This is a genomic window from Enterococcus sp. AZ015 (genome assembly GCF_050499225.1).
Taxonomy (GTDB): domain Bacteria; phylum Bacillota; class Bacilli; order Lactobacillales; family Enterococcaceae; genus Enterococcus_D; species Enterococcus_D entomosocium.
Map to the genome: position 1 here is coordinate 402959 of NZ_JBMHEX010000001.1, position 57671 is coordinate 460629.

55 protein-coding genes and 1 other annotated feature (2 of these 56 running past the window's edge) are annotated in these 57671 nt (G+C 44.3%); of the genes, 44 read left to right on the forward strand and 11 right to left on the reverse strand.

What is annotated here, in order from left to right; genetic code table 11:
- The 15 genes from argB to IGK85_RS01985 all read left to right on the forward strand — a co-directional run.
- Positions 1-49 carry the 3' end of an acetylglutamate kinase gene (gene argB, locus IGK85_RS01915; protein ID WP_429972130.1) on the forward strand. 713 nt of this gene lie to the left of the window's left edge, so 49 of the gene's 762 nt are visible here — the last part of the coding sequence; its start codon lies beyond the left edge, outside the window; the stop codon is at positions 47-49.
- A 175-nt stretch (positions 50-224) separates the two neighbouring features.
- The gene (locus tag IGK85_RS01920; RefSeq protein WP_008376185.1) at positions 225-1046 is read left to right on the forward strand and encodes a VOC family protein; all 822 of its coding nucleotides are present in this window, start codon (positions 225-227) and stop codon (positions 1044-1046) included.
- 410 nt (positions 1047-1456) lie between these two features.
- Positions 1457-2371: an ABC transporter permease gene (locus IGK85_RS01925; protein ID WP_008376182.1), complete on the forward strand. Its 915-nt coding sequence runs from the start codon at positions 1457-1459 to the stop codon at positions 2369-2371.
- A gap of 22 nt (positions 2372-2393) precedes the next feature.
- Positions 2394-3287 (forward strand): carbohydrate ABC transporter permease, encoded by an 894-nt coding sequence (locus IGK85_RS01930; protein WP_005232275.1) that lies wholly within the window; start codon positions 2394-2396, stop codon positions 3285-3287.
- A gap of 65 nt (positions 3288-3352) precedes the next feature.
- Complete coding sequence (locus IGK85_RS01935; RefSeq protein WP_016609584.1) at positions 3353-4984, forward strand: extracellular solute-binding protein; 1632 nt, start codon at positions 3353-3355, stop codon at positions 4982-4984.
- Between the two features lie 37 nt (positions 4985-5021).
- On the forward strand, positions 5022-5723 hold the full coding sequence (locus IGK85_RS01940) for a DUF624 domain-containing protein (protein WP_008376178.1): 702 nt from the start codon (positions 5022-5024) through the stop codon (positions 5721-5723).
- A gap of 119 nt (positions 5724-5842) precedes the next feature.
- Positions 5843-6859 carry a serine hydrolase domain-containing protein gene (locus IGK85_RS01945; protein WP_081487894.1) on the forward strand — a complete coding sequence of 339 codons (1017 nt, stop codon included), beginning with the start codon at positions 5843-5845 and terminating at the stop codon, positions 6857-6859.
- 45 nt (positions 6860-6904) lie between these two features.
- Entirely contained in the window at positions 6905-7858 is a 954-nt protein-coding gene (gene manA, locus IGK85_RS01950; RefSeq protein ID WP_176257035.1) for a mannose-6-phosphate isomerase, class I, read from the forward strand.
- Between the two features lie 199 nt (positions 7859-8057).
- Positions 8058-9197 (forward strand): cysteine desulfurase family protein, encoded by a 1140-nt coding sequence (locus IGK85_RS01955; RefSeq protein WP_008376171.1) that lies wholly within the window; start codon positions 8058-8060, stop codon positions 9195-9197.
- Positions 9198-9265: 68 nt separating this feature from the next.
- Positions 9266-9607, forward strand: coding sequence for a DUF1831 domain-containing protein (locus IGK85_RS01960; protein WP_005232263.1), 342 nt, complete (start codon positions 9266-9268; stop codon positions 9605-9607).
- Positions 9608-9784: 177 nt separating this feature from the next.
- Positions 9785-10630: an aldo/keto reductase gene (locus tag IGK85_RS01965; protein ID WP_008376169.1), complete on the forward strand. Its 846-nt coding sequence runs from the start codon at positions 9785-9787 to the stop codon at positions 10628-10630.
- 42 nt (positions 10631-10672) lie between these two features.
- Complete coding sequence (locus IGK85_RS01970) at positions 10673-11278, forward strand: metallophosphoesterase (protein ID WP_005232261.1); 606 nt, start codon at positions 10673-10675, stop codon at positions 11276-11278.
- A 205-nt stretch (positions 11279-11483) separates the two neighbouring features.
- Positions 11484-12047, forward strand: coding sequence for an alkaline shock response membrane anchor protein AmaP (amaP, locus tag IGK85_RS01975; RefSeq protein ID WP_005232260.1), 564 nt, complete (start codon positions 11484-11486; stop codon positions 12045-12047).
- Positions 12048-12058: 11 nt separating this feature from the next.
- Complete coding sequence (locus IGK85_RS01980) at positions 12059-12253, forward strand: DUF2273 domain-containing protein (protein WP_005232259.1); 195 nt, start codon at positions 12059-12061, stop codon at positions 12251-12253.
- A 56-nt stretch (positions 12254-12309) separates the two neighbouring features.
- Positions 12310-12828, forward strand: coding sequence for an Asp23/Gls24 family envelope stress response protein (locus IGK85_RS01985; protein ID WP_005232258.1), 519 nt, complete (start codon positions 12310-12312; stop codon positions 12826-12828).
- Positions 12829-12914: 86 nt separating this feature from the next.
- Here IGK85_RS01985 and IGK85_RS01990 read toward each other — a convergent pair whose 3' ends face one another.
- Positions 12915-13628, reverse strand: coding sequence for a C39 family peptidase (locus IGK85_RS01990; RefSeq protein WP_008376163.1), 714 nt, complete (start codon positions 13626-13628; stop codon positions 12915-12917).
- 368 nt (positions 13629-13996) lie between these two features.
- Between IGK85_RS01990 and mnmA the strand changes: the two genes are divergently transcribed.
- Positions 13997-15115 (forward strand): tRNA 2-thiouridine(34) synthase MnmA, encoded by a 1119-nt coding sequence (mnmA, locus tag IGK85_RS01995; protein ID WP_026008140.1) that lies wholly within the window; start codon positions 13997-13999, stop codon positions 15113-15115.
- Between the two features lie 124 nt (positions 15116-15239).
- Here the strand turns inward: mnmA and IGK85_RS02000 are convergent, their stop codons facing one another.
- Together IGK85_RS02000 and IGK85_RS02005 are read right to left on the reverse strand one after the other, a co-directional pair.
- Entirely contained in the window at positions 15240-16196 is a 957-nt protein-coding gene (locus IGK85_RS02000; protein ID WP_008376159.1) for a 1-phosphofructokinase family hexose kinase, read from the reverse strand.
- Positions 16193-16954: a DeoR/GlpR family DNA-binding transcription regulator gene (locus tag IGK85_RS02005; protein ID WP_008376158.1), complete on the reverse strand. Its 762-nt coding sequence runs from the start codon at positions 16952-16954 to the stop codon at positions 16193-16195. Before IGK85_RS02005 ends, IGK85_RS02000 begins: the two co-directional genes overlap by 4 nt.
- Positions 16955-17235: 281 nt before the next feature.
- On the opposite strand from IGK85_RS02005, the gene IGK85_RS02010 reads away from it, so the two are divergent.
- The 6 genes from IGK85_RS02010 (at position 17236) to IGK85_RS02035 (ending at position 20871) form a co-directional block, all read left to right on the forward strand.
- A complete protein-coding gene (locus IGK85_RS02010) occupies positions 17236-17697 on the forward strand; it encodes a PTS sugar transporter subunit IIA (protein ID WP_008376156.1) in 462 nt (153 codons plus the stop codon).
- Positions 17698-17717: 20 nt separating this feature from the next.
- Positions 17718-18017: a PTS sugar transporter subunit IIB gene (locus IGK85_RS02015; RefSeq protein ID WP_005227245.1), complete on the forward strand. Its 300-nt coding sequence runs from the start codon at positions 17718-17720 to the stop codon at positions 18015-18017.
- A gap of 36 nt (positions 18018-18053) precedes the next feature.
- Positions 18054-19445 (forward strand): PTS galactitol transporter subunit IIC, encoded by a 1392-nt coding sequence (locus IGK85_RS02020; protein ID WP_008376155.1) that lies wholly within the window; start codon positions 18054-18056, stop codon positions 19443-19445.
- Positions 19446-19473: 28 nt separating this feature from the next.
- Complete coding sequence (locus tag IGK85_RS02025; protein ID WP_008376154.1) at positions 19474-19725, forward strand: hypothetical protein; 252 nt, start codon at positions 19474-19476, stop codon at positions 19723-19725.
- A 17-nt stretch (positions 19726-19742) separates the two neighbouring features.
- Positions 19743-20495: a class II aldolase/adducin family protein gene (locus tag IGK85_RS02030; protein ID WP_008376153.1), complete on the forward strand. Its 753-nt coding sequence runs from the start codon at positions 19743-19745 to the stop codon at positions 20493-20495.
- 214 nt (positions 20496-20709) lie between these two features.
- Positions 20710-20871 carry a hypothetical protein gene (locus IGK85_RS02035; RefSeq protein ID WP_008376152.1) on the forward strand — a complete coding sequence of 54 codons (162 nt, stop codon included), beginning with the start codon at positions 20710-20712 and terminating at the stop codon, positions 20869-20871.
- Positions 20872-20992: 121 nt separating this feature from the next.
- Here the strand turns inward: IGK85_RS02035 and IGK85_RS02040 are convergent, their stop codons facing one another.
- Positions 20993-21853, reverse strand: a complete 861-nt coding sequence (locus tag IGK85_RS02040; protein WP_008376151.1) for an AAA family ATPase — start codon at positions 21851-21853, stop codon at positions 20993-20995.
- A 311-nt stretch (positions 21854-22164) separates the two neighbouring features.
- Between IGK85_RS02040 and IGK85_RS02045 the strand changes: the two genes are divergently transcribed.
- On the forward strand, positions 22165-22542 hold the full coding sequence (locus IGK85_RS02045) for a DUF1033 family protein (RefSeq protein WP_005227251.1): 378 nt from the start codon (positions 22165-22167) through the stop codon (positions 22540-22542).
- The gene (locus IGK85_RS02050; RefSeq protein ID WP_008376150.1) at positions 22475-24547 is read left to right on the forward strand and encodes a DNA topoisomerase III; all 2073 of its coding nucleotides are present in this window, start codon (positions 22475-22477) and stop codon (positions 24545-24547) included. Before IGK85_RS02045 ends, IGK85_RS02050 begins: the two co-directional genes overlap by 68 nt.
- Before the next feature lie 77 nt (positions 24548-24624).
- Here IGK85_RS02050 and IGK85_RS02055 read toward each other — a convergent pair whose 3' ends face one another.
- The 3 genes from IGK85_RS02055 to IGK85_RS02065 are packed head-to-tail and all read right to left on the reverse strand — an operon-like array spanning position 24625 to position 28619.
- Positions 24625-26178, reverse strand: a complete 1554-nt coding sequence (locus IGK85_RS02055; RefSeq protein WP_008376149.1) for a response regulator — start codon at positions 26176-26178, stop codon at positions 24625-24627.
- Entirely contained in the window at positions 26156-27604 is a 1449-nt protein-coding gene (locus IGK85_RS02060) for a sensor histidine kinase (RefSeq protein WP_008376148.1), read from the reverse strand. Before IGK85_RS02060 ends, IGK85_RS02055 begins: the two co-directional genes overlap by 23 nt.
- A gap of 10 nt (positions 27605-27614) precedes the next feature.
- On the reverse strand, positions 27615-28619 hold the full coding sequence (locus IGK85_RS02065; protein WP_008376147.1) for an ABC transporter substrate-binding protein: 1005 nt from the start codon (positions 28617-28619) through the stop codon (positions 27615-27617).
- A gap of 232 nt (positions 28620-28851) precedes the next feature.
- On the opposite strand from IGK85_RS02065, the gene chvE reads away from it, so the two are divergent.
- The 5 genes from chvE to IGK85_RS02090 all read left to right on the forward strand — a co-directional run bounded on the left by chvE (position 28852) and on the right by IGK85_RS02090 (position 34916).
- Entirely contained in the window at positions 28852-29952 is a 1101-nt protein-coding gene (chvE, locus tag IGK85_RS02070) for a multiple monosaccharide ABC transporter substrate-binding protein (protein ID WP_005231478.1), read from the forward strand.
- 147 nt (positions 29953-30099) lie between these two features.
- Positions 30100-31629 (forward strand): multiple monosaccharide ABC transporter ATP-binding protein, encoded by a 1530-nt coding sequence (gene mmsA, locus IGK85_RS02075; protein ID WP_429968626.1) that lies wholly within the window; start codon positions 30100-30102, stop codon positions 31627-31629.
- A gap of 1 nt (position 31630) precedes the next feature.
- Positions 31631-32827 carry a multiple monosaccharide ABC transporter permease gene (gene mmsB / locus IGK85_RS02080; RefSeq protein WP_008376145.1) on the forward strand — a complete coding sequence of 399 codons (1197 nt, stop codon included), beginning with the start codon at positions 31631-31633 and terminating at the stop codon, positions 32825-32827.
- Between the two features lie 12 nt (positions 32828-32839).
- The gene (locus tag IGK85_RS02085; protein WP_008376144.1) at positions 32840-33175 is read left to right on the forward strand and encodes a PTS sugar transporter subunit IIB; all 336 of its coding nucleotides are present in this window, start codon (positions 32840-32842) and stop codon (positions 33173-33175) included.
- Positions 33176-33395: 220 nt separating this feature from the next.
- On the forward strand, positions 33396-34916 hold the full coding sequence (locus tag IGK85_RS02090) for an alpha-L-fucosidase (RefSeq protein WP_008376143.1): 1521 nt from the start codon (positions 33396-33398) through the stop codon (positions 34914-34916).
- A gap of 129 nt (positions 34917-35045) precedes the next feature.
- Here IGK85_RS02090 and IGK85_RS02095 read toward each other — a convergent pair whose 3' ends face one another.
- The 3 genes from IGK85_RS02095 to IGK85_RS02105 all read right to left on the reverse strand — a co-directional run bounded on the left by IGK85_RS02095 (position 35046) and on the right by IGK85_RS02105 (position 38118).
- Positions 35046-36155 carry an ABC transporter ATP-binding protein gene (locus IGK85_RS02095; protein WP_008376142.1) on the reverse strand — a complete coding sequence of 370 codons (1110 nt, stop codon included), beginning with the start codon at positions 36153-36155 and terminating at the stop codon, positions 35046-35048.
- Positions 36156-36262: 107 nt separating this feature from the next.
- On the reverse strand, positions 36263-36967 hold the full coding sequence (locus tag IGK85_RS02100; RefSeq protein WP_008376141.1) for a helix-turn-helix domain-containing protein: 705 nt from the start codon (positions 36965-36967) through the stop codon (positions 36263-36265).
- A gap of 329 nt (positions 36968-37296) precedes the next feature.
- Positions 37297-38118 carry an SHOCT domain-containing protein gene (locus IGK85_RS02105; RefSeq protein WP_008376140.1) on the reverse strand — a complete coding sequence of 274 codons (822 nt, stop codon included), beginning with the start codon at positions 38116-38118 and terminating at the stop codon, positions 37297-37299.
- A 182-nt stretch (positions 38119-38300) separates the two neighbouring features.
- Between IGK85_RS02105 and IGK85_RS02110 the strand changes: the two genes are divergently transcribed.
- From IGK85_RS02110 to IGK85_RS02130, 5 genes are all read left to right on the forward strand, one after another.
- Positions 38301-39407: a GntR family transcriptional regulator gene (locus IGK85_RS02110; RefSeq protein ID WP_081487886.1), complete on the forward strand. Its 1107-nt coding sequence runs from the start codon at positions 38301-38303 to the stop codon at positions 39405-39407.
- 4 nt (positions 39408-39411) lie between these two features.
- Positions 39412-41007 carry a xylulokinase gene (locus IGK85_RS02115; RefSeq protein WP_008376135.1) on the forward strand — a complete coding sequence of 532 codons (1596 nt, stop codon included), beginning with the start codon at positions 39412-39414 and terminating at the stop codon, positions 41005-41007.
- A 19-nt stretch (positions 41008-41026) separates the two neighbouring features.
- The gene (locus IGK85_RS02120) at positions 41027-41722 is read left to right on the forward strand and encodes an L-ribulose-5-phosphate 4-epimerase (protein ID WP_008376133.1); all 696 of its coding nucleotides are present in this window, start codon (positions 41027-41029) and stop codon (positions 41720-41722) included.
- A gap of 19 nt (positions 41723-41741) precedes the next feature.
- On the forward strand, positions 41742-43166 hold the full coding sequence (araA, locus tag IGK85_RS02125; RefSeq protein WP_008376130.1) for an L-arabinose isomerase: 1425 nt from the start codon (positions 41742-41744) through the stop codon (positions 43164-43166).
- Between the two features lie 196 nt (positions 43167-43362).
- Positions 43363-45729: a phosphoketolase family protein gene (locus IGK85_RS02130; protein ID WP_008376128.1), complete on the forward strand. Its 2367-nt coding sequence runs from the start codon at positions 43363-43365 to the stop codon at positions 45727-45729.
- Between the two features lie 119 nt (positions 45730-45848).
- Here IGK85_RS02130 and IGK85_RS02135 read toward each other — a convergent pair whose 3' ends face one another.
- A complete protein-coding gene (locus IGK85_RS02135) occupies positions 45849-46769 on the reverse strand; it encodes a LysR family transcriptional regulator (RefSeq protein WP_005227268.1) in 921 nt (306 codons plus the stop codon).
- A gap of 126 nt (positions 46770-46895) precedes the next feature.
- Here IGK85_RS02135 and IGK85_RS02140 point away from each other — a divergent pair, with 126 nt between their 5' ends.
- From IGK85_RS02140 to IGK85_RS02185, 10 genes are all read left to right on the forward strand, one after another.
- Complete coding sequence (locus tag IGK85_RS02140; protein ID WP_192810770.1) at positions 46896-48050, forward strand: cobalamin-independent methionine synthase II family protein; 1155 nt, start codon at positions 46896-46898, stop codon at positions 48048-48050.
- 126 nt (positions 48051-48176) lie between these two features.
- Positions 48177-48411: a binding site (T-box leader), on the forward strand.
- A gap of 308 nt (positions 48412-48719) precedes the next feature.
- A complete protein-coding gene (locus IGK85_RS02145) occupies positions 48720-49364 on the forward strand; it encodes an amino acid ABC transporter permease (protein WP_005232226.1) in 645 nt (214 codons plus the stop codon).
- A 12-nt stretch (positions 49365-49376) separates the two neighbouring features.
- Complete coding sequence (locus IGK85_RS02150; protein ID WP_005227272.1) at positions 49377-50009, forward strand: amino acid ABC transporter ATP-binding protein; 633 nt, start codon at positions 49377-49379, stop codon at positions 50007-50009.
- Between the two features lie 13 nt (positions 50010-50022).
- A complete protein-coding gene (locus IGK85_RS02155; RefSeq protein ID WP_008376122.1) occupies positions 50023-50826 on the forward strand; it encodes an amino acid ABC transporter substrate-binding protein in 804 nt (267 codons plus the stop codon).
- A gap of 164 nt (positions 50827-50990) precedes the next feature.
- A complete protein-coding gene (locus IGK85_RS02160) occupies positions 50991-53429 on the forward strand; it encodes an FtsK/SpoIIIE family DNA translocase (RefSeq protein WP_008376120.1) in 2439 nt (812 codons plus the stop codon).
- Between the two features lie 43 nt (positions 53430-53472).
- Positions 53473-54174, forward strand: a complete 702-nt coding sequence (locus IGK85_RS02165) for a GntR family transcriptional regulator (protein WP_005232219.1) — start codon at positions 53473-53475, stop codon at positions 54172-54174.
- A gap of 61 nt (positions 54175-54235) precedes the next feature.
- On the forward strand, positions 54236-55036 hold the full coding sequence (gene proC, locus IGK85_RS02170) for a pyrroline-5-carboxylate reductase (RefSeq protein ID WP_008376116.1): 801 nt from the start codon (positions 54236-54238) through the stop codon (positions 55034-55036).
- Positions 55037-55082: 46 nt separating this feature from the next.
- Positions 55083-55757 carry an HAD family hydrolase gene (locus tag IGK85_RS02175; protein ID WP_005232216.1) on the forward strand — a complete coding sequence of 225 codons (675 nt, stop codon included), beginning with the start codon at positions 55083-55085 and terminating at the stop codon, positions 55755-55757.
- Positions 55758-55804: 47 nt separating this feature from the next.
- On the forward strand, positions 55805-56029 hold the full coding sequence (locus IGK85_RS02180; protein ID WP_223347157.1) for a hypothetical protein: 225 nt from the start codon (positions 55805-55807) through the stop codon (positions 56027-56029).
- 15 nt (positions 56030-56044) lie between these two features.
- Positions 56045-57671 carry the 5' portion of a YhgE/Pip domain-containing protein gene (locus tag IGK85_RS02185; protein WP_008376114.1) on the forward strand. Its footprint extends 1085 nt past the window's final position, so only the first 1627 of its 2712 coding nucleotides appear in the window; the start codon lies at positions 56045-56047; its stop codon lies beyond the right edge, outside the window.

Sequence of the window (57671 nt, forward strand, 5' to 3'; positions counted from 1 at the left end):
AGGAACCCAGATCCTCGCGGCAAGTCCAGCAGCAGCTGTCTATAGTTGAAGCCATTAGCGACACCTAAACGCCACCTCTCTACTTATAAAAATGCAAAATTCTGACTTTTCTGTGCTTTTCTTCTTATTTTCTCTAAAAAAAGAATAAAATAGGTAGGGATTTCATTTGCTAGAATTTCGTTTTATCAGTACAATGAGTACATATGTAAGTAGGGGGAGAAACAATGACAGATTTCTTATTGGGGAGCAGTACGAAGTTGCTGACTGTTGCAATTCGGGTAAAAGACCGCGATCAAGCGATTGCCTTTTATCGCGATGTACTTGGCTTTGAGCTGAAAAGAGAAGAAAATGAGTTGGCCATCTTTGGTCTAAAAGGATTAGATAGAGAAGTTTTATGGTTGGAAGAAAGCCCGCGTGCCAACGACCATTTCGGTGAGATCAAAAAGATGCAGCGCATCGTTTTAGCCGTATCCTCGCTAGAAGAAGCGGCAACTATCGCGAGCAATGCCCAACAAAAAGCGATTGCTTTCGAAGAAGCTCGTTATGAAGCGAATCAATTAGGCTTCCTGATAGCTGATCCAGAAGGAAACAAAATCGAAGTCTTATTTACAGCACCCGCAGGAACTGTGGTACCAAAAGACGAAGCAGAATTGATCAAAGCGGCACCTGCAAAAGCGGCTGGCTTATCAAAAGAGGCTCATTTTGGCAAGCTGTATTTAAACGTCAGTGATTTAGCCAAAGAGCAGCTTTTCTTAGAAGAAAGCTTAGGATTGAAAACAAAAGAAGCCGAAACAAAGGAATTTATCCTCAATGATGGTGACTTCCAAGTTGGCTTGACTGAAGCACAAGGTGGTACGATCGACTTACCGAGCCACGAGGTGCTTGGCTTAGACTTCTTGAAAATCTCCATCAGTCAAGAAGATATCGATACATTGGAAAAACACTTGTCTGAGAAGAACCAAGAGTTTTTCATCGACAAAAAACGGCAATTGTTGACGACCTACGATGCGATCGGTATCGAATGGTGGTTTATCGTTAAAAAATAAAGTGTTTTGAAAGAAAAAGCAGAGAGGACTATTCTCTGCTTTTTCTTTTTTTTGTCAAAAAAAGAAACTTTTGTTTTTATTTCGCACGAAAGAGTGTAAAAAACTGTTACATCGATTCGAAGACCAATCATTGAAAAAACGGTAGTTTATCTGCATTAGTAGAACAGGTCCAATCTATTTTGAATTTCTTATTTAGTTATTTAATATTTGAAACGCCTGTCTTAAAACTTAATATAATAGCCATTATGATTCAAAAATCTCAAACATTATATTGAATTGTGGTTATTCTTAATTTATAATAAAAAAGAATCGAGATTCGATGGCTCTGGACGCAGAGGTTATTTGTTGTTATTAATGTATGCGGTTTCTTTTGGTGGTGAGCAGTAACGGGAAGACAAGGAGTAGATGTGATGGAAAAAAAGTGGATACACCGATATTTTGCTCAGTGGGATCTGCAGATGATTGTACTGCCGGCGATTTTACTGGTAGGCATTTTTAGCTATATCCCAATGTACGGGATTTTGATGGCGTTTCAACAGTACAATATTTTTGAAGGTATGACAGGCAGTCCATGGATCGGCTTTGATAATTTTCGGCGCTTTTTTAGTGAACCACGTTTTTGGGAAATTTTACGGAATACCATTATGATCAGTGTGCTAAAGATTGCTATTTGTTTTCCAGCACCGATTTTGCTGGCGTTGATGCTTAACGAGGTCAAGAACGTTGCATTCAAACGTGTGGTGCAGACGATTACTTATCTCCCGCACTTTTTATCATGGGTGATCGTGGCGGGGTTTACGATGTCGATTTTATCGATGGATAACGGTAGCTTAAATATTGCTTTGGAAAGTTTAAACCTGATCGATGAACCAATCAACTTTTTATCGATCCCTCGCTATTTCTGGACGATCATCGTTACGACAAATCTTTGGAAATCGATTGGCTTTGGCTCGATCGTCTATATGGCAGCCATTGCTGGGATCGATCCGCAGTTGTATGAAGCAGCATCCTTAGATGGTGCGACGAAATTTCAGCAAGTTTTTTTGATCACGTTGCCTTCGATCGTTCCAATCATTACGATCTTCTTGATCTTAGAAATTGGCAACTTGTTGAATGCGGGCTTTGAAGATTTGCTTTTACTGGGGAGCAATCCAGCTCTTAGAAATGTGGCGGATGTCATTGATACCTATGTGTATCGGGTAGGGATCAGCAACTCTCAATATTCATACGCAACAGCTGTTGGTTTGTTCAAAGCAGTCATTAGTGTCACTCTTTTGAGCGGAGCAAACTTTTTCGCACGCAAAGTGGGTCACAGCTTATGGTAATCAGCAGAGGAGGAAATGAACAATGAAGAAAAATTGGGGCGACCAAGCGATGATGATTTTTATCTACCTTTTCTTGATAACGCTTGCATTCTTGACATTTTATCCCTTCTGGAATTCACTGGTGATTTCCTTTAATTCTGGACGTGACACGGTGACCGGTGGGATCACGTTTTGGCCAAGAGAATTTACGTTGGAAAACTATCAGATCGTCTTTCAAGATCAGCGCTTGATGAATGCCTTTTTCATCAGTGTCTTACGGACAGTGATCGGGACGTTTTCATCGATCATGCTGACAGCGATGGCAGCATATGGAATGTCAAAAAGAGAACTGATAGGGCGAAAATTTATTACGATTTTTTTCATCCTCACGATGTTCTTCAGCGGCGGCTTGATTCCAACTTTTTTAGTGGTACGTTCACTTGGACTGATGGATTCTTTTTGGGTAATGATCATTCCTGGTCTGATCAGTGTTTGGAATATGATCATCTTCCGTACGTTCTTTCAGCAACTGCCGAAAGGATTGGAAGATTCAGCGAAAATTGATGGTTGTGGTTATTGGGGCACGTTTTTCCGAATCATTTTGCCGTTATCAGGTCCAGTCATTGCCACTTTGTCGCTATTTACCGCCGTTGGGCATTGGAATGATTGGTTTATGCCAAGCATCTACATTACTTCAGATCATCTGATTCCCTTGCAGACCTTTTTGCAACGAGTCTTGAATTCGAACACGGTGAGTTCGCAAATGAGTCAAATCGATTCTGGCTCAGCAGCACGTTTGGCGGAAATGACTGGTGTCACAGGAAAATCCTTGTCGATGGCGATCATGATGGTGGCGACTTTGCCGATCGTAATGGTTTATCCGTTTGTCCAAAAGTATTTTGTAAAAGGTGTATTGATTGGTTCGTTGAAAGATTAGCAGAGCAGGAGGAACTCTCTTGATTAGAGGAGAGAAGGAACGAAACGTTGAAAGGGGATAAAAGAATGAAAGCAAAGGTATTAAAAGGCGTGCTGTCAGTGACTGCGATGAGTCTCTTACTGGCTGCTTGCGGCAGTGAGTCAGGGACAAAAGAAAGTGATGGGGCGGCAGCGAATGACCGTGACAGTTCGGAGGTCTTTGAATTAGGTAGTGAACCGTTGGAGATCACGATGTTTGGTAATTATGATTGGTACACGATGGATCGTTGGGGAGATGATCCAGCAACTGCTGCTATCAAAGAACTGACCAAGGTAGATATTCGCGCAATCGATGGTGGCGGGAATGCAGCACAGCGGCTAAGCACAATGATCGCTGGCGATGATCTACCTGATTTTATTTGGCTTGATCGAGGGTCGGATGTGGAACGGCTGCGAGAAGCGGGTGCCTTAGTGCCATTTGATGATTACTTGGATAAGTATCCAAACTTGAAAGAATGGGCGGGAGAAGACATCCTGAACATGCTTCGTTCAGAAGACGGCAAACTTTATCAGTTTCCCAACTGGTATAGCTCGGAGCCTTTCGGGAATGCCGGTTATGTCGTCAATAAAGAGATCCATGATGCTTTAGGTGCGCCAGAATTGAAAACAACAGAGGATCTTTATGAGTATTTGAAAGAAGTTCAAACAGAGTTTCCTGATGTCATTCCATTTGAAACAGATGTCAGCGGACAAGGGATCAATGTCTTGTACTCAGCATTTGCAGAAGGGCGTTCACCAGCAGATATCCGCATTCGCGCTGTTCCTGAAGGCGACGTATTGACCTCGATCTTTGCCAATGAAAACTACGTAGAATCGATTGAATATGCGTCAAGACTGTACCGTGAGCGCTTGATGACCCAAGATACCTTGACCCAAGATGCAGATATGGTGGCAGAAAAAGTAACCAGTGGTCGTGTAGCTGTCTATGCGGCTGCCAGCCCGTCCAACCATGCTCGCGATGCCCATTACATCTTGCAAGAGCAAAACCCAGATGCGGGGTATTTCTATATCGAACCAATTGCTAAACCAGGACTAGATCCTGACAATATTTTCCCAGGTTCCTATGAAATGCTAGGGTGGAATGTCAGTGTCATTACTAGAAATGCAGAAGACCCAGAAAAAGTCTTTGCCTTCTTAGATTGGTTGACAGGACCGTTGGGCCAATCGATCTTGATGTTTGGTCCAGAAGGCCAGTATTGGGATGGCTTTGACGAAGAAGGCTATACGCAATTTACGGATGCCTATGCAGAAGACAGTGCAGGCGTTTCGGAGATTGAGCAAGCAACTTCAAGTTTCCAATGGAACGGCAACTCCGCCTTTTTAGACAATACCAAAACAAAATTTGAACTGAATCTTCCAGAAGATCAAATGAACTGGGCAACGAAATGGCAGCATGCTATTACTTGGGACACGCAAAAAGACGACACGGAATTTGCGGCGATCAACCCGATGCCAGACTCACCAGAAGGAATCATTCAGCAACGGATCAACGATATTTTTGAAGAAGCCAATGCTTCAGCGATCTTTGCTGACAGCGATGAAGAAGTGCGTGCCATCTTTGCTGAGGCGGAAGCCCAAGCACAAGCAGCGGGCTATCAAGAGTTGCTGGATTATCAAACAGAGAAATGGCAGCAAAATCTACAAAACTTAGCCCGCTAGAGGGTAAATCAGCTGATTAGAGAAAGGAGGCGGACTGATGGGAAATGAACGATGGTATCGTTGGTATGGTGCCAGTCAAGCGATAGCTAGTATGTTGCTTTTGAATGGCTACTGGTTACTGTTCAATCTGCCTGTTCTATTGCTAGCTTTGGGGCTGATTTTCCCCAGCTCTCCTCGTCAGTTTCTTTTCTCTTTGGTTGGTTTGATCATTAGTTTTCCTAGCATTCTTTTGCCAGCGACCTTTGCTTTATTTGGGGTCATGCGGCGCTGGTTGTACTATCAAGAACCACGACAGGCCATCGGAGGGACCTTTTGGCGGCTCTATCGGGAAAATTATCGGCGCAGTGTTGCCGCAGGCCTCTTTTTCGGTAGTCTCGCTTTGCTGCTGTTAGGCTCTTATCGCCAAATCGATTCCTTTCAGTTGCCCTTATTGGCTGTCGGCTATTTGTTTTTAAGTAGCATTTTACTCGTGTGGTTGCTGTATTTTATCTGCGACAGTGTGCATTTGGCGGCACCCATGCGGCTCGCCTTGATCAAAAGCTTTTTCATCATCTTTTGGGCACCGTTGCAGACACTAATGTTGCTAGGGCTGTTGAGTGGCCTCGCTTTACTGCTTGTCTTGATTCATCCCTTACTCGCTGGACTGATCTTAGGTGTACTAGGCAGTCAATGTGCGTGTTACAGTTATTTGAGAATCGTCCAAAAGGCGCAAGCAAAAGCTGCACCAGCCGATGAGTAATCTATGTAATACTGATTAGAAAAAAATCTGAAAACTATCCTTAATGGGTAGTTTTTTTCATTGGCGAAAAGTGCTAAAGTTAGAAGCAAGACAAGCCTGAAAGGAGCGAGTATGGAATGATGACAATGTACCCAGAAACAGTACAGCTCATTCAAGAAAAAATGCCGACCGTTTTCCCAGGAGCGGTGCTGCGTTTTATCGCCGGTGAAACCCAAGAGACCCAGGTATTCGGACAGGCAGCGCTTCTTCCGAAAACCGAACCCATGACGAAAGATCATTTGTTTGATTTAGCCTCATTGACGAAAGTCATTTGTACAACCACCGTCCTGTTAAAATTGTGGAATCAAGGGAAAATCGAGATGGAGGCACCGCTTACTCGTTGGTTGCCAGCGTTTAAAGACGATCGGGTAACGATCAAGCACTTGCTGACGCATACGGCAGCCATCAACACGTGGATTCCTCATCGAGACCAGTTGGGTGCTGCTGCTTTGCGCAAGGCGTATTTGCAGCTTGAAAGCAGTGATACGATCGGTCAAACGGTCAACTATACGGATACTGGTACGATTTTGCTGGGCTTTTTATTGGAGGAGCTGTATCAAAAATCAGTGACCGAGATTTTTCAAGAAGAAGTCTTGACGCCTTTAGGCATGAAGAACAGCGGCTTTCCGCCTTTTCCTCCTTCACAGCTGCCATTGATCGTGCCTACCCAGCAGCAGCCAGACGGCAGTATCCTTAGAGGAATCACCCATGACCCAAAAGCACGAGTGCTGGGAAACCATGCCGGCAATGCCGGGTTGTTTTCTACCGTGGATGATTTGACGCTGTTCGTTCAACTGTTACTGGCAAACGGTCAGCAGCAAGGGGCGCCGTTTTTCTCAGAAAAAGTGATGCAGGCGCTGGCTCAGAGGCAGACGCCTGAAAGCACAAAGCCCCGCACCTATGGCTGGGACTTATTGGGTGCACCATACCAATTATTTCATACAGGCTATACAGGCACGTTTCTCGCAGTAGATATCCCTAACCAAAAAGCGTTTATTTTCTTATCGAATCGGGTCCATCCAGTGGATCATCGAGAAAGCTACTTGGGTCATCGTGACGAAATCCTGCAATGTTACTTAAAAGAATCTGCCGAATAAGTGGATTCATGCTATAATATGCACGAACAACTAGAGAGGGGAACAATTATGGAACCATTGTTTATGAAACCTGTTTTTCAAGAAAAAATTTGGGGAGGCAGTCGCCTGCATTCTGTTTTTGGTTTTGATTTACCGAGTGACAAAATCGGTGAAGATTGGGCGATCAGTGCGCATCCTCATGGGGTGAGTGTCATTGAAAATGGGCCGTTTAAAGGCAAAACATTGGCGGATCTTTGGCAAGACCATCAAGAACTATTTGGTCATTCAGACGAACCAGTCTTTCCATTATTAATTAAAATTTTAGACGCAGAAGATGATCTATCCGTTCAAGTCCATCCTGATGACACGTATGGGTTAGCCCATGAAGGGGAATTAGGGAAAACGGAATGCTGGTACATCATTGATGCCGAACCAGGTGCGGAAATCATTTATGGCCACCATGCACAAACCAAAGAAGAACTTGCGGAAATGATCGAAGCGGGTCGTTGGGATGATTTGTTAACAAAAGTCCCTGTGAAAAAAGGCGATTTCTTCTACGTGCCAAGTGGAACGATCCATGCCATTGGGAAAGGGATCATGATCTTAGAAACCCAACAAAGCTCGGATACGACTTATCGGGTGTACGACTATGATCGTACTGATGATCAAGGACAAACACGGGAGCTGCATATCCAACAATCAATCGATGTGACGACGATTCCTGCACGGACGCCAGAATTATCGATCCGTGAAGTCAAACAAGGACAATCAGCAGTCGTTACCTATCTTGAAACGCCATTTTTCAATGTGTATGAATGGGAAGTACGTGGGAAATTATCTTTGGCACAAAAGGCCGATTATACCTTGATGACCGTGATTGATGGGTATGGGCAGTTGATGATCGACGGTCATTCCTATGAACTAAAAATGGGCACGAGCTGCATTTTGCCAAACCCGATCAAGAAATGGGAATTGGTTGGTGAATTGACTGTCATTGCCTCTGAACCTGGAAAAAAATAAAACGATCAGTAAGTGACGTGATTCGCACAAGCAAAACAGCACACGTTCCTGATTTTTCGTAAGGCTGAACGCGTTCAGCTGCCTGTCATCATTGGCGATTTTTCCGCTTTTGACTGACAGGTTTTTTCGTATGGACACTCACGATAGACGTCTGAGGAAGATTTGTTATAATGGCAGTAATGAAGGATAGGTGAAAAGAATGGTTTACTTAGATCATGCAGCAACGACACCGCTGCACCCAGAAGTGATCAAAGTGATGAGTGAGACGATGCAGACATTTTTTGGCAATCCATCAAGCATTCATCATTATGGTCGAGACGCCCACACCCAATTAGAATTGGCTCGTCAAGCGATCGCTCAGCAGCTAGGGGTCAAGGAACATGAGATCATTTTTAACAGTGGAGGTACCGAAAGCGATAATACAGCGATCATCGGTACAGCCCTTAGCAAACAAGCACAAGGCAAACATATCATTACGACCCAGATCGAACATCCGGCGGTCATTGAGAGTATGCGCTATTTAGAAGGCTTAGGCTTTGAGGTGACCTATTTGCCCGTAGATCAAAAGGGGCAATTGGCCGTCAGTGAAGTTGAGGCTGCCTTACGTCCCGATACGATTTTAGTATCCATAATGACGGCAAACAATGAAACGGGCAATTTGTTGCCGATTGCAGAAATTGGCGCCCTTTTACGGGAGCATCCCGCCGTTTTTCATACCGATGCCGTGCAAGCTTATGGCAAAATCCCGCTTGAAATCAATGAAAACAGTATTGATCTCTTAAGCATTTCCGCTCACAAAATCAACGGACCAAAAGGGATCGGCTTTTTGTATAAACGAGATGGCTTGTCGCTACCTGCGCTACTCCATGGTGGCGAACAAGAAGAAAAACGGCGAGCAGGGACGGAAAACTTAGCAGCCATCATGGGAATGGCCAAAGCAGCTTCTTTGCATACCCCCGAAGCGCAGCAAGCAGCGGCGGAACAATATCAAACATTTGCCGATGTACTGATGGAGACCTTAGCAGCACAAGGCATCGATGTTCAGTTGAATGGTGACCCAGCACACAAATTGCCGCATATTTTGAATCTGCGTTTCCCAGGTGTCAGCAGTGACTTGCTGCTGATGAAATTGGACTTAAAAGGGGCTGCGATCTCGACAGGCAGCGCTTGTACGGCGGGCAATGTGGAGCCCTCCCATGTGCTCGAAGCGATGGTGGGCAAAGAGCATCCAGCTATTCGGGAATCGGTCAGAATCAGCTTTGGCTATGGCAACACATTGGCGGAAATCGAAGCATTTGCTCAGCTATTAGCAGAAACTGTCTTAGCAACGAAAAAGTAGGAGAACAGCTAGCAATCTCGCTGAAAACTATTTATAATGAAAGAAATGATGTTAAAGAGGTGAAGAACATGGCATTTGAAACAACAGCAACCGTTTTAGGCGCAGCAACCCAATACCGCATTGCTCCTGAAGCAAAAAAATATACGTTGCGGGATAATGGCTTTACAGAAACGAACGGCGGCAACTTCCAATTGATTCGTGGCCTTGAAGCAACACCCCAAAGCAAAGAAGGCTTTAAATTAAAAATCACTGTTGCAAAAGATCTGCAAACCTTCAAGATGTCCATCACGACAGCCAATGGATTAAAAGCAGTCAATATTTTCAAAGATGAACAGCACAAAATGTTGCAAGAAAAATTTTACTTTTTAATGGATGGTTTTATCAGCCGCGGGTTGTTTGTCAAAGCGTAAGCTTTTGTCAAAAGCAGCTATACCGTTCAAAGGGCAAGAAGTGTGTCACTCCGCCAAGCAGGCAAGGGATTGATACACTTCTTTTGTATCTTTGCCGGTTTCTTTTTATACTAAAGAAAACAAACCTAAGCCGTTCTCAGAAAGTGGATACGTTGAGACGAGAAAGAAGGAATCCAGATGAAACGAACCTTAAACAAGCAATCCGTGTTAGCCGTTGGAATGGGGACTTGGCATATGGGGGATGACCCTGCTAAGGAAAAAGCCGAGATCGATGCGCTGCAAGCGGGCATCAAAGCCGGAGCGGCTGTCATCGATACCGCAGAAATGTACGGCGAGGGAAACGCAGAAACGCTAGTTGGCAAGGCGATCCAGCCCTTTACACGAGGGGATCTTTATTTGATTTCAAAAGTTTATCCCTGGAATGCCTCCGCAGATGAATTGCCGAAAGCTTTAGACCGTAGCTTAGCGCGTTTAGGCACCGACTATCTTGATCTGTATCTGCTCCACTGGCGAGGAGATGTGCCGTTAGCAGAAACAGTTGACGCACTAGAAGCTGCCAAAGCCTCTGGAAAGATTCGTGCATGGGGCGTCTCTAATTTTGACGTGGCAGATATGGAGGAGCTGTTGCGGTTAGAAAACGGCGATCAATGTGCCGCCAACCAAGTACTCTATAATTTAGGTGCCCGGGGGATCGAATACGATCTTTTGCCTTGGCAGGCAGAGGCTGAGATTCCGGTGATTGCCTACTCACCCATTGCTCAAGGCGATCGGCTAGGGCACCACTTCAAAAATGATGAAGTGGTGAAAGAGCTGGCAGAAGCCAAAGGCTGCACGATTTTTCAGCTGCTTTTGGCATGGACCCTTCGACAACCCCACGTCTTAGCGATCCCCCAAACCAGTGACTCGCTGCATATGCTGCAGAACATTGAAGCTACCAAAATCGTTTTTTCCAAAAGCGAATTGGCGACAATCGATGCACGCTTTCCGGAGCCAACGAAAAAGCAGCCGTTAGCGATGATTTAAAGACGCAGATCACAGAAAAAAGCAGTAAAGTAAGGAGCGACTATGAAATTTTTTACGTCTGATACCCATTATTTTCATGCAGCCTTGCTCGGGGACAATGACTTTGCCCCACGCCCCTTTGAGACAGTGACGCAAATGCATGAAACGATGATCGCCAGCTGGAATGAGGTGGTTGCGGATAAAGATGTCGTTTATCATTTAGGGGATGTCGCGATGCACCCTGCTTATGAAGCAGGTTTTCCAGAAATTGCGGCGCTGTTAGCACAGCTGCAGGGCAAAATCGTTTTTATCAAAGGCAATCATGATACTCGGGCTTTCTTTGCGTACTTGCGCAAGCATGATCCTGGTTGTTTGGGAGCCCAAAAGTATGCGTTTGAAGATGTTGGTGTCTTGCTGAAGTTTGCTCATCAGCAATTTTTACTAACCCATTATCCTATGCTGCTGGGGATCACCAAAAACAGCCGCAATCTGCATGGGCATATCCATCATCACAGTGTACCAATCGCTGAGAATCTCAACGTAGGAGTCGATGCACCGGAATTGGCGTTTCTGCCGCAGCCGCGTCCCTTCGGTCGACCAGTTTCCGAAAATGAACTGGCGGTGCTACATCATGCAAAGCAACAAGAACTTGCCAAGCTAGCTCGTTAACAGATAACAAGAAAAGCAAGCGTCAAGACAACGTCGGACGGCTTGCTTTTTTTGTGATGACTTTGACAGCAAGCTTTGATTAAGGAAATTTTTTTGATAAAAATAAACTTTATATGTAAAAAATAATCGATTCCAAGAGTTATTATTTGATGGATATTTAAGAAATGTGTATGCTTTAAGTAGAAAGCAGTAAAGGAGGTTGCCAATGCGTAAGATTTCTAAAGTGATTTTTATCATCGGATTACTTTTACTCTTACTTGTCTTTTATTTTGGGATCATCGCCAATCAGCAAGCGGCTTCATTGCCTGTTTACTTGATTCCTTTGGATGAATATCCTTGGGTCGGATCTTCCATGAGTATGCTGCTCTTTTGGTTATCTGTTGGCTTTGCTATTTTTACAGTGATCGCACTCTTTGTCGTTTTGTTTTATCCAAAACGCTCAGACCGCTTGATCATTCCCCATAAGACAGGCGATTTAGTGATTCAGAAGAAGGCGTTAGAGCATTTTGTGCTCGAGCGGGTGAAACAAGCAGATTTCATCCATCAGCCATCGGTAAAAATCAAAATCGTCAAGAATAAAGTAGCGGTAAAAATCGATGGAGAAATGAAACAAACAGCAGCCATCCCGCAAAAACAAGAAGCTTTGGTTGGTGAGATCAGCAGCAGTCTGCAGCAGCTTTTCGGTATCGAAAGCAATATCCAAACGGAAGTTGTTTTAAAAGATACGCAAGAAACGCCAGCAGCCCATGACCAACCGCGTGTAGTTTAGGAGGAACAGGTATGAGTGAATGGTTCTACCACTATAAGATCCCGCTTATCTTTGCAGGTTTCGGTTTGATCCTAGCGATCCTGTTTCTAACGATCGGCTTTTTGAAAACCATACTGCTGGTGCTATTTACGGCACTAGGTACGTATCTGGGATTTTATCTCAAAGAAGTCGGATTCTTTGAACAATTTCAAAGACCGCGCCGTTAACTTTGGTAACATTATTAGTTTAATTTATATCAAGATTATAGTAGGAGGAATGTACGATGGAAAACCAAACAAAACCAACAACAGGTGTTAAAGGAGAATTAACTTACGAAGATAAAGTGATTCAAAAAATCGTAGGCATTGCATTAGAATCTGTAGACGGACTCTTAACAGTCGATGGCGGTTTCTTCTCAAATATTGCAGGTAAATTAGTCAACACCGATGATGTGACTTCAGGGATCAACGTTGAAGTTGGGAAAAAACAAGTGGCAGTCGATCTTGATATCGTTGCAGAATATGGCAGCGACATGACCACGATCTACGACCAAATCAAAGAGGTTGTTTCAACACAAGTCAACAAAATGACGAATTTAGAAGTCATCGAAGTAAACGTGAATGTAGCAGATGTCAAAACACGTGAACAATTCGAAAAAGACTCTGAAACAGTTCAAGACAAAGTAAGCAGTGCGGCAGAAACAACTGGCGACTTTGCGTCAAAACAAACACGTAAAGCCAAAGGTGCCTTCAACCGGACAACGACGCGTATTCAAGAAAACAACGAACCACGCGTTCAATAATAGCAAGATAAGCAAAAGACTAGCTGCGGCTAGTCTTTTTTTGTCCCACAAAAGGTGTATTTTTGCAGCTTCAGCCGATCAGAACATCAAAGCCAAAAGCTCCAATAATGGATTCCTTCTGCTTTAAAGACATCGTTAGGATAGCTTTTCTCATAATGGGCTTTTTCGGGGGAATCATTAGGATCGAATACTTGAATCGTTCCTTCTTTGTTCAAAGCCAATACCATGATATGTCCGGATGTCGTAAAGGTTCCTGCTTGAACCGAGACCACAACGGGGATGCCTTGTGTCATTTTCTCATAGGCAGCCTCAAATGAATCCCCTAAATCGGCAAATTGGTAACCAAAAGCTTCGGCAAACTGAGGAAAGATTTGCCAACTTGTTCCTTGTTTGGGAAGATAAAATTGATCGCCAGCCCACTCCAATAGTTTGTCAGGATTCGGCGGAAGATCCGTCCAAAAAGCATCGATCATGGCTAAAGAAGCAATAGCGCACCCGTTTGCCGCAAAGGTGTTTTGCTCTTCTCCATATCCATACGTGTTATTGCCCCAGCGTTGATCGGTTTGTACAATCAACGGCAGTTGCTGCGTGTCTGCCATCGCTTGTTGAATCGCTTGATTGGCTTGGCGAGTGAACTGTTTTGAGACAAGCGCTGTCTGATCAAACGCAGCATCCCTGACCTGATCAATCACGTAATGAATGACAAAAACACCACCGATGAGAAAAAGCAGCAGTGCAAGGCTCTTTTCTTTCTTCCCATCGTTTCTCCTCGTTTTCGATATCCTTGTGTGCGATCGCATGAAATGCCCCTCCTCGTAAAGTAGTATCTAAGAGAAGTATAGTCTTTTTCTAATAAGAGCATTTCTGCATTTCCTGAAGAATTTCATACGATTTTATGACAACCACCATTTGAAAAGTAAGTTGTTACTGTTTGGACAGCTGTCGATGACAGACACAAAAGCAGCGCTTCCTCTATTTGGCTGAGTAGGTGGAATAACGAACAGTTACTTCTCTCCAGATGTCTTTTCTAAAAAAGGAATTTTTAAGAAAAGACAGCAAACAGTGAAGTTTTTTGTGTTTTGTTGTATAATGCAAATTACTGAAAAGTTGCGACCTTCAAATCGTAGATGATTTCAGAATCTATAATTGAAATGATGGTGAAACAATCATGTCTAACGAAAACACCCGGGTGGTGGTTGGAATGAGTGGCGGGGTAGACTCGTCAGTAACAGCACTTTTGCTGAAAGAACAAGGGTATGATGTTGTCGGGATCTTTATGAAAAATTGGGATGATACCGATGAAAACGGTGTTTGTACCGCAACAGAAGACTACAAAGACGTAGCCAAAGTGGCTGCGCAAATCGGGATTCCTTATTATTCAGTGAATTTCGAAAAAGAATATTGGGACCGTGTATTTGAATATTTCCTTGCAGAATACCGTGCCGGACGGACACCTAATCCAGATGTCATGTGTAACAAGGAAATCAAGTTCAAAGCCTTTTTGGATTATGCGATGGATCTTGGTGCCGATTATGTAGCAACCGGCCATTATGCGCAAGTGACCGTTGATGAAAACGGCGTAACTCATATGTTGCGAGGCGTGGATAACAACAAAGATCAAACGTATTTCTTAAGCCAATTGTCACAAGAACAATTGAGCAAAACCATGTTCCCACTAGGCGGCATGGAAAAATCAGAAGTACGAGCGATCGCTGAACGGGCAGGTCTAGCAACAGCCAAGAAAAAAGATTCCACGGGTGTCTGCTTTATCGGAGAAAAGAATTTCAAACAATTTTTGAGTAATTACTTGCCAGCGAAAAAAGGCAATATGGTTACATTAGATGGCGAAGTCAAAGGACAACACGATGGCTTGATGTACTACACCATCGGACAACGTCAAGGCTTAGGCATTGGCGGCGGCGGTGCCACTCAAGAACCATGGTTTGTCGTAGGAAAAGACTTAGCAACCAACACTTTGTATGTGGGGCAAGGATTCCATCACCCCGCATTGTATGCAGATCGCTTGGAAGCAAGCCAAATCCACTTTACTACAGAACAAGACCGCGGAACGGAATTTTCATGCACAGCAAAATTCCGCTACCGTCAACAAGATGTACCAGTAACGGTGCGTCTATTAGATGGAGATCGGGCAGAAGTGATTTTTGACGAACCAGTACGCGCCATCACTCCTGGACAAGCAGTCGTTTTTTATGACGGGATGGAATGCTTGGGCGGCGGTTTGATCGATGCAGCCTACAAAGAAGCCAAAGAATTACAATATGTTTAACCACTAACAAAATCAGCCCTAGCTAAGAACACTGAACCAATCAGTTGCACTTAGCTAGGGCTTTTTTTCTTTGTACCAACGAATGTTTTGCGTAATCAAGAGAACCAAAAAAATAGGTAGCCGTTTATTCTTTGATCTTGAAAAGGTGGATCTTTTCGCTAAATGCAGCGACTTGTGCAGGATCGATCGTACCGTTTGTTTTCGAAAGCGCATTAGACATGCCACAAGCCATAGAATAGGTCAATGCTTGTTCCATTGGATACTGTTTATTCATTGCAACAGCCATACCACCAACGGTTGAATCGCCACAGCCAGTCGTATTAACGATGGCGATTTTAGGGATCTCGATCTTAAAAAAAGTCGACTGGTGTTTAACGATTGCCCCATCGCCGCCTTGAGAAACCATGACGGTGTCGATCCCTTCGAAAAGAGTGCTCTCTAAGACAGAGAAAATGTCTTGCGATGAATGCAATTTTTGACCCATTAGTTCTTCTAATTCCTGTTGATTTGGTTTAATAAAATTCGGACGAGCATTCGTTTGAGTCAAACAATTTTTTAGTTGTTCCCCAGCTATATCCATGAGGATCGGGACTTGTTCACCTAATGATTGACGGATGAATTGAAGCAACTGATCGTGAAAGTGTCCATTATCAGAATTTACTGATCCAGAAATACAGACGACCGTGATGGGGTGTTGTTTAATTATTGCTGCAAGGTGTTGGTAAAAAAGTTGTTCGTTTTCCTCCGACAGATAAAGTCCTTTTTCTACTAGCTCAGTATGAGTGTTACCGTCATGCATGATCGTGATCGCATTGCGAGAATTGCCGTCGATGGTGAGGAAATCCAATACATAACGTTCTTCAGCTAGTAAAGAATCAAGGATCGTTTTGCCTACAGGTCCACCTAAAATACCTGTCAATAAAACGGCTTCCCCAGATTGTGCGATGACTCTGCCAGCATTGATGCCTTTTCCTCCAATTGATGTATGTGGGTTATCTACCCGATTTACTTGATCCAATTTTAGCGAAGGAACAAGATAGTTGTAGTCCATGGAAGGGTTCATTGTGATGGTTAAAATCATTTTTGTTCCTCCTTGAGGATCTCTGTAAAGGAACGATAATAGTCAAAAGTAGTCTCAGAAAGTTTATCATCAGTGATCAAATAGTCGATATCTGAAAGCGAGTAGAAGGTATAAACGTCAGAGCGATTAAACTTGGAACTATCTGCAACGATGCATTTTTTGCGGGAATGTTTGAATGCGACTCGTTGAATCGAACCTTCAACAAGATTTGCAGTGGTGATATTATTTTCAAAGATCCCATTTGTAGCAGCAAAAGCGATATCGATATTTAAATTTTCAAAACTCTTCTCTGCTGTTTCCCCATAAAATTCTTCCGTCGTGCGGGAAAATTCTCCACCGGTCAATAAGACACGATAGTCTGTGTTGTAAATCAAATAATTAAAAGCAAGTAAACTATTTGTGATCACGAATAAGTTTGCTTTTTTTAGTTCAGGTAAAGCGTGGAGCATCGTAGTTCCCGCACCGATATAGATAGTATCGTTGTCTGATATGATACTGTTCATTACTTTTCCGATGAATTTCTTTTCGGCAACGTTCGTATCGATTTTTTCTTGAGTAGAAAGCTCGTGTTCGATTTTTTCGAGTTTTTGGGCGCCACCATAGATTTTTACCAATAAAGATTGATTCGCTAACTCTGTAATATCTCTACGAATGGTCATATCGGAAACGTCTAATGTTTTGGCTATTTCTGCAATGGATAAGTAATCGTGCTGATTCACTAGCGCTAGAATTTTTTCTTGCCGTTCTTTCTTTAACATAGTTTCACCTCTGGTTGATTAACGATTTTTTTAAGTTTCTTTTTTATCGATGTTCTTTATACATTAATTAATAGCATTTACTTTTGGAAAAAGCAAGGGAAAATGTTCATCTTTGTTAAAGTTTGATAGTTTCGTGTATTGGTGAAAGGAATCAGTTTGAAAAAAATACCAAAAGAAAGCGTTGACAAGAAAAATTAACTATTGTATATTTACATTGTAAAACATATTGTAACAAACTTTAACAATATTTATCATTTGAGTTGAACAAGGAGGAAGAATAGGTGGGCTATACGAGCATGTTTGATGAAAGGCTAATTTTTCTCGATGTGGAAGGAGAGGAGTTGAAAGAACTATTTGAAGAAATAGCAAAACGATTACAGCAACAAGGTTTTGTGAATGAACAGTATGTAGAAGGATTACTAGCAAGAGAACAAGCTTTTCCAACTGGACTGATTACACAGTATTTGAATATTGGCTTGCCTCATTCAGAACCAGCGTATGTCGAAAAGCCTTTTATTGCGATCGTGCGTCTGAAAAACGAGGTGAAGATGAAGCAAATGGGCGACAGTCAAGAAATGCAGGTCAAGGATCTCTTTTTTCTAGGAATCAAAGAACCAAAAGAGCAAGTCGGCTTACTGCAATCGTTAATGGCATTATTTATGGATGAAGGATTTGTAAAGGCATTCATTGAAACACAAGAAGTGCAGGCAATTTATCAGCTAGTTACACAGTATACAAAATAAAATTTTTGGAGGAATTTAAGATGAAAAGAAGATTGATCGTAGCATGTGGAAGTGGGGTTGCAACAAGTCAAACGATCGCAAGTAAAATTGCTGGAATGCTTGAAGATGACGGAATCGATTTCCCCGTTGAAGCAGTTGATTACAAGTCGATCCAAAATGAATTGCCGTCGACAGGAATTTATGTGTATGTTGCTCAGCCAGATGATGAAGTATTGGAAAAAGCCGCTGAGCTAGGTGTACACGTTTTTGCTGGGATTCCGTTTCTTACCGGTATGGGTATGGATACGATTTATGAAGAAATCAAAGAATTGATTGGCTAGTACAAAACATCCTATCAAAAGAAAGAAGTGAAAAAAATGCAAGTATTTCAAGACATTATCAATTATATCTTAGGTTTAGGTTCCGCTATTTTTGTGCCGCTAATCATTTTAATCCTAGGCTTGGTTGCAGGGATGAAATTCAAAAAAGCCTTTATGTCTGCAATCACGTTAGGTATTGCTTTTACTGGGATGTCTATGGTCATTGGCTTTATGTCAAATGCAGTTAGTCCAGCTTCCGAAGCATTGGCAAAAAACACTGGCTTGAACTTGCCTGCGCTAGATTTAGGGTGGACAGGAGCGGCAAGTATCACCTGGTCATGGTCCTATGCATTTGTTTTCTTTGCCGTCGTTCTTGGCGTGAATTTTGTCATGTTGATTTTGAACTGGACCAAGACGTTGAATGTCGATATGTGGAATGTATGGGGCAAAGCGCTGACTGCCTATCTGGTCTACTTTATCAGTGGAAGTTTACTTGCTGGGTTTATCACCGCCATCGTACAGGTTATCTTGGAACTTAAAATGGGGGATATGTTCCAACGCCACATTGAGGATTTGACTGGTATTCCTTTAGTAACAGTGACCCACTTGATGAATATTTCAGCAGTGCTTTTATTACCGATCAATGTGATTATGGATAAAATTCCTTTCTTTAATCGACGGGCCGATACCAAAGCCTTAAAAAAGAAAATCGGTATCTTCTCTGAAAATTCGGTGATGGGCTTTCTCATTGGTTTGGGCTTGGGATTAGCTGCAGCTTATGGCGTGTCAGGCTCATTGAACTTAGCTATTCAAATCGCGACTGCAATGGCTTTGTTCCCAATGATCTCAAAAATGTTTATGCAGTCTCTTTCACCACTGGCTGATGCAATGTCGGAAATGATGAAAAAACGCTTTAAAGATCGGGAAGTTTACATTGGGTTAGATTGGCCCGTATTAGCTGGTCGCTCTGAGATTTGGGTCACTGCTATCTTGTTGGTACCTGTCTTTATTGGCTATGCTATCATCTTGCCGGGAAATGCTGTGTTGCCTTTAGCAGGAATCATTAACTATTCGATCGCAGTAGGTGGATTATTGCTCACCGGCGGAAACTTGGTTCGTATGCTGATCATGGGGGTTATTTCGATGCCAATCTATCTATATGCAGCTACGTATTTGACGCCGATCCTAACGGGCTTAGCAGATCGAACCGGCGCAGTAGAAGGAATACAAAAAGGGCAGCAAATCACTTGGTCTTCGATCGAAGGACCGGAATTTCGAATTTTATTTGCAGAAGCGTTTAAAGGAAATATCTTGGGTATCGTCGGTTCCGTTGTGTTTATCGCAATGTTTGTCTGGTTGTATAAATATATGAATAAGGTAAAGGTACCAAGTCAAAGATATGAAGAACAAGGGACCCCATCGACGCAAGTACGTGCGACGAATGGCTAATATTTTCAAAAAGGAAAGGACGACAGGAATGGGAAAGAGCGAAAAAATAAAATGGCAATTGCTTCTTTTTCTAGCAATTGGCTGCTATCTCTTAGCTTTGGTGACACAACAGTACCTATTTAATGTCGTAGCGATTGGTCTAGCAGTCTGTGTATACAAATATGGCAGTCCAGTACTTTTTAAAGAATACGATGAACGAAAAAAGAAAAAAGAGGAAGAAGCAGCTAAAGTAAGGGAAGCTGTACAAACAATCTTACGCAACAAAACGTTTGAAAAATAAAAAAGGTGGTCTTGAATATGTCAGATGGACGGATGATTTTTGAAAGAGAACGGGAAGATTTAGCACGAATCGTAAAATTGATTTTTACCCGGAAGAATACAAATGTTGCAGGCGGTAATTTTTCTTTTAAAACAACCGATGAAACTGGAAAAGAATACATTATTATGACACCAACTATGATGTCAGAAGCCTATTTAGGAGAGGTCTCACCAGCCCAGATTTTAGTCGTTGAGCCTCATACGAGAACAGTGATTGATGGGGTTGGTCAGCTGACACGAGAAATCAACTTACACGAAGCGGTTTATGATACGAATCCAGCGATAAAAGCAGTCTTACATGCCCATTCTCCTCACTCGATGTTTTGGGCAACCGCCGGATTGGATATGCCTAACTTAACAGAAGCGACCCAAAAAATTGGCTATATTCCTGTACTAGACTTTGAACCTAATTGCTCACCAGAATTAGCAGAATTAGTTTCTGATTACATGAAAAAAGAACAACTCGCCTTACCGAATATGTTGCTCCTCAACAGTCATGGGGTACTGATCAGTGCGCCAGGAGCATCTGGCATCGAAGCAATCCATAAAGCTTTGCAAATACTAGATACCACGGAATGGAATGCGGAAATTGCCTATAAGCAAACGATTTTTCAATCTTTAGGCTTGTTAGATGGTTTTTACTCCAAAGGGAGACAAGTAGGAACACTTGAAGACTTGAAAAAACATGCACCGATTTATAATAAAGAAGAAATTTTTGCTGGTGGTGATTAGCCAGCAAGTAATCATCTTTTTCGATTGATAAAAATCCAAGAACATTCGTTTACGAGTTCTTGGATTTTATTTTTTTAGTCAAATTATGCTATAATTTAGTCAGAAAATGAATGTTTTTGATGCATTGGCATTTTTAAAAGAAAGGGGGAGGTGCATGAATCGTACAAGAGCCAACCTCATGAAATGAGGGGAGGTTAGTGCCGTAGGGTTGGTAATGCTTCATCAGAATCAGGTCATTTCAAGCCAAATCAACCAACTTGCCTTAGCCGTACTATTTGGTTTAGCCGGGTATTTGCTTGTTTTTAAAAAGTTCTACTTTTTGTCCGCTCAGATTGCGGAGCATTCCGATCAGTATAACCAAGCAGAAGTCAAGTGAGGCAAAATTGCGGGAGTTGTCGCCTTCTATATTGCTCTGATCAATTTGATTTTGGTCTTTGTGTGAGTGTAGCGGAAAAAAATGCCAAAAGAAATCTTTGACGGAAAATGGTTTGCTTTGGTCATGATCGATCATCAAATTCGGCTTGATGTGCTTGAAAAAAGCGGTAATACTGCTGGACATTAGCTAACTGCGTCCACTTCCGAACATCGACAGGTGTTTGATCCAAATCATAGATTTTGGCTTCCTTTAAAGATAAAACGAAAGGACTATGGGTAGCAATAATGAATTGGCACTGTTCATAGCGGACAAAATCTTCCAGTAACTGCACTAGTTCCAGCTGACGAGCAGCAGAAAGGGAATTTTCTGGTTCATCTAATAAGTAAAGACTGTTGGGACGAATTTTTTCTTGAAAGAAGCGAAAGGCACTTTCACCATTGGAATATTCTCGGACGTTGTCGATCAAGTGCTTGCGAGTGAATTTGGACTGTGTGTTGGATCGTGCGAGATTGATTTTCTTCAATTCATGGTAATCGTCAAAACCTGTGAAACGAAAGTCCGCATGCTTTGCTTGGTAGTATTCTTGGAACACTTCTTCTCGGCGATGATCGATCCCTTGATTTAAGTTTCGGATATCAAGCATGAAGTCAAAGACGTCATCGCTGGTCAATAGCACTTTTTCTTGCGGTTCGTCGTTGCTACGAACAGAACAGTAGGATAGATAGTCCTCGAAAAAATTCGACCGATTATACGCAGCAAAGCGCTGAGCGTGGATCTTTTCGGCAATCACGTTCAATGCAGTGGTTTTGCCAGAACCATTACCGCCATATAAAATCGTGATTGGTTCAAAATCGATCTGCTGAAAACGGCGGGCACTGAGAATCTGAAAAGGGTAGTAAGAATCATAGACAGTCCGTTGGATAGAAAGGAAAAAATCAAACTCGGTTTCTTGATCGGGAAAAGTGATTTGTTCGAGATACATGGGGCACCTCCAGGCAGTTTCATGGTTGCCATTATTGTAGCATATCCATCACAGATAAATTTTTTTTGCGAGGTTAAAATAAATCTTGTTTGATATTTTTTTAATCTTTTCCTGTTATATTCACAACAGGAAACTTCTGTGCTAGACTATAAGGGCATAGAAATGATGTAATCTTAAGCAACCGATAAAACGTACAAAAAAACGAAGGTTTAATGAATTCTTTAAGCGATGTTTAAATGCTGAAACTTATTCCTTGCAAGTTTAAGTAAAAGTGACTAATATGGGGAAGGAATCGTGAAAGGAGCAATGGAATGTATCAAGTAGTAGTCATGTATGGGGACAATGAACCGTGGTGGTTTTTTGAGGGATGGCAGTCAGATATTCAAGAGGCGTTCACATTTGCAACTTTCAGCGAGGCGCAGTCATTTTATGAACAAAAATGGCAAGAAATCAGAGAAGAGTATTCGTACATAAATGCAAAATCAAACTTTATGACGGCTTTTTGGAATGAAGAAGACGAACGCTGGTGCGAAGAATGCGACGATTACCTCCAACAATATATTGGACTGGCATTGCTCAAAGAATATCAGCAAGTCGTCGACGAAAGCAGGAAAGATTTTTATGAAACAACTAATTCTAGCGGAAAAGCCAAGCGTTGCCAAAGACCTCAGCAAAGTTTTGGGCTGTGAGCAAAAACATAAAAATTATTACGAAGGACCCAAGGCGATCGTTACTTGGGCCCTTGGTCATTTATTGGGCTTGAAAATGCCTGAAGATCTAAATAAAGACTGGGCATCATGGCAGATGGAAACATTACCGATGATCCCTAAGTCCATCGGGATCAAGCCGTTGCCAAAAACCGGTCATCAACTAAAAGCCATCAAACAATTGGCTCAAAGAAAAGATGTCGGGGAAGTCGTGATCGCCACCGATGCGGGAAGAGAAGGGGAGCTAGTCGCTCGCTGGATTTTGGAGTGGGTTCGTTTTGACAAACCAGTCAAACGTTTGTGGATTTCTTCGCAAACCCCTAAAGCCATCAAAGAAGGCTTTGCAAAATTGCAGTCAGCCAAGCACTACGACAATCTTTACTACTCCGCCCTTGCGCGGGCAAAAGCCGACTGGCTGGTAGGATTGAATGTCACGCGGGCATTGACGGTCAAATATCAAGACAATCTTAGTGCGGGTCGGGTCCAAACCCCTACCTTAGCTTTGGTGCGCAGTCAGGAAATGCAGATCGAGAGTTTCCGTCCGCAAACCTATCATGTGATTACCCTAAACGTAGGCGATGCCAAGGCCCGCCTGCAACAAAAAAATCCTTATCAACTAAAAGAACGCAGTGACGCCGAAGCATTGGTCAAACAAATGAGTCAACAAAATGGTCGCGTGACAGCGATCGAAGAAAAGGTCAAAACAGAAAGTGCACCACTGCCCTACGATTTGACCGAGATCCAACGAGAAGCCAATCAGCGTTATGGGTTTTCAGCCAAGAAGACCTTGTCGCTTGTTCAAAGCTTGTATGAAACCCACAAGATCGTCACTTATCCAAGGACGGATTCCAAGTATTTGACCAATGATATGAAGGCAACCATGAAGGAACGCCTGCAGGCAGTTGCGGATTTTGCCCCAGAAGTCAAAGGATACTTGAAAAACGGCGGACAAGTGGTGCAGCAAGCTGTCTTCAATGATAAAAAAGTCACGGATCACCATGCCCTGCTGCCAACGGAACAGCGGGCACGTTATGAAAAATTAACTACCGATGAACAACGGATCTATCAAATGATCGTTAGTCGTTTCTTAATGCTCTTTGCGAAACCTCATAAAAAACAGCAACAGAAAGTGACAGTGACCTTTGGTTCTGAGACCTTTGTGTTCAACCGCAATACCGTGTTAGAAGCGGGATGGAAAACGACTTCTGAAGAAGAAACCATTGACATAGCTTGGCAAAAAGGCAGTACCATCAAGCCTGAGTTCACCATCCAAAAAGAGTTGACCACACCACCGAAACCGTTGAATGAAGGAACTCTTTTAGGCAAAATGGAAAAACACAGTCTTGGTACGCCGGCAACCCGTGCGGAGATCATTGAAAAGCTGATCAAATCTGAGCTGATGGAGCGGACCCCAAGCGGCTTGCAAGTATCGCCAAAAGGCAAGCAGTTGTTAGTCTTAGTCAATCCTTCCTTGGTGACACCAGAGTTGACGGAAAAATGGGAGAAGGAACTGGAAGCCATCGCGAAAGGCACCTACTCTGCCCAAACCTTCCTCGCGCAAATCGAAGCAGACACTAAACAATTGGTTAAAGAAATCAAGCAAAGTGAGAGCAAGTACCAAGATTTCTCATTGACCCAAAAACGGTGTCCAGAATGCGGCGAACCATTGCGGGAGAAAAATACCCGTGATGGCAAGATCTATGTTTGTTCCAGTGGCACCTGCAAGTACCGTCGTCGGAAAGACCCGAAAGTTTCAAACCGACGTTGCCCGCAATGTCACCGAAAGATGGAGATCATTGAGGGCAAAAATGGCGCCTATTTCCGTTGTAAATTCGATGGGACCACCGAAAAAATGGCGGATAAAAAAGAGCGCAGCAAAAAGCTGTCGAAACACGAAGAACGCCGCTTGATGAATAAAATCAATCAAGAAGAACCGCAAGAAAGCCCATTAGCAGCTGCTTTAAAAGCTGCGATGGAGAAGAAATAACTGAATGAGGTAGAAAATAAAAAAGAGTGAGGACGATTTTGCTGTCTCTCACTCTTTTTTTGTATCCATTCATTCAACTAGGCATTTTTTTGACGGTATTCTTTCGGTGAGATACTTTCTTTCTTCTTGAACAAAAAGGAAAAATAATTTGGGTCATTATAGCCAACATCAAAGGCGATCTCAGATAGCCGTAGATTTGTCGTTAACAGCAGTTCCTTAGCTAAGGTCAATCGTTGCTCGGTCAAGTATTCGATAAACGTAGAATCAGTGGCTTGCGAGAAGATGGTGCTGAAGTGCGCCGGACTCAAATGAACTTTTTCAGCAACTACATTTAAGGAAATATTGGGATCAGAAAAGTGCTCACTGATAAAGGCTTTGGCTTGATTGATGACGCTTTGATACTTCGCCATTGCAGGATTGATGGGTTGTTTGGTCAATAGCGGCAACAGTTCTGCCAGAGTCGTTTGATAGTTCTCTGGCTCATGGGTCAATGCCGCTAGATAGTCTAAGTCATGGGCGTGCTGAACGATCTGGGGCAGCGAATGACTGTCTTTTTTCTTCAATAATGCCAGCAATTCGACCAAGACGAACAAACGGTACATTTGCGTTCGCTCAACGGTCCCTTGAGGCGCCATCAATTCATCGGTCAGCTCAGGGATCGTCTGTTTCCCAGCATTTGCCAGTCTTGAAGCAAGATCGGTTTTGAAAGGATTGGTGGGGGACAGTTCCCCTTCTCGAATGTCATCTTCATAGCTGATGATTTTTTCCTTGCGGATGCTGCCATAGGTTTTTAGCATGTCACGAGCTTTCTGATAAGAAAGAGAGATACCCGAGAAGCGATCTGCTACCGGTCCGATCGCCACTGCTACTTCTTCCCCAGAACCATGAACGAGGCTTTGAGCGATCTGATAGGCTTTTTCTAAAACTTGTTCTCGGTCATGGTCAAAAAGCAAAAACTTGATGAAGCGGCTGGACACACTGGAGAACAAGACGGCATCATCCTGTTCATAGGCTTTGGTCAGCTGCTGGCTAAAGCGAGTGTAGTCAGAAAAGCTTTGACTGAAGGGGGTTTTTGCTAACAGCACACAAAACTGTTTGCCTGAAAAGCGTCGGCCCAGTTCTTCTGCTTGCAAAAAGGCTTCTGAGATTGTGATCTTTTGTTTAAAGAGGTGATTCAGAAAGTGATTCTTTTTGATTTCCATTTCGAATAAATCGTCTTCTTTGGATAATTGCTGATGAGTGGCTTGTTGTTCATCTAAGTGTTGAACGACGGTTTTGATGGCTTGTTCTAATTCTTCGTTTTTGATGGGCTTGAGCAAGTAATCATCTGCTTGCAGCTGCAGTGCCGTTTTTGCATAGTCAAAATCATCAAAGCCGCTAACGAAAATAATGCGAACTTGCGGCAATAATTTCTTGGCTTCTTTCGCAAAGACCAAGCCGTCCATAAACGGCATTTTGATATCACTGATAATAATATCAGGACGCAGATCAAGGATCGAAGCCAGCGCCAACTCGCCATCTGCGGCTTCATCGCTATAAACGATCGGGTATTGTTTGGCGAGAGTCATGATTTGGTGGCGCAAACTATCGCGAATCAGATGTTCATCTTCAACTATGAACACTTTGTACATGGTTGGATTCCTCCCTTTTTGGTACTGTGACGTTAATCGTGGTGCCTTCTTGGTATTGACTGTGGATCGTCAGTTGCGCTTCGCTGCCGTAGTTCAGCTGGAGACGGCGATAGACGTTATATAGGCCATAGCCGCTCTCAGAGGCGGGATCAGTGGTTTCTTTAAGGTTACGACGAATCTCCTCCAGACGCTCAGGGTCGATCCCAACACCGTTGTCACTGATGGTCATTTGAATCTGGTGAGGCAATTCTGACACTGTGATTCGAATCATGCCGACGCGACGGACAAACTTGGTGCCATGATAAACGGCGTTTTCAACAAGGGGCTGCAGGACCATTTTCAAAACCTGTAGTTCTGGACTGACAGTTTGATCTTCAATGGTGTAAGACAGCATCCTGCCATAGCGGATCTGCAAAATCTTCAAGTAATCGTCCACATGCCGCAATTCTTTTTCCAGCGGAATCCAGTCTTGCCCTTTGCTTAAGGAGATGCGGAAAAAATCTGACAGCGCATAAGTCATTTCGGTTGCTTGCTCGTAACGGGCAGCTTCAATCAAAGAAACGATCGCATCTAAACTATTATAGATGAAATGTGGAGTGATCTGGGCTTGTAAGACCCGCACCTCACTTTGGGCTAAGTGATACTGCTTCAAGGCATTTTCTTCCAAGAGCCGAGTCAAGTCATCTGCCATCCGATTCAAGCTACTCGTCAGAGTCCGCAGCTCTGGGGTTTCGGGCAGTTCTGCTCGGTAGCTCAAATGTCCTTGGGATAGTTCATTGGAAAGGTCTAACAACCGATCCAGCGGGTATTGCAGATTGTCACGAACAAAGCGGCGGTTTTTATTGATGATCGCAAAGATGATCAAAAGCAACACGACCTGAAAAAGGATTAGCAGCAACACGGATTGGACCAGTTCGTGATTGGTTTGGCTGGCTAAGCTGATCTCTACCCCGACAAACTGCTGCAAAATATCGGATAGCAAATCGATCACCGAATCCACTTGGATCATGACGTATTGGTTTTGTTCCACCGGTTCATCGTTGAGAATATTATCGATCAACTGTTGCTGATAGGTTTCTAAAGAATCGAGCGTTCGAAAGGCGACTGCTAAAATATTGAGCTCTTTGGCAGTGCTGGTATTTTCTTGAATGTGCTGCAGATCGCTCCTTAGTTCATCGATCACATTGGTTTCTTGGACTTGTGCGACGGTTTTTTGACCAAAGACTAAATCCCACATTTCTTCCAAGACAATGGCATCGACTTTTTCCGATAATTGATTGGCTTCTTCAATATTGTTGATGGTGTTTTGGTAAATAAAAATCTGCCGCGAGTAAAAGACACTGCTTACTACGAGGGGGATAAAGGCGACGAGGATCATCAGTTTGTTGGTCTGCTGGAAGATGCCCTTGATACTTTTTGTTTTCATCTTCATCTCCTCAATAATTTCTTGGTGGAATCTGATCAAAGTCCATATCACTGGAAAAAACTGTTTCATGGACATAGATTTCACGAGGAATGGCATCGGCGCCGCGAGCCAAGTAGCGCGAGATGGCATTTTTGACGAACACACCAGCATCTGGGTTGCATTCAACGACACAATTGACGATCCCTTGCTTCAATTTGTCGATCATTTCTTTTTGGGCATCGATCGATACGATCACCAAATCCTTCCCTGGCTCAATATCGGTTTTTTCGAGGGCTTCAAGAGCGCCAAGAGTCATCTCGTCATTGTGACTGAACAAGACATCGATCTGCTCCATTTTGCCTTCTGCGATGTATTGTTCAATGACTTCTTTGCCTTTGCGGCGAATGAAGTCACCATTTAGCTCATCTTTGACTTGGATCGTTACATTGTTGTGGGCATAATCACGCTTGATGGTTTCTCGGAACCCTTCTGAGCGCAAATACGTCGGAGAAGTAGCATCCAGTCCCGTCAATTCTAAAACATTGATCGTTTCATTTTGATGTTCTTTATAATAATTGCTGACGTAGAGACCTGCACGATTGCCCTCGGCTTTGAAGCTTGGCCCGATATGAGTCAGAAACAAGGAGGGATCGCTGACGTTGACATGACGGTCCACCACGAAAACGGGAATCCCCGCTTGCGCAGCTTCTTCCAAAATCGGTTCCCAATTGTTTTCCTGAATCGGGGTAAAGACGATGGCATCGACTTGATACACGATAAAACTGCGGATATCTTGAATCTGACGTTCTTGATTCATATAGCCGTTACGATAGAGCACTTCATAGCCTTCCTTCTCTAATTCAGTGCGAATCGATTCGGTGTGGCGCTTGCGCCAGCTGCTTTCTGTTCCCGATTGAGAAAAACCGATCACGATACTTTCTTCCGATGTTTCAGCGGTCGTTTCTTTGACTGCTTGGCAACCAGCCAAGAAAGACAAACACAACCAAAGGAGTAACCCAATTTTTATATTCCTCATTTTTTTCACCTCTATGGTCTATTCTACTAAAAAATACGGAAGCGCTTTACACAAAATATCAAATCAAATAAAAACCAAGGGAATCTTAAAAAATCCAAGATTACGAAAAGAAAAGGGGGCAACTGAGTCGTTTTTTCTCAAGAAATCCAAGAAACCTCGAAAAAATCTAAATGTAAGCGATTCCTTAACTGGCTATACTGAGAATGTAAGAAAAAGACATGGAGGGATCACAATGAAAGGTACTTTTGGTAAATTGGTCGTCTTAGCATCCACCTTATTGGTTGGCGGATTGTTAGCAGCTTGTGGGAATGGATCAGATAGCGGGGCAAACGGTGACGGAGACAAAGGATTTGTTGGGATCGCGATGCCGACCAAATCGGCAGAACGGTGGATCGCAGATGGCGACAACATGGTAGAAGAATTAGAGAAGCTCGGCTATAAAACTGACCTGCAATATGGAGAAGACAAAGTAGAAAACCAAGTGGCACAAATTGAGAATATGATCACCAAAGGCGTTGATACTTTAGTGATCGCCTCGATCGATGGTTCGGCACTGACAGACGTGTTGGAAAAAGCCCATAACGAAGATATCACAGTCATCGCCTATGACCGTTTACTGATGAACTCGGAATACGTCGATTATTATGCCACCTTTGATAATTTTGGAGTCGGCGTGCTGCAAGCGTCTTATATTGAAGACAAATTGGGTCTCAAAGACGGTGAAGGACCATTTAACATTGAATTATTCGGCGGCTCTCCAGATGATAACAATGCACTGATCAATTATAATGGGGTCCTTTCGGTCTTCCAACAATACTTTGACAGCGGACAGCTAGTCGTTCCTTCTGGTCAAACCAACTTTAACCAAATCGCTACTTTGCGTTGGGATGGTTCAACTGCGCAAGCTCGGATGGACAACTTGTTGAGTGCCAACTATACGGATCAAACATTGGATGCCGTTCTTTCACCTTATGATCCAATCAGCCTAGGAATCATTTCATCGCTTAAAGGCGTTGGCTATGGTTCTTCCGATAAACCACTACCTGTGATTACCGGTCAAGATGCGACGGTGGCAGGGGTGAAATCGATCATCGCGGGCGAACAGACCCAAACGATTTTCAAAGATACACGGGTGTTGGCGAAAAACACGATCGAAATGATCGAAGCCATCACCAATGGCGAGGAAGTGCCAGTCAATGATACGGAAACCTATGACAATGGCGTCAAAGTCGTACCAACCTACTTGTCAAATCCCGTTTCTGTGGATAGCGACAACTACAAAGAAGAACTGATCGATACCGATTACTATACAGAAGAAGAGCTAGGCATTTAAGCAAGAAGCGCTGATCCAGCGAGAAAAGATACATGGTTTCCCCGAAAGCAGTAGGGAAGAACGAATCATCCCCACTATTCGTTCTTTCCGCTTTTCTTACAAAGGCAGCGCACCACTTTTACATAAAAAGGAAAAGGGTGAAAGAACATGGCAGATAATATTTTGATGATGAAAGGCATCGTCAAAGAGTTTTCAGGGGTTCGCGCCCTTGATAACGTCAACCTCTCGATCGAGCGAGGAGAGATCCACGCACTGTGTGGAGAAAATGGCGCTGGCAAGTCCACGCTGATGAATGTCTTAAGCGGACTCTATCCTTACGGCAGCTATAACGGAGAGATCTATTATGAAGGGGAGTTATGCAAGTTCAAAGATTTGCGGGACAGTGAGGACAAAGGAATCGTTATTATTCATCAAGAGTTAGCATTAAGTCCTTACCTGTCGATCAAAGAAAATATCTTTCTAGGAAACGAACAAGCCAAACACGGCATCATTGATTGGGATCTGACCGAAAAGAAAACAGACAACCTCTTAAAGATCGTTGGCTTGAAATTAGACCCGAATACGCTGGTTTCACAAATCGGTGTCGGGCATCAACAGCTGGTGGAAATTGCCAAAGCATTTTCAAAATCCGTCCGATTGTTGATTTTAGATGAGCCAACCGCGGCGTTGAATGAAGAAGAAAGCGCCAATCTGTTAGAGCTGATCAAAGAGTTTCGCAACCAAGGAATCACCTCGATCATCATCTCCCACAAGTTGAATGAAATCGTCAATGTGGCGGATCGCATCACGATTTTACGAGACGGGCAAACGATCGAGACGCTGAGTGGTGCCGAAATCTCTGAAGAGCGCATCATTCGCGGCATGGTTGGGCGAGATTTGACCAATCGTTACCCAGAGCGGAAACCCGCTATTGGTGAACCGTTTTTTGAAGTCAAAAATTGGACGGTCCATCATCCAATCGACCATACCCGTGTGGTGAATGAAAATTTGAACTTGATGATCCGCAAAGGAGAGATCATCGGCATCGCCGGTTTGATGGGTGCGGGACGGACAGAGTTTGCCATGAGTGTCTTCGGTCATTCCTATGGCAGTTCGATTTCGGGGGAAGTCTATAAAGACGGCCAACCGATTTCTGTCAAAGACGTGCCAACCGCCATCAAAAATGGGTTAGCCTATGTGTCGGAAGACAGAAAAGCGTTGGGCTTGAATCTGCTGATGGATATTCGCGAGAACACCACCATCGCTAGTCTTGCCAAAATCAGCCGCCAAGGGGTCATCGATAAAGAAAAAGAAGTCACGATGGCAGAAGAATTTCGCAAAAAAATGCGGACGAAAACCAATTCAATCTATCAAAACGTTGGCAGTTTGAGTGGTGGGAATCAGCAAAAAGTCGTTTTGGCAAAGTGGCTGATGACCACACCAGATATCTTATTTTTAGATGAACCGACCCGCGGGATCGATGTCGGGGCGAAGTACGAAATCTATACGATCATCGAAGAGATGGCAGCAGCTGGCAAAGCCATCTGTATCATCTCCTCGGAGTTACCAGAACTATTAGGCATGTGCGACCGGATCTACACGATGAACGAAGGCCGCTTCACGGGCGAAGTGTTACGGGAAGAGGCAGACCAAGAACGATTGATGAATCTAATGACACTAGAAGAGAGTGGGGTTTGAGATGGAAACAACCAATAAATTAAAAAAAGAACGCAGCCATTCGCTGAAAGAAAAGGCACTGGAAATCTTTAGCAAATACAGTATGATCATTATCTTAGCAGTATTATTGGTGGCCTTTCAGCTCATGACCGACGGAATTTTCTGGCGGCCGCTGAATATCACCAACCTCGTGTTGCAAAACAGTCATATTCTCGTTTTAGCAGCCGGTATGCTTTTGGTCGTCTTGTTAGGACATGTCGATCTATCCGTAGGCTCCGTGATGGCGTTTGTCGGTGCGATTGCAGGCGTCTTGATGGTCAATAACGGCATCAGTCCTTGGTTGGCAGTGCCTCTTTGCTTACTGATGGGCGCAGTGATCGGTGCCTGGCAAGGCTTCTGGGTCGCGTATGTCGGTATCCCAGCATTTATCGTGACCTTGTCTGGTTTACTAATGTTTCGAGGATTGACCCAAGTCGTCTTAGGCGGTCAATCATTGGCACCGTTTCCCAAGGCATTCCAACAAATTTCCACCGGCTATTTGCCAGATATTGCAGGCGGTCAGATCCATTTACTTTCCATGATTTTAGGTGTAGTGATCACGGGCATCCTGATTTTAGGCCAATGGCGGACCCGTGATCGCCGCAAAAAAAATCTTTTTGAAGTGGAATCAATGGCAGCCTTTGCCTTTAAAGCCGTCTTTACTGCGGTTGTTTTTCTCGGTGCTACCTACATCTTTGCCTCTTATCAAGGGTATCCGATCATTTTGATCGTCTTAGGGGTGATCGTGGCTGCCTATGGCTTTTTGACTAACAAAACCGTCGCTGGTCGGCAAATCTATGCAACCGGCGGCAACAAAAAAGCAGCCGAACTTTCGGGAATCAAGACGAAGAAAATCACCTTCTGGGTCTTCGTGAACATGGGGATGATGGCAGCTTTGGCGGGCTTGGTTTTAGCGGCTCGGTTGAATGCAGCCACACCGCAAGCGGGAACGTCAATGGAATTAGATGCAATGGCCGCAGTGTATTTCGGCGGTGCTTCTACCTCAGGCGGTATTGGTACTGTGATGGGGGCGATCGTTGGTGGTCTCGTGATGGGTGTCTTAAACAATGGGATGTCGATCTTAGGGGTCGGTGTCGATTGGCAGCAAGCCATCAAAGGGTTGATTTTGCTGCTGGCTGTCGTGCTGGATATCTACAATAAGAAAAAGAAAATTTCGTAGGAGGGCCTGTTTATGGAGGACCAAGCACAAAAGACGATTTTATTGATTTGTACCGCCGGCATCACTACGGGTCTCTTAGTGAAAAACATGCAGCGGGCCGCAGATGAAAAAGGGCTAGCTGTGCATATCTATTCGGCACCAGCCATCATTGCTGAACAGATCCTGCAGCAGCAAACAGTCGATGCTTTGTTGATCGGTCCGCAGTCGAAGTACGAAGTCAATCGATTAAAAGACTTTCTCATGGTCAAAGCGGTGCCATATAAATTAATCAAAGAAACAGATTACGAGCTGTTAGATGGCGAAGCTGTCCTTACAGACAGCCTGACCCTTTTACAAAACGATCGCTAGGCTCGCGTAAAAAGATGTGTCTTTTAGCGTTTGAATATGTTGTTTAGAGTAGTGCCTTGCGAATCCCCCAAGCAAGCACTACTCTTTTTATCGTAAAGTAGTTTGATCACCTGATAGGGAAGAACCGTCGATTGAATGCTGCTTCGGTCAGTTCTTGAGCTTTGTTTGCCAGTGAGTGGACAGATGACGGAAGTACAGTAAAGGCGGCGGATCTTTTCCAATGAGGAAACAGTCAAGAATCGATCTTGTATCTGTTTCTTTAAAGCAGCAAACAACTCATAGAATGGAGGAACAGATTATCGAACCAGCTGAACTTACCCAGATTCGCCCCAGTAAACGACAACTGCAGTGGCAGCAGCTGGAATTTTATGGCTTTATCCACTTTGGTCTCAATACGATGACCAATCGTGAATGGGGGCTCGGCAATGAGTCGCCAACGGTATTTGACCCGCAAAAGCTAGACTGTCATCAATGGGTTTCTGCAATGAAGCAAAGCGGTATGCAGGGAATCATTTTGACCTGTAAACACCATGACGGCTTTTGCTTATGGCCAAGCCAGCACACTGCTTACACAGTCGCTTCAACGCCCTGGCGCAATGGTCAAGGTGATTTAGTGAAAGAACTTTCTGATGCTTGCCGTCAAGCAGACCTGAAATTCGGCATTTATTTATCGCCTTGGGATCAGCATGAAGCTTGTTATGGAATGGGGCAAGCCTATGATGATTTTTATACGGCGCAGTTGACAGAACTTTTAACCAATTATGGTGATATATTCGAAATATGGTTAGATGGGGCCAATGGTGAAGGACCCAATGGAAAACGCCAAAACTATGATTGGGAACGGTATTATCAAGTGATTCGAGAGCTGCAACCCAATGCAGTGATTGCGGTTTGCGGACCGGATGTCCGTTGGGTAGGAAACGAAGCGGGGCAAACCAGACTTCAAGAATGGAGTGTGGTGCCAGCAGCATTAAAGAATGCTGAAAAAACAGCGAGTCATTCGCAAAAAGCCGATAGCACAGCGTTTCGGCAATCGATTTCCAGTATGGAAATGGATTTAGGAAGCCAACAAGCGCTGAAAAAGTACGGCATTAAAGAAGCTGCCGAATTGGCTTGGTACCCTGCTGAGGTCAACTTATCGATTCGCCCCTGCTGGTTTTATCATCCATCAGAAGACCAACAAGTAAAAAGCGGCGCTGAGCTCTGGTCTTTTTACAAGCAGATCGTTGGGGGCAATAGTTCTTTTCTACTTAATGTGCCGCCGATGCCGGATGGTATGATCCATCCAACGGATCAAAAGGCATTGCAGCAATTAGGTCACTCGATTAAACAATTGAAAGAGGTGACGACTGAAAGGAACGGCACGTTTGCGAGTTCTTCAACCAGTGTGTCCAGCAGAATGGATAAGCTCCAACTATCTCAAGCGTTTGGCCAGTATTGGAAACCGGACTTGGAAGACAAACGGCCATGGCTGACCCTACATTTTGCAGAACCGGTCGTCATCAATTCACTTGTATTGAAGGAAGCGATTCAATATGGGCAACGGGTAGAAAAAGCAAAAATTTTTCTGCAAACTGTAGCAGGACCACAGTTACTGACCGAAATAGTGACGATCGGCTATCAAAAAATCATCAGCTTTGAAGCGGTCGGCGTGTCTGCTGTCAAAATCGTTTTTACTCAAGTTCGGCAAACACCGATCATTCAAACCATGGCCGCGCGCTATGTGCCTCAGGAAGAATAAAGTAACCCAAAAACAGACAGTCGGCTGACTGTCTGTTTTTGAGGGATACAAATAAGGAATAAAAGTGGATATTAGTTAAATGCGACTGCCTAGGGGGCAAATCCAAGAACAGTGCATGGTAACTACAAATTAAGGAAGTGTGATGACATTTTCTGAATCTTTGTCGAAGAAATGCGCTTTGTTGATGTTGAAAGCTAAATCAACTGTTTCACCTGGACGGTGGAAGTCGCGGGCATCAACTTTCGAGATAAATTCAGTCGCACCTACACGTGTATAAAGCATTGTTTCTGCACCTAATAGTTCAGATACGACCACTTCAGCACGTACAGTTGCTTCAGGAGAAGCTTCCAATGCGATTTGTTCACTGTGGATATCTTCTGGACGAATACCAAAGACTAATTGTTTGCCTTCGTAGCCTTTTTCAACAAGAATCTTATTCTTGCCTTCAGGAATACGTAAATTCAAACTTTGACCATCAGAGATCATACCGTTATTCAACGTAACATTGAAGAAGTTCATTGCTGGTGAACCGATAAAGCCGGCAACGAAAATGTTTTTCGGTGTGTTGTAGACTTCTTTTGGTGAACCGATTTGTTGAATGAAACCATCTTTCATGATAACGATCCGGTCAGCCATGGTCATCGCTTCTGTTTGGTCATGGGTTACATAGATCGTCGTTGTTTCTAAACGTTGGTGTAATTTTGCGATTTCCGCACGCATGGCAACCCGCAATTTCGCATCTAAGTTTGACAATGGCTCATCCATCAAGAAGACTTTGGCATCACGAACGATGGCACGGCCTAAGGCAACCCGTTGACGCTGACCACCTGAAAGGGCAGCAGGTTTACGATCTAAGTATTCTGTCAAACCTAAGATCTCAGCGGCATTTTCTACGCGTTTTTTGATTTCTTCTTTGTCGTATTTACGCAATTTCAAACCAAATGCCATGTTGTTGAAAACAGTCATATGGGGATACAATGCGTAGTTCTGGAAAACCATCGCGATGTCGCGGTCTTTTGGTGCCACATCGTTCATTACTTTTCCACCGATGCTCAATTCGCCTTCAGAAATATCTTCTAAACCAGCGATCATTCGAAGGGTTGTTGATTTTCCACAACCAGAAGGTCCAACGAAAACGATGAATTCGCGATCCGCGATATCTAAATTAAAATCAGTTACCGAATACGCATCATTATTGTCATATTTTTTGTGGATATTTTTTAAGGCCATTTCTACCATTGGGATTACCTCTTTCCATTTAGTTTACATGAATAGCATAAATGAAAACGCTTCGAATGTGCAACGGAAACCTGCACAAGAAAAAAACGTTTTCTTGTGCAGGTTGTTTAATTGCTCTGATGGGTGAACTGATCGATCAATAAATAGCAAAGCAGCAGATCATCCATATTTTTTAAATTTAAGCGCGTCAGTGTTTGAAACTTATCGATCTTATATAGGAGAGAATTCCGATGCATGAACAGTTCTTTGGCTGTGGAGCTTGCATTGCCTTGATTGCGCCACAGGGATTGAATGATCGTTTCGGTCTCTTCTTCAAACCAATCTAGATATAAGGTACGAAACAAGGAAATATACTCGGAAAAGCCATTGCGAAAAAGAGAAAAGACCACTTTGGGCAGATCCATACTTTTACTGGTGGTTTTCGTTTTTAACTCATTTTTGAACAGGGTAGACTCACTTGCCCATAAGGTAGTGAAATCGTGGCGCGGATGATGGAAGGGACCGACGAACAGCTGAGAATAGCAGTCGAAATCCATATCCAAAGCCACGAATAAGCCGTCGAGATCTTCGATGGGTAAATTAGTGTCGTCTTGTTTTTCTACGATCACCGCATGGTCTTCGGTGAGGAAAAAAAGATCCACCACGCTAGGGAGCATTTGCTGGATCTCTGCGAGCCATTCGGATTGCAAGGAGTCAATGGTTCGGGTGAAATGAACTTGCAGCATTCGGACCCACGTTTGGTCTTGAACGGGCTGATGTTCAAATAAAATCGGATACCATGGATGGTTTCGGTTATCGATTTCTGGTTGCAAAGAGCCGTTTCCCAGTTGGATCAGCAGTTTTTCACTGTCACTTAATTGGTCAGTTGGCAGCCAAATATATTTTTTGCCGAAAGCGATGGATTCGATGTCCTTCGTTGTGGATACTTTGTCATGCAGCGTTGCCTGGGGGAAACGCGCTTTGATGTCATTAAAAGAAAAAATGAGAAAGACCTCCTTTGAGATACTCTACGTATTCTTCATTTAGTATAGCATGTTCTAAAAAAACCGTTCAAAATTTTCCCAGAAAAAAGCACAGCCCTTCACCGAAATCTCTGCCTTTGCATGGCAGGAGGACTGCTTTTTTCCCGAAGCGATGGCTTCTATAATCCTAACAGTTGTTTTTTCTTTAAGGCAAATTCTTCTTCAGTCAAAATTCCTTCATCGACCAACATTTTCAGTTCGCGAAGATCAGCAATGACCTGTTCCGTCGGGGTTACAGTTGGTCGCGGGGGCAGTATCGCATGCTTACGGGGGAAGTTAGTGAGATAGCGCTGTATGATCCGAGCAATCAGCAGGTCTTTTTCGGCAAAGCAAAGGGAGTGGTTTGGTTCCGTCCTTCTGCGAGAATGGGTTTCTCTGATTGCCCCGCCGCCAATATACAGTTCCAAGAAGCCATTGCCTTTCCAAAGACCAGATTCGGCAACTTCTTTCAGACTGACACTGGTGATCTGGGGAATCTGCAAAACCTGCTTTTCTTTCTTTTTGTAGTCGATGATCGTGAGGGTATCTTCTGCGATGATCCAAGCATCACGATAATGATAAGACAGTAATTTGATTTTACCAGCCTCTTCATCCACGTAACTTTTGGCTGATTGTCCGCCAAGTGCTGCCAAATGATCCGTTAAAAATTCATAGGCTTTTTGGGCATCGATTCGATTGGTGAAATAAAGCAGATGAGAATTACCTGGTACCTGCAGTCGGAGGTAGTCCACTAAGAGACCTTTGCCTATATGTAATTCCACATCGGCAATTTTTGCCATGGGAATCTTTTCATCCGGGATTTTTGGATGGGTGTTGTTTATCCAGACGCCTTTTTTCGTAATGAACCAACGACAGCTGGCATCATGTCTGCGATTCTCTCGATATTTTTTTGAATACAGAATAATGGGTTCCTCGTAGGTTTCATTAGGTGTTCTCGTCAAAATACTTACCTCCTTAAACGTAATAAGTAATATTTTATTCAATTATACAACAAATAGCGTTTTTATTCGTTTTATTCTGATGAAAATAAGGGTATTTTGTCGTTTTCCTTCTTTTCGTTATGGTTTTTTAGAAAAAAATCCCTAGCAGCAATTGACAAGGAAGCGGTTTCTTGGTATCTTAGATGTACGGACAACTTTTGAAAGATGGGGTAAAAATGGCAAATAAGTACGAACAACTAGCGGATATCTTAAGAGAAAAGATCCGCTTAGGCACCTATCAAGAAGGCGATGCGATCCCTTCAGAAGCAACCTTACAGGAAGAATTTCATTATAGCCGCCACACGGTGCGCCAAGCGATCGCTGTTTTGGTCAATGAAGGCTATTTAAGAAAAGAACGGGGCTCAGGCACCTACGTTTCAAAACCTGAGACTGTCAATCATAAAAACCGCAAAACGATTGGGATCATCATGACCTATTTGTCTGATTATATTTTCCCATCGATCATGCGTGGCGTGGAGCAGACATTGCGGGAGCAAGGCTACTCACTGCTTTTAGGCTCAACCAACAATGACCATGAGCAAGAAAGAGCGTGCTTGCAGCAAATGATGGATCAAGGGGTAGACGGGTTGATCGTTGAACCAACTAAGAGCAGCCAATACAACCCGAATCTTGCCTATTATGTCGCACTCCAAGAAGCTGGGATTCCTCTCGTCATGATCAATGCCTATTACGAAGAACTAGACTTGCCGCATATTTGTGTCAACGATACACGTTCTGGGTTTTTAGCAACCAATTATCTATTAGAACAACAGCATCAGCAGTTGATGATGATCACGAAAATCGATGACTTACAAGGGAAATATCGGATGAAAGGGTTTGTCAAAGCGTTGACCCAAGCCAAGCGGACGTTTGCAGCAGAAGACGTCTTGACGTATACGACGGAGACGAAAGAAGCCGTTATTGAACAAGCGATCCAGCGCTTGACGGCTGCCGATAATCAAGTCACAGGCATCGTTTGTTACAACGATGAGATCGCGCATCGTTTGATTCAAGCATTGACGGCTGCTGGGAAGAACGTTCCTACTGATTTTTCGATCGTAGGAAACGATGACTCGCCCCTTAGCACCTTGTCCACACCGACGATCACCACACTGACTCACCCGAAAGAAGCGATGGGGGAATTGGCAGCACAATGGATCACTACAGGTAAGGCAACAGAAGCACAACACTTTTATTTTGAACCAGAGCTGATCGTTCGCGGTTCAGTCAATAACCAAAAAGGAGAGTAAGAAGATGACGCAACAAGTAAGGCAAGCAATTATTGACGGGCGCACGTCTCTTGGGATCGAGCTAGGCTCGACACGGATCAAAGCTGTCTTGATCGATGAGCGGTTTCAGACGATCGCTTCTGGCAGCTTTGAATGGGAAAATCAATTGGAGCAAGGGATTTGGACCTACTCGCTAGAAGCGATTTGGCAAGGACTGCAAGCCAGCTACCAAGAGTTGGCGCACAATATCCAGCAGCAATTCGAGGTACCTTTGACGACGATCGGCAGTATCGGTTTTTCTGCAATGATGCACGGCTATATGGCCTTTGATCAGCAAGGCACGCTGTTGGTCCCTTTTCGGACATGGCGCAATGCGATCACGGAAGAAGCAGAAAAAGCTTTGACGGCATTGTTCCAATACAACATCCCGCAGCGTTGGAGTATCGCGCACTTGTATCAAGCGATTTTGAATCAAGAAGCTCACGTACCAGAGGTCGCTTTTTTCACTACCTTAGCCGGCTATGTCCATTGGCAGCTGACAGGAGAAAAAGTTATCGGAATCGGTGATGCATCTGGGATGTTCCCAATCGATAGTACGACAAAAAACTATGATGCGAATATGCTGCAGCAATTTGATGCGCAAATCAGCAGTCAGGGGTATCCTTGGCAGATCAAAGACCTTTTGCCACAAGTGTTGAAAGCAGGCGAACCAGCCGGCACATTGACGGCAGAAGGCGCAAAAAAACTCGACCCAACCGGTACCTTGCAAGCCGGCATCCCGTTATGTCCGCCAGAAGGCGATGCGGGCACTGGCATGGTTGCCACGAATAGTGTGGCACAGCGAAGCGGGAATGTTTCAGCCGGGACGTCGGCTTTTGCCATGATCGTCTTAGAAGAACCCTTAACGCAAGTGTATCCAGAGATCGATTTGGTCACGACGCCTTCTGGTGATTTGGTGGGGATGGTCCATACGAATAACTGTACCTCGGAGATCAATGCCTGGGTCAAACTTTTCCGCGAATTTGCCGACGCAGCTGGAATGAAACTTTCCACGGAAGAATTGTTTGCGACCTTATTCAACGAAGCATTGAAAGGGGATTCAGAATGTGGCGGGATGCTTTCTTATGGCTATTATTCTGGTGAAAATATCACTAAGATCCCTGAAGGACGGCCGCTTTTCGTCCGATCGCCAGAGAGTTCTTTTACTTTAGCAAATTTTATGCGCTTACATCTGTTTAGTGCCTTTGGTGCGATGAAGATCGGGATGAAGATTCTGGAAGCCGAAGACGTTGCCCTCGATCGAATCGTTGGTCACGGTGGGATCTTCAAGACGCCAGAAGTTGCCCAGCGTGTCTTGGCAGCTGTCATGGAAGCGCCAGTTACGGTCCTGGAAACGGCTGGTGAAGGCGGCGCCTGGGGGATCGCCCTTTTAGCAGCATACCTACGCCGCCACAAGCCAGAACAATCCTTGGCCGCATTTTTAGCAGATCAAGTGTTTAAAAATGATCACGGCGTGACGTTAGTCCCAACGGAAGCGGACATTCAGGGATTCACCGTCTTTACCCAACGTTACCAAGCAGGGTTGCCGATCGAGCAAGCGGCAATCGATGCGTTGATTTAAAAAGAAAGAAGGGAATTTTGTGTTAGAAGGATTAAAAGAAGAAGTCTTTCAAGCCAATTTGGCATTGCCGAAGCAAGGATTGATCAAATACACCTGGGGCAATGTGTCAGCAGTGGATCGCCAACAGCAGTTGTTTGTCATCAAACCTAGCGGTGTTGACTATGAAACCATGCAAGCCAGTGATATGGTGGTTTGTGATTTTGAGGGCAACGTAGTGGAAGGAGCAAAAAATCCTTCCTCCGATACGCCGACGCATGCCGTTTTATACAAAGCATTTCCAGAAATTGGTGGGATCGTCCATACCCATTCTACTTGGGCGACGAGCTGGGCTCAGGCAGGACTCGATCTGCCAGCGATGGGCACGACCCATGCCGATACGTTTTATGGAGCAGTCCCCTGTGCCCGCTTTTTGACGCAAGCCGAGATCGATGAAGGCTATGAAGCACAAACAGGACAGGTGATCGTCGAAACCTTTAAGGAACGCGGCATCACGCCAGAAGAAATTCCTGGTGTCTTGCTTCACGGTCATGGACCGTTTACCTGGGGCAAAACGGCGGATGCGGCGGTGATGAACGCAGTGGTCTTAGAAGAAGTCGCTAAGATGAATTTTATCACGCGCCAGCTCAACAGTTACGCACCCGAATTGCCGCAGCGGGTCTTAGACAAACATTATTTACGCAAACATGGAGAAAATGCCTATTACGGGCAAAAATAACGAAAAAGGAGCAAGTAGAATGTTAGAAATCGGGAAAAAAGAATTTTGGTTCGTCGTAGGATCACAGCACTTATATGGAGAAGAAGCATTACAAGAAGTACGGGATCATGCAGAAGAAATGGTCAAAAGCTTAAATGACAGCTCAAAGCTGCCTTATCCAGTTGTTTTACAAGAACTCGCTGTTACTGCCGATACGATTACGAAAATCATGAAAGAAGTCAACTATCGGGATGAAGTCGCTGGGGTGATCACCTGGATGCACACCTTCTCACCTGCAAAAATGTGGATTCGCGGCACGAAATTATTACAAAAACCATTGCTGCACCTTGCCACTCAATACAATGAACAAATTCCATGGGAAACCATCGATATGGACTTTATGAACTTGAACCAAGCGGCTCATGGTGACCGAGAATACGGATTTATCAATGCCCGTTTGAAAAAGCAAAACAAAATCGTTGTCGGTTATTGGAAAAATGAAGCCATCCAAAAAGAAATTGCTGCTTGGATGGACGTGGCAGTCGGCTACAATGAAAGCTTCCAAATTAAAGTCGCTCGTTTTGGCGACAACATGCGTAACGTTGGGGTGACGGAAGGCGACAAAGTCGAAGCACAGATCCAATTTGGTTGGACCGTTGATTATTTTGGGATCGGCGATTTGGTACAAGTTGTCGATGCGGTGACTGACGAAGAAATCGATGCACTCTTTGAAGGATACAGCCAGCTGTATGATTTCGATTATGGCGATTACGACAAAGAAGAGTGGGCACGTCATGTCAAAGCACAAGCCAAACAAGAAATCGGTCTGCGCCGCTTCCTTGAAGCAGGCGGCTATACGGCATTCACCACGAACTTTGAAGACTTGTATGGTATGCAGCAGTTGCCTGGTTTAGCTGTACAACGCTTGATGGCAGAAGGCTATGGGTTTGCCGGTGAAGGGGACTGGAAAACAGCCGCTATTGACCGTTTGATGAAAATCATGGCTCACAATAAAGCGACTGGCTTTATGGAAGACTACACCTATGAGCTGACACCAGGAAAAGAAGCCATCTTGCAATCCCACATGATGGAAGTCGATCCGGTATTAGCAGCCAGCAAACCAAAAATTGTGGTTTCGCCATTGTCGATGGGGGATCGTGAAGACCCAGCCCGGCTCGTGTTTGACGGCCAAGGCGGCGAAGGTGTCGTGGTTTCGATGGCCGACTTTGGCACTCACTACAAATTATTGATCAATGAAGTCGATGCCTTTGAGCCAACTGAAGAAGCACCAAAACTACCGGTTGCACGAGTAATGTGGACGCCAAAACCAAACTTCCACGATGGCGTCAAACAGTGGATCGAAACAGGCGGTGGCCATCACACCGTTGTCTCACTTGTCCTAAATTCTGATCAGATCGAAACATGGGCGAAACTTGTAGGATTAGAATACGTAACGATCAAATAAGTACCCAATCACAAAAGGAACCGTTGGCGATGCCGGCGGTTTCTTTGCGTTTTTATTAAGCTTTCTTGCCTTCTGGCTGTAAAGTGCGGGCAAGCAAACCCTTGAAAGCACCAGCAATCAGCAAAATTGACTTTTAAATATAGGGGGCATAGACTTTTATGTAAGAGTGGAACAATGGACTAAAAGGAGGAGCACAATGAAGACAACCTACGATACACCAGAGTATTATCAGAAAATGAACGCTTGGTGGCGAGCAGCCAACTACCTTTCCGTTGGTCAGATCTATTTGAAAGACAATCCCTTATTGCGCCGCCCCATCGAAGAAAAAGATTTAAAAGTGAATCCAATTGGTCACTGGGGAACGATCGCAGGACAAAATTTTATTTACACCCATCTCAATCGCGTCATCAATAAGTACGACTTAAACATGTTTTATATCGAAGGACCAGGCCATGGCGGACAAGTCATGGTTGCGAATGCTTATTTAGACGGCAGCTACAGCGAGATCTATCCAAAAGCCACCCAAGACGAAGTAGGGATGAAACATCTATTCAAAACCTTCTCTTTCCCAGGTGGGATCGCTTCTCATGCGGCACCTGAAACGCCAGGTTCGATCCATGAAGGCGGCGAGCTAGGCTATTCCATCGCCCACGCTACCGGAGCTATTTTAGACAATCCCGATGTCATTGCAGCAGTAGTGGTCGGTGATGGTGAAGCCGAAACCGGACCATTAGCGGGCAGCTGGTTTTCAAATACCTTTATCAACCCAGTCAATGATGGCGCAATTTTGCCTATCTTGCATTTGAATGGCGCCAAGATTGCCAATCCAACGATTTTGGCTCGTAAAAGTGACCAAGATCTCACGAAATATTTTGAAGGCATGGGTTGGACCCCTTATTTCGTAGAAGGGGACGATCCAGAAGCCGTTCATCCGCAATTGGCTCAGAAGATGGATCAAGCCATCGAACAGATCCACGCGATCCAAGCAGAAGCCCGCAAAGGTTCTGCGGAAGAAGCCGCTATGCCTCATTGGCCTGTTTTAATCGTTCGCACACCAAAAGGGTGGACTGGACCGAAAGTCTGGGATGGCGAGCCGATTGAAGGGGGCTTCCGTGCCCACCAAGTGCCGATCCCTGTCAATGCGAAACATATGGAACACGTGGATGCTTTGACGGATTGGCTGCAGTCTTATCGTCCAGAAGAGCTTTTTGACGAAAACGGCCGCATCAACGCTGAGATTCAAGAATTGGCGCCAAAAGGGGAGCAACGGATGGCTGTCAACCCAATCACCAACGGGGGGATCGATCCGCAACCGCTACGCTTGCCAGATTGGCAAGCACATGCCATTGCGATTGAGACACCAGGGGAAACGACGGCCCAAGATATGATGGTCTTTGGGAAATTTGCCCGTGACATCATCAAAGAAAATCCTGACAACTTCCGCATTTTTGGCCCAGATGAAGCCAAATCCAATCGGTTGAACCATGTGTTCGAAGTCACGGACCGCCAATGGTTGGAGCCAAAACATCCTGATTATGATGAATGGCTGTCTTCAGTGGGCCGTGTGATTGATTCACAATTATCAGAACATCAAGCAGAAGGCTTCTTGGAAGGCTATGTGCTGACGGGGCGTCATGGCTTCTTTGCCAGCTACGAGTCATTCCTAAGAGTCGTTGATTCTATGATCACGCAGCACTTCAAATGGTTACGAAAAGCCCATGATCTTGACTGGCGCAACCCGTACCCCTCATTGAATTTGATCGCTTCATCAACGGTCTTCCAACAAGACCATAATGGGTACACCCACCAAGATCCAGGGATCATGACCCATATTGCAGAGAAAAAAGCCGACTTTGTGCGGGTCTACTTGCCAGCCGATGCCAATAGCTTGATGGCTGTCATGGCAGAAACGCTCGCTTCTGAAGAAAAGATCAATCTAGTGGTCTCTTCGAAACACCCACGTCCGCAGTTTTATTCGGCGGATGAAGCGAAAGTGCTTGTCAAAGATGGCTTGAAAGTCATCGACTGGGCATCGACAGATGAAGGACAAGAACCGGACATCGTGATCGCAGCTGCCGGGACGGAACCGAATTTGGAAGCATTAGCTGCTGTTTCCTTGCTGATTGAAGCCTTCCCAGAGTTGAAAGTCCGCTTCATCAATGTGGTCGATCTATTGAAATTGCGTCGTCCAGAAGTCGATCCTCGTGGGTTGAGCGATGAAGCATTCGAAGCCTACTTTACGAAAGACAAACCGATCGTGTTTGCTTTCCACGGGTATGAAGGACTGATTCGCGACATCTTCTTTGGCCGTCGCAACCAACAGCTTCATATTCATGGGTACCGAGAAAATGGCGACATCACGACACCGTTTGATATGCGGATCCTTTCTGAATTGGATCGCTTCCACTTAGCCAAAGACGCCGCCGAATGGGTCTATGGAGAAAAAGCAACGGACTTTGCCAAAAAAATGGCAGACACCGTTGCGTATCACCATGACTTTATTCGAGAAAACGGCTATGATATCGCCGAAGTCGAAGAGTGGGAATGGAAACCATTGCGTTGATTTTTTCTCCATAACACCAACGTAAGACAATTTAAGAACAAAATAAGTACAAAACGATCCGCAACAGGGTCGGGACGCCTTACCAAGGAAGCCCGACCGACTGTCTGCGGATCGTTTTTTTAAAAGACGTCGAAACCGTAATTTTTGATATGCTGTTTCAACAAGGCGAGATAGTCCAAAGCCATCTCACTCAGTTCCATTTTCTTGTGTTTGAGGTAACCTAGTGTCATCGCATCATCGACTTCCAAAGGAATCGCAACGATTTTTTCATCATTCAGCTCACTGCTGATGATCCCAGAGCTGATGGTATAGCCGTTGAGACCCACCATCAAATTGAAAATCGTGGCACGATCGCTGATGCGAATGTGTTTTTTGCGTTGTAAAGTGCTTAAGATCTCTTCAGAAAAGTAGAAGGAATTGGTTTCCCCTTGTTCGTACGACAAATAGGTATAAGGTTCCAAATCAGCTAATGTGATGCTTTTTTTCTGAGTCAGTGGATTTTCTCGGCCGATGAAGACGTGGGGTTTGGCTTCAAATAAAGGAATGAATTGCAGGTCTTTTTCGTGGATCAAACGGGTGAGGACCGTCGTGTTGAAATCATTCAGATAAATGACCCCCAATTCGCTCTTAAACGTCTGGATATCATCCAATACATTTTGTGTCTGGGTCTCCCGCAAGGTGAATTGAAATTCATCTTCCCCTAACTGTTTGACCAGTTCCACGAAGGCGTGGACGACGAAGGCATAGTGTTGTGCGGAAACACTGAAAACATGCTTGCGATGGCTGTCTTTGCGAAAGCGTTCGTCCAAGAGATTGACTTGGTCTAAAACATTTCGAGCATAATTGAGAAAGGAACGGCCATCATCGGTCAAGGTCACCCCTAATTTACTGCGGTAAAACAGCTGCAGATCATATTCTTTTTCCAACTCTTTCATGGCTTGAGAGAGGGAGGGCTGACTGATGAAAAGCTGTTTGGCGGCTTCATTGAAAGAGCCGGTCTCTACGATTTTTTCCAAATATTCAAGCTGCTGGATACGCATGGGAAGCAACCTCCTTTTTGTGTTATAGGTATTGCCTATGGAATATATAAGTTTATAAGTATTATCTATAGTATAAGATGTTTGCTAGAATAAATCTAACAATTTTGAAAACTTTGTATAGGAGGAATGGATATGGCAACAGACAAATTTCAGCTTGTGGGGTCATTGTTACGACCACAAGATTTATTGGACTACAAAAATCAAATCGAGCATCGGGAGGACATCCGCTACCCGTTTTATGATGCGTTTCCTGGCTACCAAGAAACGGAAGCAAAAGCGATCGCTGACATCATTGCAGCGCAAAAAGAACACGGCATTACAGTCATCACAGATGGCGAACATGGCCGCTCGATGTGGCACCTGGATTTTCTCTGGGGATTAAAAGGCGTTGAGCGCTATATCTCCGATCATGGGTATGCCTTTGAAGATTTGGACGGTGGACATTTTGAAACGCGTAAAGACATCGGCATCCGGATCACAGAACCATTATCTGGCAAAAACCATCATTATTTGACATTGTTTAAAGAAACCAAACGCCAAGCTGGCGACCTGCCAGTCAAAATCACCGTCTGGGGGGCTGCCCATGCGTTTACCGAGCTGACTGTCTTTAACGACCTCGTTGGTGAAGGTCAGGTATATCCAACGAAAGAAGCCTTGCGGGAAGGGCTGCTTAACGCCTACAAGGAATTCTTGCAGGAATACCGAGAAGCCGGTGGTGAGATCGTTCAGTTCGATGATTGTTTATGGGAACTATTTGCTGAAGACAATGACAAGAGCTTCTTCACCCAAGGCAATGACGGCTTAGAAGCGTTAGCCGATGAATTCGTGGCGATCAACAACGAAGTCGCTGATTACGCCCACGAATTAGGATTAAAAGTCTGGACCCACAATTGTCGCGGCAATTACCAAAGCCGCGCGGCAGCCAGTGGTACCTACAAAGCGATCGCCGAAAAATTCTTACGTGATCAGCATTATGACCGCTTTTTCCTAGAGTGGGATGATGACCGTGCCGGTGATATCTCGGCTTTAGAAGCGCTGAAAGATCGCCCAGAAGTGGAAGTTGTCTTAGGCTTATTATCCAGCAAAACCGCCACATTAGCCGATGAAGAGCGAGTGATCGCCTTATTAGACAAAGCTAGTCAAATCATTCCTAAGGATCGGCTTTATCTTTCTCATCAATGCGGCTTTGCCTCTTGTGACTGCGGCAATGAGCTTTCGACTGAACAGCAATGGGCAAAAATCAAGCAAGGGCAAGCCTTAGCTGAAGCGTACTTCGGTTAAGCAGCTGCGTCTTCTTTTCCCTAAATCTTCCCCTCGAAACCGGTGCATGCGACAAAGTTTCGAAAATTTCAGAAAAAATGTTTGACATTTTCTTTAAGAGCGAGTAAAGTAAGACACAACTTAATGAAACAGACATCGAAAAGAAGAGTAGCAAGGCTTGCTGTTTGAAGAGAGTCTCTGGTTGGTGCAAAGAGATAACGCATGGTTGTGAAACACATCTTGGAGTCGTTTTTCCGAAAGAAAAGTAGGAGAGACCGGGTTTGCCCGTTACAGCAGCAGTCATTGATTGATGACTTTCTGAGTTCAGTTGCTGTGAAGCACTGATAAACAAAGGTGGAACCGCGTTGATAACGTCCTTTAGCTGTAATGGCTAGGGGACGTTTTTTTTTCTCTTTTTTTGCGGCTCACCGAAAACCGAAAGTGGAAGGATCACAAAGACTGCACGAGGCCTTTTCCTGTGAAGGAAAGGCAAATTGAGGTGGAACCACGTATCTAGCGTCCTCTGGCAAATGCCAGTGTGCGCTTTTTTTGTTTTTCTTTTTTAGAAAAATGAAACTTGCCAGTTGCCCTCACCAGCCAACGCACAGCGCCACATAAGCGTCGGAGTAAGCCGTCGCTAAGCTGTTTTTCTGCCAAGCGAAATTGAAACCTATCAAGGAGGAAGTCACCATGTTTGAGTATTTAGTCAATGTTATGCCCCAACTAATTTCAGGAACCGGAATCACCGTTAAATTGTTCGCACTGACCTTAATCGGGTCCATTCCCTTAGGCATCTTGTTTGCCTTTGTTTTAGCCAGTCGCCTGCGTATTTTGAAATTGATCGTGCAAGTCTACGTTTGGTTGATGCGAGGAACGCCTTTATTGCTGCAGTTGATCTTTGTTTTCTACGGTCTGCCGATTTTAGGGATCGTCTTTGATCGCTTTGAAGCAGCCTTGATCGCCTTTATCATCAATTACGCTGCTTATTTTGCTGAGATTTTCCGTGGGGGGATCCAATCGATTCCAGCCGGACAATACGAAGCTGCGAAAGTCTTGCGTTTATCCCCAATCCAAACGATCCAAAAAATCATCATCCCACAAGTCGTCAAGATCACCCTGCCATCTGTCGGCAATGAAGTCATCAATCTTGTCAAAGACACATCCCTCGTCTACATCTTGGGCTTGTCAGACGTGATGCGAATCGGAAAAATCGCCATGGAGCGAGACAGTACCTTGCTTCCGTTAGTTGGGGTCGGCTTGATCTACTTGGTGATGACGGGCGTCTTCACGTTATTGTTAAAACAAATCGAGACCAAACTGGACTATTACCGTTAGGAGGAACCACGTATGTTAGAACTAAAACAAGTATCAAAATCATTTGGCGCTAAAAAAGTCATCGATCAGCTAGACCTGACGATCGAAGACGGCAGTATCTTAGCGGTGGTCGGTCCTTCCGGTGGCGGGAAAACCACCTTGCTTCGGACACTGGCTGGGTTAGAAACGATCGATTCTGGAAGCTTTTTACTGGATGGCAAAGCCTTTGATCCCACCGACACAAAAGAACAAGAACAAGTCGTCGGTGTCGTCTTCCAAGACTTCCAATTGTTTCCTCACTTGTCGGTTTTTGAAAACATCACTTTGGCACCAAAAATGGTGCTAAAACAAGACAAAGCCGCGTATACAGCAAAAGCCGAACAGTTGGCAGAAAAACTAGGGTTAAGTGACCTATTAGCTCAATACCCCTTCCAGTTGTCCGGGGGGCAGCGGCAACGGGTGGCTATCGCACGAGCGATGGCGATGAATCCCAAAGTGTTGGCCTATGACGAGCCTACCAGCGCCTTAGACCCAGGATTGAGACAGCAAGTCGAACAGCTGATCTTGGATCTGAAAAAAGAAGGAGTGACCCAGATCGTGGTGACCCATGATTTGGTTTTTGCCGAAAATATCGGCGATCAATTATTAAAAGTAGCAGGAGAATAAGGGGGAGAAAAAAATGAAAAAATTACTATTGACGGGAATCGCAGCAGCAAGTGTATTTTTATTAGGGGCGTGCGGCAGCAGCAATGACACCACAACCAGTGCCGCTGACAAAGAAGAAGTGATCGTCGGCCTAGACGATACCTTCGTACCGATGGGCTTTAAAGACGACCAAGGCAACATCGTTGGGTTTGATGTGGATTTAGCCACAGCGATTTTGGATCTAACAGGAACCAAAGTCAAATTTCAACCAATCGACTGGTCCATGAAAGAAACCGAACTAAGCAATGGCACCGTCGATATGATCTGGAACGGGTATACCAAAACCGCAGCTCGTGAAGAAAAAGTATTGTTTACAGATACTTATATGGAAAATAAACAAGTCTTGGTCACAGAGAAATCAAGCGGCATTACTAGCTTCGATGATATGGAGGGCAAAGTCTTAGGTGCCCAAGAAGGTTCTTCTGGTTATGAGACCTTCAATAACCAACCGGAAGTTTTGAAGGATCTCGTAGACGGCAATGACGCAACCTTGTATGCCAGCTTTAATGAAGCCTTTATCGATCTAGAAAACGGTCGGATCGACGGTCTTTTGATCGACCGTGTCTACGCAGAATATTATTTGACTCAAACAGGCAAAACCGATGACTTCAACGAAATCGAAAGCCCCTTTGAAGCAGAAGATTTTGCTGTAGGTGTGCGTAAAGACGATCAAGCCATGGCAGATAAAATCAATGATGGTTTGAAAGAATTGCAAGACAATGGTACCTTTGCTGAAATCTCTGAAAAGTGGTTTGGCGAAGACGTCACACCAAACTAAAAACAAGTCAACAAGAGGCACTGGCTGCTTAGCAGCTGGTGTTTTTTTCATCATTTAAGAAATTTTCGCTTAAATTCCAACAGCTAACCAAAATTTCTCACAGGAAAACTTTTGTTCGCCTTCTTTTTTCGTTATAATAGGGAAAGATGAAAAGAGGGATAGAAATGGCGCAAAAAAAACGCGCAAAGAAACGCAAAACAAAAAAACAACAAAAACAGCAAGAGAAATTAATGCTGGTCGGCGTCGGCCTGCTCTTTGTCTTGTTTTCGATATTTGGCTTTTTCCATTTAGGTTTTTTAGGAACCTTGATTGCCAACGGGTTTCGGATCGTTGGCGGAAACACGTACCAATTTTTGAGTGTTGCCCTAGCTGCTTATGGTGTCTGGTTAGCGATCAAAACGACCGATGCTCGGTTTAAGAGCATTCGGCGAGTGATCGGCTGTATATTGGTGTATTTTGGTTTACTGATCATCCTCCATGCGCAAATCTTTAGTAATGTGGTGGGAGAACAAGCCAATATCTTCCAAACGACGTGGATGACGCTGTTAGGCGATATCCGGCGCAGCCAAGTGACCCAAAATGTCGGGGGCGGAATGATTGGCGCCATGCTTTATGGGGCGACCTATTTTCTTGTTTCCCAGATCGGCAGCTACATCATCGCTGTTTTACTCATGCTGATCGGGGCGTTCTTGTTCAGCCAAATGAGCAGCCACGAGTTAGTGGAGCACCTGCAAGTAGCTGGTGACAAGCTGCAGCGGTTGTTAGAAGGCTCTCCAGAAAAGCAAGCCGAACGAGAAGCCCGCAAAGCGGAACGAGCAGCAGAGAAACAAGCGGCGAAAGAAGCCAAAAAAGAAGCCGAGCGAGCAGCAGTCATGGCGGAGATCAAAGAAAAGAATCAAGTCCGACCAATGACAGAAGACGAAAAATCAGCAAAAGAACAGCAGATGCAAGCGCCAGCTGATTTTGAACCAGAGCAGCTGAGCTTTGTACCCATCGACCACTTCCAAGAATTGCCGCAAACGGCGGCACCAGAGGCCGCTCAAGCACCGCATCCAGCAGGAAACAAACCGGGACCAAGCAAAAAGGTCAACGAAGACGGGGAGATCCTCGATGACGATGGTGAAGTATTGGAATTTGAGATTTCGGAAGAAGCTGAAAATCGTGATTATGAATTGCCTTCAGCGCAATTACTCGATTCGATCCCTTCAACGGATCAAAGCAGCGAGTACAAAAAGATCGAACAAAATATTGGTGTGTTAGAAACCACCTTCCAAAGCTTCGGTGTTGACGCAAAAGTCGTCAAAGCTAGCTTAGGACCAGCAGTAACCAAATTCGAAGTTCAACCAGCAGTAGGGGTCAAAGTCAGCAAAATCGTCGGGTTGACCGATGATATCGCCTTAGCCTTGGCCGCCAAAGACGTCCGGATGGAAGCGCCGATCCCAGGGAAATCATTGATTGGGATCGAAGTTCCAAACAGCGCAGTCAGCATGGTTTCATTCCGAGAAGTGATCGAAGCCCAACCAGATCATCCAGATAAACTATTAGAAGTACCTTTAGGACGCGATATTTCTGGCCGTGTCCAAACGGCAGACTTAACGAAAATGCCCCATCTCTTGATTGCCGGATCGACCGGGAGCGGGAAGTCCGTAGCCATCAACGGCATCATCACCAGTATTTTGATGCGGGCAAAACCCCATGAAGTCAAACTGATGATGATCGACCCGAAAATGGTTGAATTAAATGTTTACAATGGGATTCCCCATCTCTTGACACCCGTTGTGACCAATCCTCGCAAAGCGGCGCAAGCGTTGCAAAAAGTGGTCAAGGAAATGGAAGAACGCTACGAAAAATTTGCGGCAACTGGGGTCCGAAATATTACTGGCTACAACGATTTAGTAATCAATAAGAATTTAGAAGATGGCGAAAATCGTCCGATCTTGCCATTCATTGTGGTGATCGTTGATGAGTTAGCTGACTTGATGATGGTTGCTAGCAACGAAGTCGAAGATGCCATCATTCGTTTGGCACAAATGGCGCGGGCAGCTGGTATCCATATGATCTTAGCAACGCAACGACCAAGTGTGGATGTCATTACAGGGATCATCAAAGCCAATGTTCCATCACGGATGGCGTTTGCTGTTTCCAGCGGTGTCGATTCTCGGACCATCATTGATGGGAACGGGGCCGAAAAACTGCTGGGCCGCGGCGACATGCTGTATCTGCCGATGGGTGAGAACAAACCGATTCGGGTCCAAGGGGCCTTTATTTCCGACCAAGAAGTCGAACGAGTGGTTGAATTCGTGACAGATCAGCAAGAAGCCAATTATGAAGAAAAAATGATGGTCACTGAGGAAGAAACGAGTGCCGGCAGCAGCGGACAACCGCAAGATGAGCTGTTCGAAGACGCCAAAGCCCTTGTGGTGGAAATGCAGACCGCCAGCGTTTCTCTCTTGCAGCGACGTTTTCGCATCGGCTATAACCGAGCGGCTCGGTTAGTGGATGAATTAGAAGATCAAGGCGTCGTTGGCCCTTCTGAAGGCAGCAAGCCACGGAAAGTCTTGATCGAGCCGCAACCAGAAGACATTCCTACCTTTGATGAATAAGGAGAACACCAGACCAATCCAATGAGAGAAAGGCGAGATAGCAATGAAACGCAAACACATTCTTTACCGTGATGTTGCCGATAAGCTCAAAGAAGACATCATGTCGGGTCGCTACCCGATTGGTTCATTTTTACCGACGGAAACAGAATTGGAAGCTACCTTCAATGTCAGCAAGATCACTGTCCGCAAAGCCATCGAATTGTTAGCGGCAGATGAGTATGTGGAAAAACGCAGCGGACGTGGGACGACGGTTTTAAGCAATCGCCCCTACAACAAGCTGTCAAAAGGCACGACGTTTAGCCAATTGCTTGAAAAGACCGGCAAGGAATACACAAAGAAAAACCTCAGCTATGAATTAGTCGAACTTGCGCCTGAACACCCTGCGTATTCTTTGATGGGCAAAGAAGTCATGCGTTTACGTCGCATGTACTATTTTGACCACCAACCTTTTATTTACTATGAGTACCATTTGCCAAAGCAACTAAAGGGAACCTCCATCGAGGTCTTTGAAGAAAAATCATTGTATCGCCTATTGGATGAACATCGAATGATCATCGATCGCTTTCAAGATGCGTTTGTGGCAACGACGTTGACTGAAGAGCAACAGAAGTTTATGATCACGCCGGAGGTCGCTGCCTTGAAACGAACCCGTTATTCGTATGATCTACAAGGAGAAGTGGTAGAATATACAGAAGGGATCTATAACACTGCCTTGCATCCGTATATGATCGAATTTGAAGCCTAGTCATTGATTAGGCTTTTTTAGCAAAAAGTGGTACCAAAATCAGAAGTGGAGTGTGAAATACATGAGAAAAATCGCCTTTTTAGGAGCCGGTAACATGGCAAAAGCTATCATTAATGGCTTGATTGCAGCAAAGCTGTATGAACCAGCAGAGATCTTGGTTTATAACCATCGCTACGAGCCGACTTTGGCACAATTAGAAAAAGAAACCGGGATCACTGGGACAACTAAGCTGGCGGATGTCACAGAAAAAGCAGAGATCTTCGTCTTAGCAGTCAAACCTTTTGTCTTTCCCCGCTTGCTTGCTGATTTAAAAGCAGGATTGACTGAGGAACACTTGCTAGTATCCATTGCCGCGGGTGTGACGATCGCGCAAATGGAAGAAATCATCGGTGCGCACAAAATCGTGCGGGTCATGCCAAATACCCCCGCACTTGTCGGCGAAGGGATGTCTTCTATCAGCCCCAACGGTCAAGTAACGGAAGCCGAAGCCAACGAAGTCAAACAACTTTTTGAAAGCCTTGGGAAAGCCGAGCAAGTACCAGAAAGCATGATCGATGCAGTCATTGGTGTCAGTGGTTCTTCGCCAGCCTACACGTATTTATTCATTGAAGCTTTGGCAGATGGAGCAGTGGCAGAAGGTATGCCGCGGCCGATGGCGTATGAATTTGCTGCTCAAGCGGTATTAGGCGCAGCGAAGATGGTACTAGAGACGAAGGAACACCCAGGTGTCTTAAAGGATCGTGTCAGCTCGCCTGGGGGCACAACGATCCAAGCAGTCAAAACCTTAGAGGAAAATGGCTTTCGTGCGGCTGTCATCAAAGCAGTGCAAGCAGCTGCTGACAAAAGTCGGGAAATGTCTTGATACCCAGTGAGTGAGGGGAAAATCTTAGCAAAACGAAGGAGCGTTTATGAAAGAACTTTTGATTTTTGATTTTGATGGATTGTTAGTCGATACTGAGAAAGTCTATTTTGATGGGTGGTTGGCTCTATTTAAAAAGTATCAGCTTCCGATTACAGCCGCTGATATTTTTGGTTGGCGTGGTCAAAGTTGGCAACAGACGGCTAGTAAATTAGCCGACCTCGTAGGCGGTCAGCAGCGGGTGCAGGAATTACGAGCAGAACGGGAAGTCTATATTGCCCAGCAAATAACTGATGGCACCTTCAAAACTAAACCCTATGCGAAAGAAACCATCGCATTGGCTAGGGAGAAAGGCTTCCAAACGGCACTAGCCACCTCGACGATGAAAAAAAGAGCCTCTGAATTGTTGGCGCATTTCGATTTGTTGCAGGCCTTTGACTATCAGACCTTTGGCGATGATGTCTCCGCCCATAAACCTGATCCCGCACCTTACTTGCTGACTTTAGAAAAAGCGCAAGTCGCAGCAGAAAAAGCATTAGTCATGGAAGATTCTCTTGTGGGAGCAACAGCTGCGACACGTGCGGAGATCGATGTTGTGCTGATTCCCGATCAAAGCTTTGATCAAGTCTACTCCCCAGAAGAGAAGGCCGGACTTCAGTTATATGGCGAAGCCACCTCATTGAAGTATGTGTATGATTTATTGGCAAAGGATCAACTGAAATAACACCTAAAAAAACTTCCTTTTTCGTTGCAGAAAAAGGAAGTTTTTTTGTGAAGAAAAGACCGGTAAAAAAACAGTTCAAAGGATATGAGTGGTTTGTTTTTCGCCATCATGGTAAAGTTAAAGAAAGTTTAACAATAAGCGAAAAAAAACAAAAAGTAAAGGGGTTTCATTTTGACAAAAACGTCCATTTGTCAAAAGGACTTTTCTTGGTCGATCGTAGCCGTTGGCGGCGGGGGAAAAACATGGTAAATTATCCTTCGACGAAGAACTAGTGGGGGAAGAAAAAAATGAATAAACTAAAGAATGTTTTCTATTTATATAAACTGGACTGGAAACGAATTTTCAGCAATCCAATCTCTGCATTTTTGATCATTGCCTTAATGATCTTACCCTCGCTTTATGCGTGGTTCAATATCAAAGCACTTTGGGATCCATATGGCAACACCAGTGAATTGCCAATCGCCGTGTATAGTGCGGATAAAGGGGCAGAATTTCAAGGCAAGCATATCGATATCGGTGATGAAGTCATCGACACCCTCCATGATAACAAACAGTTAGGCTGGCGTTTCGTGGATTCAAAAGAGGACTTGGTAGAAGGAGTCAAATCAGGAAAGTATTACGCCGGTATTTATCTGCCAGCTGATTTTTCAGATGATCTGATCAGCTTTACCAGCGGGACAATTGAAAAACCGACCATTGAGTATTACAGCAACCAAAAAATCAACGCCATCGCACCAAAAATCACCGAGAAAGGAGCTAGCAGCCTTCAAGAAGAGATCTCACAGAACTTTATTGAAACCGCCAGCTCTACGTTAATAAAAGTCTTCAATGAAATCGGCTATGACATTGATTCCAACTTAGTCAGCATCAACAAAGTCAAATCCATGATCTTAGATACCGATGACAATTTGGCTACGATCGACGGTTATACGAAAGAGATCGTCACCTTGCACGATAAGTTTCCAGAAATCAAAGAAAAGATCGCAAAAGCCGAAGAATTTACCGATTATATTCCGCAAGTGGATGCCATGGGGGAAAAACTGATTGGCCTAAACGATAAGCTGCCGACATTGAAGAAAGAAGCCAGCATCATTTTGACCTTGCAAGAGAAGATCCCAGAGATCCAAAATGCCGGCAAACAATTGAAGATGATCGATGATGATTTTGATGACATTGCCAGCACCATGACGGACGGCATCGATACCGCCAAACAAGGACTGCAAGTCATCGAACAAGTGCAAGCCGCGTTACCACAGATCGAACAACTAGGCGACCAAGCCGCCAGCTTCGCCACCGCGACCAAAGATGGGGCGCAACAGTTGCAAGATGCCCTGCCAAGTATTTCTAGCAGTGTGAAGGTGACGATCGAGTCGATCAGTCAAGTGGCAACCACCACTGCCGGTCTAGCTAATACGATTAAGCAAGCTGTTTCTGATAATCAATTGTCTGAACAAGAACGTAAAGAAATCAGTGAGATAATAAGTAAATTCCAAAATAATATTCTGGAACAACAAGCGGCATTAGATTCGCTGGTTGCATTTTTGAATAACATCGATTCATCTGGAAGTAATACTAATATCCAAAGTATTATCAATCAATTAACTATTGCGAAACGAATGTTAGGTGATTTATCTACCCGTCTATCGGGGCTAAATGATTTAATTCTAAATAGTGATTCGACGGTAAAAGAGATTGAAGATTATCTTGATCAAGTCACTGAAGCTGCAAGTAATATTACAAATTTGATGGAAAGCATTGATGTATCATCAATCACTGAAACAATTGATAGTGTTTTAACCAAACTAATCGAAACCATCACCACTGCCGAAGATGTCTTGAAAAAAGCCCAAGAAATCGATTTTGACTCGTTGCTGTCTTCCACCAAATCAGTGGTCAGCAATGCCGTGACGATTT

Bases quoted from the DNA above. Each gene is read 5' to 3' on its own strand.
- IGK85_RS01920 (WP_008376185.1), top strand. From the start codon at position 225: ATGACAGATTTCTTATTGGGGAGCAGTACGAAGTTGCTGACTGTTGCA.
- IGK85_RS01925 (WP_008376182.1), top strand. From the start codon at position 1,457: ATGGAAAAAAAGTGGATACACCGATATTTTGCTCAGTGGGATCTGCAG.
- IGK85_RS01930 (WP_005232275.1), top strand. From the start codon at position 2,394: ATGAAGAAAAATTGGGGCGACCAAGCGATGATGATTTTTATCTACCTT.
- IGK85_RS01935 (WP_016609584.1), top strand. From the start codon at position 3,353: ATGAAAGCAAAGGTATTAAAAGGCGTGCTGTCAGTGACTGCGATGAGT.
- IGK85_RS01940 (WP_008376178.1), top strand. From the start codon at position 5,022: ATGGGAAATGAACGATGGTATCGTTGGTATGGTGCCAGTCAAGCGATA.
- IGK85_RS01945 (WP_081487894.1), top strand. From the start codon at position 5,843: ATGACAATGTACCCAGAAACAGTACAGCTCATTCAAGAAAAAATGCCG.
- IGK85_RS01955 (WP_008376171.1), top strand. From the start codon at position 8,058: ATGGTTTACTTAGATCATGCAGCAACGACACCGCTGCACCCAGAAGTG.
- IGK85_RS01960 (WP_005232263.1), top strand. From the start codon at position 9,266: ATGGCATTTGAAACAACAGCAACCGTTTTAGGCGCAGCAACCCAATAC.
- IGK85_RS01965 (WP_008376169.1), top strand. From the start codon at position 9,785: ATGAAACGAACCTTAAACAAGCAATCCGTGTTAGCCGTTGGAATGGGG.
- IGK85_RS01970 (WP_005232261.1), top strand. From the start codon at position 10,673: ATGAAATTTTTTACGTCTGATACCCATTATTTTCATGCAGCCTTGCTC.
- amaP (WP_005232260.1), top strand. From the start codon at position 11,484: ATGCGTAAGATTTCTAAAGTGATTTTTATCATCGGATTACTTTTACTC.
- IGK85_RS01980 (WP_005232259.1), top strand. From the start codon at position 12,059: ATGAGTGAATGGTTCTACCACTATAAGATCCCGCTTATCTTTGCAGGT.
- IGK85_RS01985 (WP_005232258.1), top strand. From the start codon at position 12,310: ATGGAAAACCAAACAAAACCAACAACAGGTGTTAAAGGAGAATTAACT.
- IGK85_RS01990 (WP_008376163.1), bottom strand. From the start codon at position 13,628: ATGCGATCGCACACAAGGATATCGAAAACGAGGAGAAACGATGGGAAG.
- mnmA (WP_026008140.1), top strand. From the start codon at position 13,997: ATGTCTAACGAAAACACCCGGGTGGTGGTTGGAATGAGTGGCGGGGTA.
- IGK85_RS02000 (WP_008376159.1), bottom strand. From the start codon at position 16,196: ATGATTTTAACCATCACAATGAACCCTTCCATGGACTACAACTATCTT.
- IGK85_RS02005 (WP_008376158.1), bottom strand. From the start codon at position 16,954: ATGTTAAAGAAAGAACGGCAAGAAAAAATTCTAGCGCTAGTGAATCAG.
- IGK85_RS02015 (WP_005227245.1), top strand. From the start codon at position 17,718: ATGAAAAGAAGATTGATCGTAGCATGTGGAAGTGGGGTTGCAACAAGT.
- IGK85_RS02020 (WP_008376155.1), top strand. From the start codon at position 18,054: ATGCAAGTATTTCAAGACATTATCAATTATATCTTAGGTTTAGGTTCC.
- IGK85_RS02025 (WP_008376154.1), top strand. From the start codon at position 19,474: ATGGGAAAGAGCGAAAAAATAAAATGGCAATTGCTTCTTTTTCTAGCA.
- IGK85_RS02030 (WP_008376153.1), top strand. From the start codon at position 19,743: ATGTCAGATGGACGGATGATTTTTGAAAGAGAACGGGAAGATTTAGCA.
- IGK85_RS02035 (WP_008376152.1), top strand. From the start codon at position 20,710: ATGCTTCATCAGAATCAGGTCATTTCAAGCCAAATCAACCAACTTGCC.
- IGK85_RS02040 (WP_008376151.1), bottom strand. From the start codon at position 21,853: ATGTATCTCGAACAAATCACTTTTCCCGATCAAGAAACCGAGTTTGAT.
- IGK85_RS02045 (WP_005227251.1), top strand. From the start codon at position 22,165: ATGTATCAAGTAGTAGTCATGTATGGGGACAATGAACCGTGGTGGTTT.
- IGK85_RS02050 (WP_008376150.1), top strand. From the start codon at position 22,475: ATGAAACAACTAATTCTAGCGGAAAAGCCAAGCGTTGCCAAAGACCTC.
- IGK85_RS02055 (WP_008376149.1), bottom strand. From the start codon at position 26,178: ATGTACAAAGTGTTCATAGTTGAAGATGAACATCTGATTCGCGATAGT.
- IGK85_RS02060 (WP_008376148.1), bottom strand. From the start codon at position 27,604: ATGAAAACAAAAAGTATCAAGGGCATCTTCCAGCAGACCAACAAACTG.
- IGK85_RS02065 (WP_008376147.1), bottom strand. From the start codon at position 28,619: ATGAGGAATATAAAAATTGGGTTACTCCTTTGGTTGTGTTTGTCTTTC.
- chvE (WP_005231478.1), top strand. From the start codon at position 28,852: ATGAAAGGTACTTTTGGTAAATTGGTCGTCTTAGCATCCACCTTATTG.
- mmsA (WP_429968626.1), top strand. From the start codon at position 30,100: ATGGCAGATAATATTTTGATGATGAAAGGCATCGTCAAAGAGTTTTCA.
- mmsB (WP_008376145.1), top strand. From the start codon at position 31,631: ATGGAAACAACCAATAAATTAAAAAAAGAACGCAGCCATTCGCTGAAA.
- IGK85_RS02085 (WP_008376144.1), top strand. From the start codon at position 32,840: ATGGAGGACCAAGCACAAAAGACGATTTTATTGATTTGTACCGCCGGC.
- IGK85_RS02090 (WP_008376143.1), top strand. From the start codon at position 33,396: ATGAGGAAACAGTCAAGAATCGATCTTGTATCTGTTTCTTTAAAGCAG.
- IGK85_RS02095 (WP_008376142.1), bottom strand. From the start codon at position 36,155: ATGGTAGAAATGGCCTTAAAAAATATCCACAAAAAATATGACAATAAT.
- IGK85_RS02110 (WP_081487886.1), top strand. From the start codon at position 38,301: ATGTACGGACAACTTTTGAAAGATGGGGTAAAAATGGCAAATAAGTAC.
- IGK85_RS02115 (WP_008376135.1), top strand. From the start codon at position 39,412: ATGACGCAACAAGTAAGGCAAGCAATTATTGACGGGCGCACGTCTCTT.
- araA (WP_008376130.1), top strand. From the start codon at position 41,742: ATGTTAGAAATCGGGAAAAAAGAATTTTGGTTCGTCGTAGGATCACAG.
- IGK85_RS02130 (WP_008376128.1), top strand. From the start codon at position 43,363: ATGAAGACAACCTACGATACACCAGAGTATTATCAGAAAATGAACGCT.
- IGK85_RS02135 (WP_005227268.1), bottom strand. From the start codon at position 46,769: ATGCGTATCCAGCAGCTTGAATATTTGGAAAAAATCGTAGAGACCGGC.
- IGK85_RS02140 (WP_192810770.1), top strand. From the start codon at position 46,896: ATGGATATGGCAACAGACAAATTTCAGCTTGTGGGGTCATTGTTACGA.
- IGK85_RS02145 (WP_005232226.1), top strand. From the start codon at position 48,720: ATGTTTGAGTATTTAGTCAATGTTATGCCCCAACTAATTTCAGGAACC.
- IGK85_RS02150 (WP_005227272.1), top strand. From the start codon at position 49,377: ATGTTAGAACTAAAACAAGTATCAAAATCATTTGGCGCTAAAAAAGTC.
- IGK85_RS02155 (WP_008376122.1), top strand. From the start codon at position 50,023: ATGAAAAAATTACTATTGACGGGAATCGCAGCAGCAAGTGTATTTTTA.
- IGK85_RS02160 (WP_008376120.1), top strand. From the start codon at position 50,991: ATGGCGCAAAAAAAACGCGCAAAGAAACGCAAAACAAAAAAACAACAA.
- IGK85_RS02165 (WP_005232219.1), top strand. From the start codon at position 53,473: ATGAAACGCAAACACATTCTTTACCGTGATGTTGCCGATAAGCTCAAA.
- proC (WP_008376116.1), top strand. From the start codon at position 54,236: ATGAGAAAAATCGCCTTTTTAGGAGCCGGTAACATGGCAAAAGCTATC.
- IGK85_RS02175 (WP_005232216.1), top strand. From the start codon at position 55,083: ATGAAAGAACTTTTGATTTTTGATTTTGATGGATTGTTAGTCGATACT.